Genomic DNA, 57,171 nt, shown 5'->3' with positions numbered 1-57,171 from the left:
TCCCAATTACCCGCGCCGAGCCGGAAAGTGCGCGGCGGCCTAGGACTGATTCCCAGCCGATTGCACGGTACGGGTAATTTATGGCGGAAGAAATGGCAGTGGGACGCGGTCCGCGATCGGATTGATCAATGCCATGAACCCTATCATCACAGCATTGCCGAAATTATGGAGCGGCTTCGGGCTAAATTTGGTTGCGCCTTGCTCTTAGATATTCATAGCATGCCGCCGCCGAACCCTGACCCGGATGGAACCGATATAGTTGTGGGCGACCGGTTCGGACGCAGCGCTGGCTCTCGTTATTCCGAGCGGTGCATGTCCTTTCTGGATTTGTCTGGCTTCAAAACGCGCCTTAATCATCCTTATGCCGGGGGATATATATTAGAGCGCCACAGTCATGTCGAACGCGACATGCATGCTATTCAACTCGAGGTTAACCGGGATTGTTACCTTGATAGCGCGATGCGGGAACCATCCGCGCTCTTGCCCGATATTGCGAATTTGGTGCTGAAACTGGCGCAGCATCTCGTTGATCACGCCAATTCACAATTCTTGCTCGCCGCCGAATAATATTGGGTGTCGCACGGGCGATGATCAAAAAAAACCACCCCGCTACAAGAGCGAGGTGGCCAAGGTTCAGGGAGGTGGCATTCTTCGAACGCCTGCACCGGTTTAATCGGGGGATGTGAACCGGTACGACTCGTAATGTGGTCTCTTGTGATACGACTTGCAAGACCCAATTGTGAATTTATTGGTCCGCAATGGTTCGAATAGCGCTCAAACCGTCGGTGCTTCGGAGACTTGCGGAACTTTGCCAGCTTCGACTTGTTTCGCAAAAACTTCCCGCATGATCTGCAGCGAGAAGAGATGTGCATAAATAAGCGGCAACATACCATTTTGGTTGATTTTGCGCAGTTCATCACCGCGTAAATCGCGCAGTTTTTCTTCATTGACCATCTGAAAACCGCGATAGACAAACGGTTGTTCGACTCCGGCTTGTTGGATAGCCACTTCTCCGTCCATCAGCAGGTCTAATTTTTTGAGTTCTTCAACAAATTGTCCGGTCCGTTGGCCCGCTTGCTCGAATTGTTCGCAAAATTCCAAAATACTCTTGGTTTTTTCCGAAGGCTGATCCTTGTCAAACAAAGGTTCGCCTTCTTTATACTCACCAATTGCGCCGGTTGTCGGATCAAAGCAAAGGGACAATTCCTCTGCATCAGGTCGCAATTTGGCGAGCATGAAAGGATAGCGGCGGACATAGGCCGGAATATAAGCCAATTGATTGAACCGGCCATCATCCCCCATGAAAGTATTCACTCCTTCATTGAGACCCATAAGAATGAGAGGAACGCTGTTTTCGCCCATCGAAAAAACAATCGGGTAGTTGCGAGCCGCGTTCAAAAATTCGTCTATTGTCAATGGAACAGCATGTTGTTCTTGCATGAAAGAAGCATCATCGAGACCTTTGACTGTCCATTTTGCGTGATCCTTCGAATTGAGCGGAACGAGATCGTTGTAGAACATTGGAAGGGCTTGAGCTTGAGGCGCGCTGGCCATATGAAATTCTCCGAAAAATATTTGTCAGTTAGGTAATATGTTGCACCGGCTTTAAGTGGCCTAGGAGTGAGACGCAAGAGGAACTAGCTTGCCCGGATTCATTATATTTTTTGGATCAAGACCTCTTTTTATGGCTGTCAGCGCCAAAATACGGGCATCACCAGATAATCTTTCTAACTCATCCCGTTTGCTTTGACCGATGCCATGCTCAGCAGAAATTGAGCCGCCAGCATCCACCACCAAGTCATGCACTTTGGGAGAAATGGTTTCCGATGAATCACGCATCCATTTATTTCCGGCCGGTCCGGTTTTGATATCGCGCGGCGCTTTGACATGAAAATGGACATTGCCATCCCCCATATGACCAAATGCAGCCACTTCTGTACCCGGGAAGGTCGTTTCAATTTGCTCGCCCGCCTGGGTGATGAAATTCGCCATTTCGGCTACAGGCACGCTGATATCATGTTGCAATGCCGGGCCCGTGGCGCGTTCCGCTTCGGATATGGAATCGCGAATTTTCCAAAAAGCCTCAGCTTGTGTTTCATTGGCGGCGAGGACCGCATCATCGATCAAACCTTGTTCCATAGCGTCCGCGAGCAGACTTTCGACCAATTGCATCGGATTATCAGCCGAAGGTTGGTCGCGAACAAATTCGATCAGCACATTCCAGTCATTGTCGCCGGTTAAGGGTGCACGGGTATCAGGAATATGCTTCAACACGGCGGCGAGGCACGTGTTGGGGATAATTTCAAAACCTTCCAATGCTTCGCTTTGCCGCATGTTGAGAAATTGAAACAGCTTATAAGCGGCTTGTGGGGTCGCGAGTCCGACCCACGCTACACAGCGGTCGACGAGCGAAGGTACAGTTTTCAATGTGGCAGCGGTGACGATGCCCAAGGTTCCTTCTCCACCGATTAGCAATTGTTTGAGATCATAGCCGCGATTGTCTTTTTTCAATGCTGACAATCCTTCAAATATACTGCCGTCGGGCAAAACGGCTTCCAGACCCGCTACGAGGGCGCGCATGGTTCCGTGCCGCAGGACCTGTGTGCCTCCGGCATTTGTCGAAACCAATCCGCCGATCGTGGCGGATCCTTTTCCGCCCAACGTCAAGGGAAAGCGCTGATTTTGGGGTTCCAGCGCCTCGTGAAGGGTTTGCAGGATCACGCCAGCGTCACAAACGGCAAGTTGATCCTCAGCATGAATATGCCGAATTTGGTTCATGCGGCGCAGCGACAAGAGAACGGAATTTTGTTCCGGATCTGGGGTGGCGCCGCCAACCATACCGCTATTGCCGCCTTGCGGAACCAAGGCAATCGCATGTTTGTGCGCAATTTTTACAATTGCAGCAACTTCTGCTGTGGAAGCTGGTGACACCAAAGCCAGGGCCGTCCCTGTATAACGCCCCCGCCAATCGGTGAGCCATGGCGCCATGTCCTCTGCAGCGCAAGTGAAGCCTTTTGGCCCCACTATTTCCGCCATGTCATTGAGCCAATCCGGTGTTGACGACATTCCCAGCTCCAATTTTTTGAACAATGGCTCCGATATAGATAGTTATTGGTGATGCGCCAACAATTGATCTGAAAATATAGTTCATCAATTGTTCAATCACCGTTACTATATCCGAGATCATGATAATCAGGGGTTTTCGGTGAGTCTTTCACTCTTTGTGTCATTGTTGCTAGCGGCACCCGTTTCGGCAGAGTCGCCAAGCCCGACGACGTCTTCGGCGAGAGAAGGTGTTTTTGTCAGTCCAACGGGCCTTCAGTTTGCACAGGTACGAATAGAAAAGCGCGTGATCATTAGGGTGCCAAGGCGCCGGCCTCTCGTGGCTTCGGCTTTGGCTGATGTGCCCCGCAACGCCGCACCCAGAAGCTATCGCGAGAAGAAAATCGGTAAATGTCTGCCGATGAGAAACATACTTGGTGTGCAGAGATTTGGCGAACGCTATCTCGATCTGGTGACGAGAGACCGCCAGCAGATTCGTGCAAGGCTGAAGAAGAAATGCCAGGCACGGAGCTTTTATTCGGGTTTCTACATGGAAAAATCACGCGATGGTAAAATCTGCGTGAACCGCGATATATTGCATTCACGGACCGGATCTAAATGTGAGATTGATCGGTTCCGGTTACTGGTGCCAGAATAGCGATCGTAATTCCTGCAATAGCTAGCCTAGGCGATCGCGCTTGATAACTTGACAAAAGCAGCGATTCCCACCATCCCCGCGAACAGCTTTTACAGGCGTGTGGATTGTGCGATTATGCACCGTAATATTCCGGAAAAATTATGAAATTTGCCGACCTCGGCCTCTCTGATGAATTGTTAAAAGCCGTAGCTGATGTGGGCTATGATGAACCGACCCCAATTCAAGCCCAAGCCATTCCTCCGGTCTTGATGATGAAAGATATTATCGGCATTGCCCAGACCGGCACCGGCAAGACCGCCAGCTTTGTTTTACCCATGATCGACATATTGGCCCATGGGCGTTCTCGAGCGCGTATGCCGCGTTCGTTGATCCTGGAACCTACGCGAGAGCTTGCTGCGCAGGTTGCCGAAAATTTCGAAAAATATGGCAAGAATCACAATCTCAGCATGGCCTTGTTGATTGGCGGCGTATCAATGGGCGATCAAGTTAAAGCGTTGGAAAAAGGCGTGGATGTTTTGATTGCAACGCCCGGACGTTTGATGGATCTGTTTGAACGCGGTCGGATTTTAATGTCGGGTTGTGAGCTTTTGGTCATTGATGAAGCGGATCGCATGCTCGATATGGGTTTCATACCTGATATTGAACAAATTTGTTCGAAATTGCCGGCATCGCGTCAAACTATGCTCTTTTCAGCGACAATGCCCCCGCCGATCAAAAAACTGTCCGATCAATTTTTGAACAATCCAAAATCGGTAGAAGTCTCTCGACCGGCCACGGCCAACACCTCGATTGACCAATCAATCATTCAGGTTGCGCCCAAAGCGAAACGAAAATTGCTTTACGGCATATTGGACAATGAGGGCGTCGACACGGCGATTATTTTTTGCAATCGCAAAACCGAAGTGCGTGATCTGTGTTTGCAAATGCGCAAAGACGGGTTTGATGCCGGGCAAATCCATGGCGATATGGATCAAACTTCTCGCCTTGCCGAATTGGAACGGTTCAAGTCGGGTGAGATCAACATTTTATGCGCATCCGATGTGGCCGCGCGGGGCTTGGACATTAAGGGTGTAAGCCATGTCGTCAATTTCGATATTCCGTGGCATCCCGATGACTATATTCATCGCATCGGTCGGACCGGACGGGCCGGGGCAACCGGTGTTGCCATAACCTTTGTCACCAAACGTGATGACGAGCATGTCGATAGCATTGAAAAACTGACCGGAATAAAATTACCTATCCGGGATATCAAATCGGTCAAACCTGAAAAGAATGCATCCAATAACAAGTCCTTTGAGAAAAAGCTTAAAGGGCAAAAGTCTGACGAACCTGTTTCGAAAGACAAGCCGTCACAGAAAAAGATGAAGGCCGCAAAGATTGAAAGCAAGCCGTCCCGGCCAGTACCGAAAGTGGAGCCGGTAGACGAAGCAGATGAGGGTTGGAACGGACCTGTTCCGGGCTTTCTTGATGCGAAGCTAGGCCGCTAATCGACCGTGATCTAGTCCCGACGGTAACTGTCTATTGTAGGGCCAGGCTATCCAAAATCTGTTCCGACAACCCATCAATTTTATCCGCACTATCAGCGGGGTAATTGATTTCCGCTTTGATCATCGTACCATCAGGTTTGCGCAGGATCCGTTGCGCGGTCTTGTTGCCTTGGGAAAGCGTACCCGATGCCCGATATTCATTTTCGTTGACATAATCGCCGCTCATGCCTTCGCCAGCATCTTCCAGGGCTTTTACCGCTGCAGCCAAATCAGCATCTTCGCGATTTTCAATCCAACCCGCAGTTAGACTGGCTTGCGATTCGGCATCCTTGAAGATACGCCCATTGTCATCACTGGCTTCTTCGTCTGCGGCCCAATTTTTAGGAACCATGATTGTAAAACCGCGCAATGCATTGGCATAGCTGGTCATCGCAGCGCTATCCAAAACTGGTTCGGCTTCTGCGCCTTCGGCATTGGCGGCGGCTTCTTCATCCCGAATAGCTTTGCTGGCAGCATCTGCTTGTTGAGCGAGCTCTTCGCTCGACGGAACGTCGCCAACAGCTTCCTGTTTTCCACAAGAGGAAAGAAGCAAAGCTGCGGAAAGTGCTGTGCTGACGGACAAGAGAGTGTGAATCTGTTTCATATTCGCTAGACTTAAGCAGTGGCGCACTAAACTTCAACTCAGAAGATCAGCTGTTCAATTCTGAAGTGGTATTATGCGGCGTTATCAATCCCAAGATCGGCCAATTTGCGATAGAGGGTGGACCGCCCGATGCCCAGTCGGCGGGCAACCTCGGTCATCCGGCCGCGATAGTGACCAATTGCCAAACGGATAACATCCGCTTCAATTTCTTCCAAAGGCCGCAAATTGCCATCTTCAGAATATAAAGTAATGCCAATACCTTCTGGGCTATTGGTCAATTGCTGTTGGGAATCTCCCGATTCGGCAACAAAGGATGAAATTTGCGGGAATTCGTCACAGGTCAACGCGTCGCGATCACACATGACAGCAGCGCGGAACAGCACGCTTTGCAGTTGCCGGACATTGCCCGGCCATTGATAGCTGCGCAGCAGGTTCAGCGCCTCATCGGTGATACCCAGGCTGCGCAAGCCGGGTTGCAAAGCCAGTCGCGACAGGAAATGCCGGGCCAAGGCTGGGATATCGCCAGTGCGGTCACGCAATGGCGGAATGGTCAGCTGGACAACATTCATACGATAATAGAGATCTTCGCGGAATCGTTCTTTTTTCACTTCTTGATCGAGCGACCGATTGGTCGCCGCGATAATCCGCACATCGATCTGGAAGCTGTTCGGGCTTCCCAGTGGCTGGATTTCAGAAGATTTTAGAAAACGGAGCAACCGGACTTGTGTTTCTGCCGGAATACGATCCACTTCATCGAGGAAGATTGTGCCCCCTTCTGCTTGTTGCAAAAGACCGATTTTGCGATCAAAGGCTCCAGTGAAAGCGCCTTTTTCATGCCCAAATAAAACCGAGTCGAGCAAATTGCCTGTAATGGCTCCGCAATTGACTTTGAGCATGGGAAGTTTGGATCGTGGGCTCGCAGCATGAATAGCATCCGCGATCACTTCTTTACCGACGCCCCCTTCGCCTTCGATGAGAACCGGAACCCGCGCTCGGGCCGCTTTGGCTGCTATGGCGAGAGCGGCGCGAAAAGCGGGCGCTGCGCCAACAATTTCTTCAAATTCCAGAGGTGCAGAGATTTTCTCTGAAAGCGGTTGAAGTTCTCCGGATTCTTTTGAGCTTTCCACCGCCGCAGTCAGGGCTTGAAGCATTTGTTCAGGCGCCACAGGTTTAATAAGATAGTCGGTTGCCCCTGCTCGCACAGCATCAACTGCTTCGGTGATCGATCCTACGGCGGTTAGCATTAAGATCGGCAATGCGGGCCGGCGGGATTTCAATTCGGCGATGAGTTCGGTCGCTTCTGAGCCTGGTACCCAATGATCCAATATAATCGCATCCAGCATCATGCCATCTTGTGTGCCTAAGGTGGCAATGGCCGTCTCTGCATCTCTTGCAAAGATCGTGCGATAGCCAGCCCGCGATGCGAGAGCGGAGATTAACCGACATTGCGCCGGTTCATCATCGATTAGCATCAGCAATTTTGTGCCGTTTTGAGCCATTTTTATCCCATATGTGCCAGAATGAACCAATTCTGTAACAGCGAGGGGTAAAGACCCGATTAAGAAGGGCCTATATTTTCTATCACTCTTATTAGGAGAAATCCGGCTGCGAGGCCTTGAGCGATACGATATATATGGTTAGAGCACACCCAATCTTTATTCGAATATGTGGAGGAATCATGGCTTCTGACAATAATATGAAATCTGCAGAAGAAACTTATGGTCGTTTTCTTTCTTGGTTGAAAGTGGGAACGATCATCACTGCTCTGGTGACAATATTGGTCATCATCCTTCTTGTCACCTGATTGGAATAATCCTTGAAAATTGCGGTATTGAAAGAACTCGCCGACGGTGAGCAGCGGGTTAGTGCTTCTCCGGAAACGGTAAAGAAGTTCACGGGACTGGGCGCTACGATGGCGATCGAAAAAGGAGCGGGTATTTCCGCTTCTATAGCGGATGCAGATTATGAAGCCGCCGGCGCCACTGTTGGCACCAGAGCAGCGGCACTAAAAGATGCCGACATTGTTCTGGGTGTACAGGGTCCGGCACCCAAATCCCTCAAAGGGATGAAAAAGGGCGCATGGCTGGTTGCCAGCCTGAACCCTTTTGGCGAGCGGGAGCGGGTTGACGAATATGCCGGGCTCGGCATTGATGCTTTGGCGATGGAATTCATGCCGCGGATTACCCGCGCACAGTCGATGGATATTCTATCCTCGCAATCCAACCTGTCTGGCTACAAGGCTGTGATCGAAGCGGCGTCCCATTATGGTCGGGCCTTTCCGATGATGATGACAGCTGCCGGTACAGTCAGTGCGGCCAAATGCTTCGTCATGGGCGTAGGCGTTGCTGGTTTGCAGGCTATCGCAACGGCTCGGCGTCTCGGTGCGCAAGTTTCTGCAACCGACGTGCGGGCCGCAACCAAAGAACAGATCCAATCACTCGGCGCGAAACCGATTTTCGTTGAAGATGTGGCCGGGATCGAAGGTGAAGGCACTGGTGGCTATGCAACGGAAATGAGTGAGGAATATCAGAAGGCGCAAGCCGAACTGGTATCCAAGCATATTGCCAAGCAGGACATCGTGATCACCACTGCACTGATTCCCGGACGTCCGGCCCCGCGCCTGATTAGCGATGCTCAAATCGCCGCCATGCGTACCGGCAGCGTTATAGTTGACCTGGCCGCGGAACAAGGCGGCAATGTCGAAGGCGCGGTTGCAGGAAAAGTCGTTGAGAAGCACGGGGTCAAAATCTTCGGCGCCAACAATATGCCATCGACCATGGCCGCGGATAGTTCCGCCTTGTTTGCCCGCAACCTTTACAACTTCCTCAGCGCTTATTGGGATGAAGAAGCCAAGCGGCCAGTATTGCCCGATGATGATGAAGTGACGATTGGTATCCGGCTGACCAAAGACGGCAAAGTTGTGAATGAGCGCCTTCTGGCGAACTAGGAGGCATAAAATGGATTTTATTTCTATACTTTCAATCTTCGTGATGGCCTGTTTTGTAGGCTATTATGTGGTTTGGTCGGTGACACCGGCGCTGCATACGCCGTTAATGGCAGTGACCAACGCAATTAGTTCGGTGATCATTGTGGGCGCGCTTATAGCCGCGGCCGCAGGATCGCAAGCGGATGGTGGTCAGACCGCGAAATGGCTTGGACTGGTCGGCGTTGTTCTGGCGAGCGTGAACATATTTGGCGGCTTTGCCGTAACCGAGCGGATGCTCGCAATGTATAAGAAAAAGGAGCGCAAATAATGCGCACGTTACTGGGGGGCGCAGCGGCGCTATTCTTTGCCACGCCAGCAATGGCAGCGTCTGGCGAAGCGGTTAATCCTTGGGTGGCAGTGGCCTATCTGGTCTCTGGCGTCCTGTTCATTCTTGCCCTGCGCGGTCTATCTTCGCCGGAATCCAGTCGGGCAGGCAACCGCTATGGCATGATCGGCATGCTGATTGCCGTTGTCACGACTTTGGTCACCCATGATATTGCCAGCCTGCCGGAAATTGGTGTGGCCATTGCTATTGGCGGTGCGATTGGTTTCATTATCGCTCGGCGCATTCCGATGACCGATATGCCGCAACTCGTGGCGGCTTTTCACAGTTTGGTCGGTATGGCGGCGGTATTGGTCGGTATCGCAGCCTATTTGAATCCGGGCGCTTTTAACATTGTGGACGCAGCCGGAGAAATTTTGGTTATCAGCCGTGTGGAGCTGGGCCTGGGCGTCGCTATTGGCGCGATTACTTTCTCGGGTTCTGTCATCGCTTTTCTCAAGCTGAACGGCAATATGTCCGGTGCACCAATCATGCTGCCAGGGCGTCATGTCATCAATTTAGGCGTGTTGGCGGCTATTATTGGCCTGACCGCCTATTTCGCGATCCTGCCAACGGCTGAAACTGCCATGGTCTTCTGGATCATTGTTGCATTGGCTTTTATAATTGGATTCTTGCTGATCATCCCCATTGGCGGCGCCGATATGCCGGTCGTCGTTTCGATGCTGAACAGCTATTCCGGTTGGGCGGCAGCGGCAATGGGCTTTACTCTGGGCAATACCGCGATGATCATCACCGGCGCGCTGGTCGGTTCGTCTGGTGCAATCCTGTCTTATATCATGTGCAAGGCTATGAATCGCAGCTTCATCAGCGTGATCGCGGGCGGCTTTGGTGCCGACAGCGGGCCATCGGAAGGGGCTGAGAAGATTGATCGTCCGTGGAAACGCGGAAGCGCCGAAGACGCCGCTTATATGATGAAGCAAGCCGAAAATGTTATCATCGTTCCCGGCTATGGTATGGCAGTGGCCCAGGCCCAGCATGCTTTGCGGGAAATGGGCGACATGCTCAAAGAAGAAGGCGTCAGCGTCAAATATGCCATTCACCCGGTCGCGGGCCGGATGCCAGGCCATATGAATGTGCTGCTGGCTGAAGCCAATGTGCCTTATGATGAAGTGTTCGAGCTAGAAGATATTAACAGCGAATTTGCTCAAGCTGATGTCGCCTTTGTTATCGGGGCCAATGATGTGGTCAACCCGGCGGCCAAAACCGACAAGGGATCGCCCATTTACGGCATGCCGGTTTTTGATGTTGATAAAGCCAAGACGATCTTCTTCATCAAGCGTTCAATGGGCGGCGTCGGTTATGCTGGCGTCGACAATGAAGTATTTTACATGGATCAGACGATGATGCTGTTGTCCGATGCTAAGAAAATGTGCGAGGATATCGTCAAATCGCTCTAGCCAGAACTGATTCTGGCAAAGCGAGTCACTTTGTCAGGGATAGTATTGATGCGTAAAATTGGTTTGATCGGCGGTATGTCTTGGGTTTCTACCGAAAGTTATTATCGTCGCATCAACAGCGAAATACAGCGCAAGCTTGGCGGGTTTGCCAGCGCGCATCTGTTGATTGAAAGTGTCAATTTCAATGATTATGCGCGCCTGCAATCGGATGATGATTGGGATGCTGCTGCAGGGTTGATGACGCGTTCGGCAAAGCGGCTGGAACAGTCGGGCGCTACCGCTATTTTGATTTGCTCAAATGCGATGCACAAAATTTACCAGCAAGTTGCCCCGGAAGTTGGGGTACCGATTTTTCACATTGCTGATGTGGTTGGTGATAAAATGATCGCAGATGGGGCAAAGACAGCCACATTAATTGGTACGCGCAATGTGATGACCGAGGGCTTTTACCGTAAGCGTCTTGTCGGCAAAGGCATTACCCTCACTCCGCCCAATGAAGACCGTGTCGAAGAAATCGATCGGATTATTTATGAAGAACTGATGTTTAGCAAAGTCACGCGCGATTCCGAGCGCACGCTAAAAACGTTCATCACTGACATCGCAAAACAAGATGTCGACGCGGTCGTTCTGGCGTCTACGGAATTGGCGATGATTGTGGATCCAAAAGCCAACATCCTTCCCATATATGACAGCACCGAAATTCATGCGGATGCTGCGGTCGATTGGATATTGGCTAACGGGTAACAGCGAAAGGCTGTGACATTGTCTTGCCGGCAAAAATTCTAGATATCCGCGCAGAAGCAAAACAAAAAAACTGTCCCTTTCTTTTGGCTTACTGACATAACTGTCAATCTCCTTGGCAAAAGGCCAAAATTGAGTCATTATCCTCGACAATGGGAGAGAAAATATGATCCGCACTTTACTTGTTGCCACCGCTTTATGTTGCGCGATGCCCGCAATGGCGAAGACCATAGCTGTTGAAGCAGGGGATGACGCGCAAGAGCGTCTGCAAGAGGCGCTCATATTGGCAGAGCCCGGTGACGTTGTGGAATTGGGGTCGGGAAATTTCTCGCTTACTGATGGGCTTTCCCTTGACGTCGATAAAGTGACGGTTCGTGGACAAGGAATGGACAAGACTATTCTCAACTTTGCTGGCCAACTGGGCGCAGGCGAGGGATTACTGGTGACATCTGATGACGTTGTTTTGCGCGATTTCGCGGTGGAAGACAGCAAAGGCGACGGCATAAAATCCAAAGGCGCAGACCGGATCGTCTATCACGCCATACGAGTGGAGTGGACGGGCGGCCCAAAGGCGAGCAATGGCGCTTATGGGATTTATCCAGTCGAAGCGAGCGACATATTGGTTCAGGACAGCGTTGTAAAAGGGGCTTCTGATGCCGGCATTTATGTTGGCCAATCGAGAAATATCATTGTGCGTCGGAATACCGCTATCCAAAATGTTGCCGGCATTGAAATTGAAAATAGCTTTGATGCGGAAGTAACCGAAAATCTCGTAACCGAAAATACGGGCGGCATATTGGTATTCGATTTACCAAATTTGCCGCAAATGGGCGGCCATAATGTGTTGGTGGCGCGTAATGCCATTATCAACAACAATACCGATAATTTTGCGCCAGAAGGCAATATTGTCGCGAGTGTCCCTGCGGGCACCGGCGTGATGGTCATGGCCAATCGCAATGTTCAAATTGTTGAAAATGCGATGATTAATAACGGGACGACCAATGTCATGGTTGTGGCTTATACTCAAAGCTATGACGACCCCAATTACGATCCGACACCACGTCAGGTTTTTATTGCCGACAATGTATATGGCCGGGCCGGCTTTGCTCCTGACTTTACCGGAGGAAAACAGCTGGCTGCTGCTTTTGGCGGTGCGTTGCCAGGCGTCATTTATGATGAACTGGGTAAAGATCTGATCGTGAATGACCGTGTGGCGGTGCTGAGCCTGGGGCTCACCAAAGTCGGTCAATCTCCATTGGAAGCGAAGCCCAGAATCGACAAAATATATAAAGCAGGAGAAACGGTTGCATTGTCTCCGATTGTCTTGCCAGCGTCGATGGAGGCGGCTCTGCAATAATGCGCATCTTACTTGCGGCCCTTGCTCTATCTACCGTCAGTATCGCGGTGAGTGCGGCGACCGAACCGAGCAGATCATTGGTAAGGGATGCGGTCATCAATTCAAAAGCCATGCCGAAAAGCCTGTCTGAATTTGGGTTTTTTACCGATGCAGCTGGCCGCAAGCCCAATCAAGGTGTCCAGCTCTATAGGCTGAACAGCGCTTTGTTTACCGACTATGCGGACAAATATCGCTACATCTATATCCCCGCCGGGCAGCAGGCGATCGCTGATGGGGAAGGGTTGCTTCAATTCCCTGTTGGTTCTGCATTGATCAAAAGTTTCGGCTATAAGATCGATGGACAAGAGCGCTTGTTGGAAACACGCGTTTTGCTGCATCGTGCTGAGGGTTGGGTGGCATTGCCCTATGTCTGGAATACTGAGCAAACCGAAGCTATTCTGAAAGTTGCGGGTAAAAGACTTCCGGTGCGGTTTACGGATCCTTCCGGGCAACAACGAGAGATTAGCTATGCTGTGCCGAATAAAAATCAGTGCAAGGAATGTCATGCGCTGTCGGGCGCAGTGACTCCAATTGGTCCAAAAGCGCGCAATCTTACGCATGACACATGGGATATATTAGCCAGCAATGCACTGCTCGATCAGCGATCGGAACGGTATCAACCTATTGCTGACTATGCAGATGAAGCCATGCCACTGGAGAGTCGGGCGCGTGCGTATCTGGATATTAATTGTGCTCACTGCCACAATCGCGAAGGCTCGGCGAGCAATAGCGGACTATTCCTGACCTATGAAGAAGCGCAACCGGTCCATCTGGGTGTGGGAAAAAGACCAGTGGCGGCGGGCCGAGGAAGCGGCGGTCTGGCATTTTCCATCGCACCAGGGCAACCGGATCAAAGCATTATGATGTACCGGCTCAAAAGCCTCGAACCAGGCGTGGCTATGCCCGAAGTGGGCCGATCTCTGGTGCACGAGGAAGGCGTTGCTTTGCTCGATAGCTGGATTAGGGCGATGCAGAAATAGCTCAGAAAAGTGCGATATTATCGCGCACGAGTCCAATTTTGCCCTTGGCAAAAAGGTCCGATACAGCCTTTCATTTTCAGCTTTGTTGGGGACAATAGCTTAACCTCTGAGCGATAGGTTTTCCCGCTTTTCGGGTCATATACTTTTCCCCGCCAGATTTTGCCGTCTGGCCGAAATCCTGACAAAATAGCAATTCCGAGCAATTTTCTGCTGCGAAGCTTTTTATTGGGATTGTTGATATCTTTTTGATCAAGGCCATTGGGAGGTGCCACTAAAAATTTGTGAATGCGGCCGCAAATAGTATTGCCGCATTTTCCGATTTTGATGATCGCATCCTTATCCTCGGTCACCCAGTTGCCGGTGATGGGTTCCGCGGCGATCGATGGCGTGGCAACGAGTAACCCCGTGGCTAAGATGCTGGCTTTTAATATGTGCATTTTTTTCATAAAAATCTTTCCTAAGATATCTATTCTTTCGTGCCTACCGGGCCTTTGGTTACAGCTGTCTGAACATGGCGAAAAAGAACGCCTTTCTCGGCCCATAATATGACCAGCAAAGACGCAGAACCACAAAGGAAAAATCCGATGACCAGCGGCAATGTGGTGCCATCATATTGTAACCCAATAACCCCGCCAATCGCAGCTGATACAAGGGTTCGGGTAAAGTTTTGAAAGGAAGAAGCCACGCCCGCCATTTTGCCAAAAGGCTGCATTGCGATGGAACTGAAATTCGCCCCAGTAAATCCCACCATGCCCATGGCCGGAGCCAGCAGAACGACAAATAATGGGAGCGAAAGCGCGCCCGCCAAGGTCACGGTCAAATGGATAATCGAGAGTAAGATAAAGAAGAAGAGCGCCGCTTGGGAGACCCGGCGCGCGCCAAAGCGCATAACAATCCTACTGTTAATGAAATTTCCCAAAGCCATCGCAAGCGCGTTGATCGCAAAGATGAATACAAACAGATCTCCCGCGCCGAAACGGTCAAAAAATATCTGCTGTGACGAGGCGATAAAGGCAAATAGCGGTGCCATCATCAGCCCGCTCGCAATCACATGCCCCACTGCATTGCGATGGGTGATAACGCTGGTCCAGGCATGGGTTACAGACTGTAGATTTATCGGCGTCTTGTCCGCAGGATCTAGCGTTTCGGGAAGACGGACCAATACCCAAAAAAATGCCAGGGCACCGCATAATGACAGGACGACAAAGATCATCTGCCATGGTGCAAAGAGAAGGACCAGCTGACCCAGCATCGGTGCCATCAACGGGACGGCCATAAACACCATCATGATTGTCGACATGGTCCGCGCCATGGCGTCCCCTTCGTAGCGATCCCTGATGATGCTATTGGCCAGCACGCCCATGGCTGATGCTGCTAATCCTTGGATAAAGCGAGAAAGCAAGAGCAGATCATAATTTTCGCTAAAAGCGCACAAAATTCCAAAACCAATGTAAATTGCAGTGGTGGTGAGCAGAACTGGCTTGCGGCCGTAGCGATCGGCTAGCGATCCGTAAATAATGGAACCGATTGCCATCCCGTAAATATAAGAGGTGATGATCCACTGCCGGTCATTTTCTCCGGCAAGTTGATAGTCATCAGAAATGAGCCCCAAAGCGGGCAGCATGATATCAATAGCGAGCGCATTCAGTGCCATCAAACTCGCCATAAGGATGATGAGTTCGACACGGCCAATCGGGAAAGAGAGAGACTTGTTTTGCACCGTCGGGCTATGGCAACTAATATTCATCATGGCTATAGGTGAAAATGCTACTGGTCGCTGTTCGAGCGAGAAAAACGGAGTGAGAAGAGTTTGAAATTCGGCAGTAAATTTTGGGGCATATTGTCATTGGGGTTCCTGTGTGCCTCTCCCGCTGCTGCCCAAATTCCGACACCGCCTTTGCCGGGTTGCCAATATAGCTATGATCAAGAGCCCAGAAGCCATCACCGAGCGTCGAACAACAATATGGTGCAATCCTATGACGGGGCAGGGATAAAATCTCCTTCGCAGCTTGCTGAATATTCCAAGAAAGCGGGCAATGAAACAATCACGATTAATGGTGGTGATTTTTCAGATTGGAATTTCAGCAGCACAAAATTGTCGAATATTTGTTTTGTGGATGTGGATTTAAGCCGTTCCAATTGGAGCAATATGACGGCTCCTGGCCTTGGGTTTATCAATAGCAATGCAGAAGCAGCCAATATGTCCGGTGCTAAAATGCAGGATATTCTGATCCGCAATAGCCGGTTTTTGCGGGTCAATGCCAAAGGCGCAACATGGTCCAGTGGCAAATTGGACGGGGGATGGGATGGAGATGTCCGGCAGTTAAACATAGATGGCGCCGATTTGACGGGCTTTCTGTTCGATTGCGGAATCACGGTCAGTGATGGCTGCCCATTGTCTCGGGATGGTATTAGCGCACGCGGGACCAACTTGGCATTTGCCGATATAAGTCGGTTTAACTTTTACGATGCCGATGTAACTGGGGCAATTTTAAATCAAACAATCATCAGTCCCCGTCAGCTAACGCATTTTGAGCGTGCCACTAACATGGGCGCTGTGTTTCTCGCCGGTGGGACTGAAAAAGTGATTTTATTGCCTGAGACCTGGTTGATCTTCATGGCATCTGCATCGGCTGCGGAAGAAATTGATCAGCCCTCCTTCAGATGCGATCAAGCCGCCACAAAGGTCGAACGCGAAATTTGCGGTGAGTATAATAGTCAATTGCGCAAATTGGATCGGCAAATATCTGCGCTCTATAGCCAGGTCCGTAAAGGGAATCGCAAAGCAAAAGCGGATCAAAAAGCTTGGCTCAAACGCCGCAATAGCTGTGCGGCAAAAGAATATCTCTCCGATTGTTTGCGGGAAAGTTATGATCAACGGAAAGGCGAGCTAATCGGTCTCTTGGGAGAATCAAATTGGTTGGCCGCTGACGAAGAGGCTCTCTTTGTGGAAGAGGTTTTGCCGCTCACGGAAGAGTTGGTCCAATCGCAGAGCTTTGTTCAATTGACGCCGATCTTGGCCGGAGCAGCGCGATCAAGTCTTTTGATAACCCGTAATCTCAATGGCAGTTTACGCGCTTATGGAGAGGCGATTGGTGCCAATGCGCATATATGCAATTTAGATGTTGATGGTTTGCGATTTGACCCTCTGTCCGGTTGGTACAGTCTTACCGCGGAGGTGGATGGAAAAATGCGCCGCTATCCGGTTCTTCGCTATTCTTCAGGACAGATTGATATTTATCGCAATGGGAAATTGCGCGCAGAGGATCAGCTGCCCGATGATGACTATATTAGCTGCGGAGCGCGTGCGAGCTTTCCTGCCTTGAAAAGGCTGGCAGTTCCCGATGCGATAATTGCGCGCTATCGCGAGGCCGCCAAAGCACAGCGATGACAGAGCAGCTTGGCATCCGCAAAATCATTCATATCGATATGGATGCTTTTTTTGCCAGCGTGGAACAACGCGATCATCCCGAATTGCGTGGCAAGCCGGTAGCGGTTGGCGGATCAGCAGCGCGCGGCGTTGTTGCCGCAGCGAGCTATGAAGCGCGTAAATTTGGCGTGCGATCCGCCATGCCTTCGGTGATCGCGAAACGGCGTTGTCCCGACTTGATTTTTGTGAAGCATCGTTTTCATGTTTATCGCGAAGTGTCACAGCAAATTCGGGCGATATTTCGCAGCCATAGCGATTTGGTAGAACCGCTATCGCTGGACGAAGCTTATATTGATGTGACGCAAGACAAACAGGGCATTGGCAATGCGACGCGGGTTGCAGAAATGATCCGGGCAGAAATTAAGAAGCAAACGAATTTAACCGCCAGTGCGGGGGTGAGCTACAATAAGTTCATCGCCAAAATCGCGTCGGATCAGAATAAACCTGATGGGATTTGTGTTATCAAACCGCATCAAGGCGCCGATTTTGTGGCCCAGCTTCCAGTCCGGCGTTTCTTTGGTGTGGGGCCCAAAACGGCGGAGCGCATGGCCAAATTGAATATCCATACCGGTGCGGATTTGCGCGCGCAAAGCGAAGCTTTTCTGCGCGAGCATTTCGGTAAATCAGCAGGCTATTTGTTTCGGGCCTCGCGCGGTGTCGATCATCGCGAGGTGAAACCGAACCGGATTCGCAAATCCGTCGGCGGGGAACGGACTTATGGCGATGACCTGGTTAGTGACCAGGATTTGGAAAATGCCATGGAAAAAATCATCGATATTGTCTGGAACAGCATCGAGAATTCCGGCGCGCGAGGGCGGACGGTCACACTTAAGGCCAAATATGCTGATTTCCGTCAGATTACGCGCTCCAAATCGCTGGAACGCAATGTCAAAGACAAAGCAGAATTTGCCGAAATGGGGCGCGAACTTTTGGCTGGGATCATGCCGGTTGAAAATGGCGTTCGGCTATTGGGATTAACCTTGGCCAATCTGGAAGGCGTGGAAGAGGCCGAACGCACGGCCGCTGCTCATGATGAAAAAGCAGACCAAAGCGCCTTCGATTTCTAACTAAAATCTGATCCCGGCTTCAATACCCCAGATGCGTGGTTCATTCACGAAGCCTGTGAGGTTGTTAAAGTCAATCGCGCCCACTGCGGATTGGTCGTTGGTCAAGTTACGAACGAAGCCTGCAAAATCGAACCGGTCGGTTTTATAACCAATCCGCAAACCGCCTTCGAGTTGACCACCATCCTGAAATTCGACGGATTCATAGAGGAAGAAGTTGATCTTCGACCGATAGGACCAATCGGTATAAGCATAGACTTCGCCTGATCCGACCGGGATGCTATAAGCGGCCGTCCAATTGGCAATCCAACGCGGGCTTTGCGGCAAGCTGTTGCCGTCAATATTGACAATGGCCGCTGAAAATGGAGCGGCTGGAGTCACAATCGGGTCGAGCAAAGTGCATAAGGAGACGTCTGGAAACGTGTCGACGCGGGTCGCACCACAAGCGGCTGTGGTCAATCCATCATCCTGGATCTCGGTATTATTATAGCTCAGCCCGGCGGTCAGCAACAGCGCCGGTACTGGCTTGAATTCCATATCCAATTCAAACCCATATCCTCGAACATTATCGGCGTTTATCAATCGATTAGCGTTGATTCCACCGCCCACAGCGGTGAGCTGTGCATCGTTGAGATTATACAGAAAGCCGTTGAGATTTATCCGGCCGCGCCCGTCCAAAATGGTCGCCTTGACACCGGCTTCATAGGATTGGCTGGTTTCTGAATCACCAATTGTAACGCCGTCTTCCAAGGGCGTTGCTGTCGCGGGTGGAAATAATATGCGGCCTTGAATGCTGGGCGCTCGATAGCCTCGAGCGATTCGGGCATAGAGATTGACATCATCGCTGGCAGCGTAGGTCACACTGGCATCCCAGGTCACATTGTCATCATCAACCGACCGGGTCACCGTACCAAGCGGGTTTTGCAAAAATGTAGGAAATTGCGTGTCCTGCGAGCGCACAACGCTATAATCACGTTCGTCATTATTATAGCGCAGGCCGCCCGCCAATGTCAGCTGATCGGTAATATCAAAACTAACCGCACCAAATAAGCCAAAGGCTTCACTTTGCTGGCGTTGGCGAACGAAAATATTCGGCCCACCCACAGCATTGAGCGGATCCCCAAGCGTTGAAAAATTCGTGCTGTCGATACGCAGTTTCTCATCAAAATAAAACACGCCGGCCTGATAGTTAAAGCGGCCTTCGCCATTGCTTTCCAACCGCAATTCCTGCGTAAATTGGGTGAGAAACGGGACGCTGTCTTGGGTTTCTGCGGTGAACGGAATATTGCCGGGCCCGAACAAAGCGGGTGGCAAGAAATTTGCTCCAAAGCCGCCGTCTACATCGCCGACCGAAGACGCATCACCGCCCCAAAAGCTGGTGACCGAGATAAGTGATACCGGTCCCAGATCATGGGTATAGCGCGCCGCTATATTATAGGTTTCCACATTTTGTTCATTCTGGCCATCCGTGGCAACTTCATCGCGTTCAAAATCCGCGTTGAGACCAGATTGACCCCGCGTGAAAATATTGGCGCGGAAGACCCGCGCGGTGCCGTCCAAATCACGATATTGACCGGTCAGAAGCAATTCTTGCTCGTCGCTTGGTGTGAACATCAGCTGAGCCCGCACGGCAAATTCGTCATAGCCTTCAAAGGCGTTATTCTCCGGTGCGGATGGGTTTACATTATCAACCCAGTCGTCTTGCCGTTGATATAATAGGGAAATACGCGAGGATAGAATATCATCCACAAGCGGCAGGGTCACGGCGCCCTGCGCGTTTATCGCATTGAAACGGCCATAGCTGATTTTGCCATAGCCATTTAGATCATTGCTCGGCTTAACAGAATCAAATTTGACAATTCCGGCCGGCGTGTTGCGACCAAATAAAGTGCCTTGCGGGCCACGCAGCACCTCCACCCGATCGAGGTCAAAAACCGGAAAGCCCTTGAGAATAGGATTTTCCAGAACGACATCATCATAGACTAAGCTGACCGGTTGCGCGGCGTTAAAATCAAAATCTGTATTGCCGAGACCGCGAATGTAAAAGCGCGGAAATGTCCGACCAAAAGAACTTTCCACCACCAGGCTGGGGACGCGTGCAGACAGAGCGCGAACGTCTTGCCCGCCGGATCCGATGGCCGACAACTTGTCTTCACTCAATGTGGAAATGGACAGCGGGACATCTTGCAAATTTTCTTCCCGTCGTTGTGCTGTCACAACAATGGTGCCCAGTTGATCCGTCTCGGCTGCGGTGTTTTCTTGCGCGAGAAGCGGTTGAGCAAAGCCACCGGCAACCAGGGCTCCGATAAGTGCAAATCGAGAAATGGCGGTTTGGGGGTGACGGCGCATGACTATAGTCTCCGGCAAAATTAAAGATTTGGAATGCGGAGATGTGCACGTCTCCGTTAAAAAATCTCTGAGCGTCGCAGGCTGTCTGGTCAAGTTTACGGCGCTGTTAAGCCGTTTAAACGGGTAGAATCGATCGGCACTGTGACAAATGCGTGACAAAATCGGATTTTTTGCCGCGTGCTGGGCGCCTAAAAGCTCATCTCGTTATAAATATGTGACAGATCGCCTTGCCACTCCCCATGATAGCGATCGAGCAATTGCGCCGCCGGTGATTTGCCTTTGGCAACCACGTCGCGCAAAGGATCGAGAAACCCGCTTTCATTGTCACCGCTGGTGTTGAGGCGGCCGCGCGCGGTCAAGCCCGCCGATGCGATTTCCAGAATTTCACCAGCCAGATCGAGCACTGTTCCGCCATTGGGTAAAGGGGTCGACAAGCCTTGTTTGGGAACCCCGTTGCGCAAGGCTTCGCGCTCTTCCATCGACCAGTTTTTAACGCGATCCCACGCGGCATCCAATGCGTTCTGGTCATAAAGCAAGCCAACCCAAAATGCGGGAAGCGCACAAATCCGGTTCCATGGACCACCATCGGCGCCGCGCATTTCCAGAAAGCTTTTCAGACGCACTTCGGGGAAGGCCGTTGACAGATGATCATTCCAATCTGCCATTGTCGGTTTTTCGCCCGGCAAGACGGACAGTTCACCTTTGAGAAAATCGCGAAAGCTCAGTCCGGCTGCGTCAATATAGTGGCCATCGCGAAAGACAAAATACATCGGTACATCGAGCATATATTCTGCATAGCGTTCATAGCCAAAATCGGGATCGAATACAAAAGGCAACATGCCGGTGCGATGCGGATCGGTATCGGACCAGATATGGCTGCGGAAGCTTTCAAAACCATTTGGCTGGTTTTCGGTGAAGGGAGAATTGGCAAATAAGGCGGTCGCCAGGGGTTGCAAGGCCAGGCCAACGCGAAATTTCTGGGCCATATCTGCTTCGCTGGAATAATCGAGATTCACTTGTATCGTGCATGTCCGCAGCATCATGTCGAGGCCCAGATTGCCAACCTTTGGCATGTGGTTTAACATGATACCATAGCGCCCTTTAGGCATGATCGGTAGCGCTTCACGGGTTTTATCGGGCCACATGCCGAGGCCGAGAAAGCCTTTGCCGGTTTTGGCGCCAATGGCTTTGACCTGTTGCAAGTGGCGACCGGTTTCATTGCAGGTTTCGTGCAAATTTTCGAGCGGTGCGCCTGACAATTCAAGTTGTCCCGCGGGCTCCAAACTGACAGTCCCATCATCTCCCGCCATGGCGATGACTTTGTCATTTTCGATTACCGGTTCCCAGCCAAATTCCTGCAAAGCCAGAAGCAGGTCTTTAATCCCGCCCGGTTCGTCATAGCTGGGAGCATGATAATCGGTGGTGCAATAAACAAATTTTTCGTGCTCAGTACCGATGCGCCACTGGTCTTTGGATTTCTCACCGCTTTGCATCGGTTCGATAAGTTGGCTGATATGCTCGATCACAGGATCGTTGCTGTTTGAAACTTGTCGCGTGCTCATCAAATGCGTTTAAGCAACTGCCCGAATAATCGCTAGAAATATTTTATTCGTGCGCCAGAAGAAAAAGCAAACCGCAATGCCTTCATTCCGGTTTTTATCCACTCAGCGGAGGCGGGAAATGGCGGTTCGGTTCCACGCCAAAAGCTCTTAAATCAACCATTTTACGGCGACAAACCCGCCGACAAATAATATCCCGCCGACGGTCGTGGCCAACGCAAAATTCTTGTCGATCCAGTCTTTCATCGGCGGTCCGAAAAAACGGAGCAATCCGGCTACCAAGAAAAAGCGGGCGGAACGCGCAATTATGGCTGCGAAAATCAAAACATAAAGCGGCATGGCCGTGCTGCCTGCGGCGATGGTAATGACCTTGAACGGCAATGGGGTAAAGCCGGCGAGCAAGACGACTATCCAGCCTTGTTCATTGAAATTTTGTGCAAATGCATCAAATTTATCGCCCATGCCGTAAAAGTCCAAAATGGCAATTCCGATTGTTTCGAACAGGAAAAAGCCAATGGCATAGCCGAGCAGTGCTCCGGTTACTGATGCAATGGTACAAATGAGCGCATACCAGAATGATTTTTCCGGTTTGGCGAGACACATGGGCGCGAGCAATACATCGGGCGGAATCGGGAAAAAGCTGGATTCGGTAAAGCTGAAACCGGCGAGCCATTTGGTCGCGTGCCGATGCCCAGCTTTTTCGAGCATCCAGTCATAGAGTTTTTTGAGCATTTATCGATCCTCAGGCGCCCAGTGGGCCATTGATAGCCAATTCAAATCAATGGCCGGCGGCACCGGATATGTCCTCGGTCAGCTCTTTTGGTGTTTCTCGGCCATGGTCTGTGCCCGCCGTTCGATTGCCCTTGGCCAGCGCAAAGACCACGCCTGACAAGGCGAGCAGCGCGACAATATTCGGTAGTGTCATGACTGCGTTGGAAATATCGCCAAGCCTCCAGACCAATTGCAATGGCGCGAAAGATCCAAAGAAAATGACCACGCACCACAAGACCCGCCAGATGAAATGCAGTTTCTTTTCACCGCTGAGCGTCGCTCCAGGCAGCAGATCATAGAGATAAGTAATGGCCCGCTCGCCATAATAGCTCCAGGTTAGCAAAGTGGTGAAAACGAACAGGATCAGTGCAACGGAAACGACTAACGTTCCAATGGGAATACCGAAAAGTTCGAAAGGAAATGCGGCGGCATAAGCGCCAGAGGTCATGGCGAAACCCGTTAGGTCCGATTGCCAGGCATGAGCAACTGCTTGTTCCACGCCATTGGCATCGGTGGCGGTAAAATCGCCAGCGACGGTCAGCATGACCAGAGCGGTCATGGTGCAGATCACAATTGTGTCGATAAACGTGCCCATCATGGCAAACCGGCCCTGCGCTGCCGGGTCATTGGTCTGGGCCACGGCATGCGCAATCGGGGTCGAGCCTTGACCGGCTTCATTAGAAAATAGCCCGCGAGCAACGCCGGCCCTGATCGCGATCATGATCATCGCGCCTAGAAAACCGCCAGCTGCGGCGTCATACCCAAATGCTCCGGCAAAGATGCGTGAAAAGGTTTCCGGCAGATAAGGCAAATTTATCAGCAAGGCGATAACCGCCATCACCAGATAGGCTCCGGCCATCCACGGAACAATGGTTTCTGCCACTTTGCCGATCGACTTAATGCCGCCTACAATCACCGCAAATACGGCAACGGCAGCGATTGCGCCGCCAATCCATTCTTCGACGCCAAATAATTCTTTGGCGCTATCGCCGAGGCTGTTGGCTTGTATGCCATTGCCGGTTACCAAGGCGGAAAACAGAGCGCCCAAACAGAAGAGCACCGCTAGCCAGGTCCATTTCGGTCCCAAGCCAATACTAATATAAGTCATCGGTCCGCCGCGATAAACGCCATCTGCGGTCTTTTCGCGGAACCGAACGGCCAGCGATCCTTCGGCAAAAGCCAGCGCCATGCCGAATAAGGCAGTGACCCACATCCAGAATATCGCACCCGGCCCGCCTAGGGTAATGGCGGTGGCCACCCCGGCCAGATTACCTGTACCCACTTGACCGGACAAGGCCGTCGACAGGGCAGCAAAAGGGGAAATTTCGCCAGCACCCTTGCCATCGGATTTTTTGAACAAGCCAGCAAGAGCAGGAAAGAGGCGGCGCAGCGGATAGCCGCGCAAGCCGATCATGAAATAAATGCCAGCGCCTAACAGGATGATGACCATGGGCGGAATGGGTTGGCCTGCGAGGGTGATGACCGCTTCGCCATTCCAGGTGCCACCCCAGATAAAATCGGACACATTTGTGACGGGCTGGATTGCGGCTTCAAACCCGGAAACTGGCGCTGTACTCACTAAAAATCTCCCCGTGCGCGCGGTTATTGCGCAGAATTTTCAGGCCGGATTGGCCCGGTCATTTTAAGACAATGGCGACAGGATTAGCAGGCAGGCTGTTTTTGGCAAATGCTTTTGCCAATCCGGCACGAAAGCCTATGATAAAATTATATAATCAAAAGCAATCGAATGATTCTATCAGATGGAGCAGCGCATATGAGTGAACAAGTGAACAGCCTTTGGGTAAAAAAGACCGATCTTCCGCAAAGCAATTGGCAAAACACGGACTTGCCGCCGCTTGCTCAAGGCGAGCTGCTGTTGGAAATTGAAAAATATGCGCTGACCGCCAATAATATTACCTATGCCGCCGTGGGCGATGGCTTTGGATATTGGAATTTCTTTCCCACTGGCGATGACCAATGGGGCATTGTTCCGGTCTGGGGCTTTGCCAAAGTTGCTGCGTCTCATGTGGAGGGCATTGCAGTGGGAGAGCGTGTCTATGGCTATTTGCCGATGGCCAGTCATCTGGTCGTAGCGCCAGGCAATGTGACCGACGCCGGCTTTGTCGACAGCGCGGCGCATCGCCAAGGTCTCGCGATTATTTATAATCAATATCATCGCCTTGGTCAGGAGAGCGGAGAAATGGAAGCAGAACGGGCGCTCTACCAACCTTTGTTTACGACGAGTTTTCTAATCGAAGACATGATGCGCAAAAGCGATTGGCATGGCGCGCAAGCGTTATTGTTGACCAGCGCTTCGTCAAAAACCGCTTTGGGATTGGCGGTGGTTGCCAAAAATCTTAGCCCTGAGATTAAGCGCATTGGTTTAACCTCTCCCGGCAATAGCGCTTTTGTCGCGGCGACGGGCCTTTATGATGAGGTGCTGACCTATGATCAACTCGCTGAGGCGGATGCGGATCAGGCTACGGTTTCCGTCGACTTTGCTGGGAATAGCAAAGTCTTGGCAGCCATTCACGATCATTGGGGAGATAGGTTGAAATTCAGTTCGCTTGTCGGCGCAACCCATTTTGAAGAGCGCGGCGGCGACGGCGAACTTAAAGGGCCTAAGCCCATTTTGTTTTTCGCACCAACTGCCGCGGAATCGTTGATGAAGGAAATAGGTCCGGTTGATTTCCGTGCCAAAGTTGATGCGCAATTTGCGGCATTTGTCACGGCGGTTTCGGGCCATTTGTCGGTGGAGCACTTATCGGGACTGGATAGTTTGCAAAATGCTTATCTGGAGATGTTGGCCAATAAGGTTGCGCCCAATCGCGGACTGATTTGCACGCTGACATAGCGCTTTTACACAGGGCCCGCGGTGCGGATAATCTAACCCGGGCAAGGGAATAGCGATGGGAAAGCCATTGATTCTCTGCAAGCAAGGGCAGATAAGGCGCTAAACAGGGTCGCATCTGTTGGGGGATGGGATGAAGAAAACACCAGATTCCGGTCCAAATCTGGCCCGCCATGCGCTGTTTGACGGCGTTTCCGATGCTGCGGTTAAGTCGCTGGAATCCGCGTCCACGCTCAAACCGATAATCGGTGGTGAGCGGCTGGTGGCGCAGGGCGATGACGCCGACGCCTTATATTTTGTAGAATCCGGCCGGTTCCGGGTCGTCGTCAACAAAGCCCATATTGTCGCGCACATAGAAGCGGGAGAGGCGCTTGGCGAATTGGCATTTTTCGCGGGCGGCAAACGCACCGCCGATGTGATCGCGACCCGCGATTCCGTCGTCCTGAAAATATCCCGAAATGCGTTTGATACCATTGCCAAAACCCATCCTGAACTAACCCAAGCGATGCTCAAGCTGGTATCCGAACGTTTGGTGGTGGCGACGAGCCGCGCCGGAGCGGTGTCGAGCAACACCCCGCGCGTCATCGCTTTAATTCCAGCAGGCAATGGTCAGCTACCAGATGGCTTGCTCAGCCGCCTCAGCGCTGCTTTCGAGGCCGTTCTCCCGTCCGATATCCCAGTTGTTGCTGTGGACCAAGCCACCAATGAGACAGCCGATGGCGCGGCCTATCAAAGCTGGCTCGCGGAACAAGAAGCCAAAGGCGCCTATGTCTTGATCGACGGTAGCGGGACATCGCAATGGGGCGAACAAGTCTGCCGCAATGCCGATGCTTTGGTGATGGTCGGCCGGCCAGGCCAAGCGGATCCACAGCCCAATGCGATGGAACAAAAAGCAATGCAATGGATAGCGCCATTGCAACGGACGCTTTTGCTGATTCGTGACAAAGCCAGCACGGTGATTAGCAAAAGCGCGCAGTGGATCGATCCGCGCGCACCGCAATTGCACCATCATATGGCGCTGGACGATGCCGCGGACTTTAACAAAGTCGCGCGCTTTTTGACGGGCCGCGCGATTGGCTTGGTGTTGGCGGGCGGCGGCGCGCTGGGCTGCGCGCATCTGGGTGTTGTCGCGGCGCTGAGAGATGCTGAAATTCCGATTGATTTTATCGGCGGCGCGAGTGCCGGCGCTGCGATGGGCGGGGCCATTGCGCGCGGCATGACAGTCGAAGAAACGCTCGATCAAATGGAAGCCATGTTTATCCAGGCCAAGGCAATGCGGCGTTTGACATTGCCGCTTTATTCTTTGCTTGACCCCACCGTGTTCGATTCCGAATTGCGGACTCGTTATGGCACCAAGGATATTGCCGATCAGCCGATTAATTTCTTTGGTGTTTCGACCAATTTATCAACCAATGGTTTGCATGTGCATCGGCGTGGACCCTTATGGGAAGCGGTGCGTGCTTCCGGATCGCTGCCAACTATATTGCCGCCATTTATCGATCGCGATAGCAATATATTGGTTGATGGCGGTGTGCTTGATAATGTGCCGGTCAAAGTCATGCATGGACTGAAAACCGGTCCCAATATTGTGGTGTCGCTGGGTGATCCCGATGAGATATGGCGCACGGACGTCGACTATGATGATATTCGCGGCCGATGGACCTTGATGAAAGATGTGATATTGCGCCGCAAGCGGGAAGCGGAATTTCCATCTATTGTCGAGATTATGTCGCGATCCATGGTGGTGGCTAGCCGCATGGCGTCAAAAGAAATGCTCGGTGAAGACGATATTTTGGTTAATCCTCCGATTATTCCCGATATGCAAATATTGGATTGGCATTTGGGACGCGAATTGGCGGATATGGCGTCCGAATATATGAGGCATCAAGTCATAGAAAGCGCCGGACTGAAAGATTTATAATGGTGATTGGCAGGCTTGCCGACAGATGAATATAAGGAGCCCAAATCATGTCAGCAGCGCAAAGGCTAGGGCCGGCAATTGATTTCCAATGCGCTTGTGGCGCTATTAAAGGGCACGTGAAGGAAACGGCACCACCCACCGGCCGCCGTCTGATTTGCCATTGTCATGATTGCCAGGCTTTTGCTCATTTTCTCGGACAAGAAAAAATAATGCTCGATGATCATGCCGGGACGCATGTCTATCAAATGGATTCGGTGAAATTTCATTTGTCAGCAGGTCAGGATCAGTTGGCCTGTGTTTCGGTCACCGGAGGGCCGTTGTTGCGTTGGTATTGCGCCACTTGCAAAACACCAATTGCGAACACATTGAATTCAACCCGCTTTCCCTTTTTGTCTTTGATCACAGCTGGTTTTGACCAACAGAAAATCGATGCTATTTTGGGAACCGATGTCGAACATGTTGCCACTGGCTCGGCGGTTGGCAATCTCGGCAAAGTGAAAACCGTGCATATGGCTGGTATGTTGTGGAACCTGTTGGTTCGGTCGATAAAAGCCCAGTTTAACCCGGCGCTGAAAAAATCGGCCTTATTCAATAGTGAAACCGGTTTGCCCTTGGCGCAGCACATGGTGTTGGAGCCTGCTGAGCGGCTAAAAATTGACGAAAAAGCCGATATTTATCGAGAGGTTCTGGCTGCCGCCAAATCCTAAATGCCCTCTTGACGAGGGCCTTCTATGGGACAGTCGGGCGGTAATGTTGTCGAAAATAATGTACCAAATAGGTAAAATAAGTTGACATCGTAACGCTCTTTAGGTACAAGAGGGCAATATCAGAAAATTGTGATTCGGGCCGAGCGGCTTTGATTGACGGGACAGGCCAAATTCGCCCGATCCTATCGTCTAGCGCTGCGGCCCTTTTTGCGTCCAGCAACGGGGCGAAAGGAAAATTATGGTAGATCCAGCAAAATCCTTGCAAAATAGTCCTGCTATTTATGCAGATCATAAAGCGGCAAAGCGGCAGATTTTTCTCGATCATCTCGCGATTTCATCCAGCGTGCGGCAAGCGCGGGAAGTTGCCGGTATTGCCAATTCAACCTTACATTTCTGGAGAGATAATGACCCGGATTTTGCGGCGGCTTGGTTAAAGGCATTGGTCGAAGGATATGATCTTCTCGAGATGGAGATGTTGGAGCGCGCGCGTACCGGTGTTGAGCGCAAAATCTATTATCAAGGCCATTTGGTCGAAGCTGCCCGTGATTATGATCATAAAACCGCCTTGCAATTGCTCCGCATGCATAAGGAATCGGTCGCTTCAGTGCGCGCCGCCAAAGTGGAACTAGCGGCTCATCCGGAGCAGGCGCATGATCAGTTGGAAGAAAAACTCAAACAGGTAAATCTCCGACTGGGTGCCTTTCGGGCAGAAAAACAGCGCGCTCAGCAAACCGGTTCCGATCCAAATGCGGCAACCCAAAATGGCGTAGCATATGACGAATGATGTTAGATATGCGGTGGATATTGCCAATCTCGAAGCAGACGAACGGGCGTGTTTCCTGGGTGAATTGGGCAGTCGGGATCGGTTGATTTACGAGCGTTCTTGGCATTATTGGGCGCGCAAAGAACAATTGGCCCCGCCTGGCCATTGGTCAACCTGGCTGATCATGGCGGGGCGGGGATTTGGTAAGACCCGGGCCGGAGCAGAGTGGGTGCGCGCGATTGCCGAAGCCGACGGTGAGGCCTGTTTTGCTTTGGTTGGCGCCAACTATGCCGAAACCCGCAAGGTCATGGTGGAAGGGGAAAGCGGCTTATTATCTATTGCTGCGCCCGACATGCGGCCAGATTGGCAGCCTTCGCTGAAACGGTTGCAATGGCCCAATGGCGCGCGCGCATTTCTTTATTCGGCCTCCGAGCCGGAGGGACTGCGCGGTCCCCAACATAGCCATAGTTGGTGTGATGAAATCGCCAAATGGTTCAACAATATGGGGCAAGCAGAAGCCACTTGGGACAATTTGAAAATGGGAATGCGTATCGGACAATGCCCACAAATTGCAGCGACCACGACACCCAAACCCGTAGCCCTGATCCGCAAATTGGTGCGCGATGAAAATATCATCATAACGCGCGGCCGGACGATTGATAATATTGGTCATTTGCCTACCGCTTTCATCACGGCAATTTATCGCGATTATCAAGGCTCACGATTGGGGCGTCAGGAACTGGAAGGAGAATTGCTCGCGGAACTGGAAGGCGCATTATGGACACGCGCAATGATCGAAAATTCGCGTCGCGATCGGACATCAACCGGTAGCGATAAAGAAATGAGAGGCGAGGACGCAGCTGGACTAAACCGTATCATCATTGGCGTCGATCCACCGGCTTCGCAAAGCGGCGATGCTTGCGGGATTATTGTCACCGCATTGCGCGCCGATAGGAAAGCTGTCGTGCTGGCGGATCACAGTGTGGAAAGAGCAAGTCCGGAAACCTGGGCAAAAGCGGTTGCCGAAGCCGCCGCATGCTGGAGGGCGGACCGGGTGATCGCAGAAGCCAATCAAGGCGGCTTGATGGTCAAGTCGGTCCTTCACGCGGCTGATATTAATTTGCCGGTCTCATTGGTCCACGCAACCCGCGGAAAAGTGGTGAGAGCGGAACCTATAGCGGCACTATATGAAGCGGGTCGGGTTGTTCACCAGCAACCTTTCCCGCGTCTCGAGGATGAACTGTGCGGGCTGCTCATCGGCGGTGGATATGCTGGACCGGGGCGTTCGCCAGACCGGGCAGATGCGTTGGTCTACGCATTGTCGGAACTAATGTTGCGCCGCCGCCGGATCCCGCGCTTACGGTTCTCATCGCGCTGATCAAACGCATGCTAATTTCTAACAAGGACATATCATGAAATTTTGGAATCAACTGGCCTTGGCGTTCAAGGGCCAGGGAAAGCGCGCGCGCGTCCCCATGGATCGCCATTATATCGGAACTTATGGGCGGGCAGCTTTAACTAGACCAACGCCCTTTTCTTATGAAGGGCAAGTGCGGGAAGCCTATCGCGACAATGCTGTTTCGCAGCGGGCCGTGCGGATTGTTGCTGAAGGGGTTGGCGGAGCGCCGCTTTTATCCAGTTCGGATCAATTGGCTGCGTTAATCCAAGCGGTGCATGCCGGGCAATCGCTTCTCGAAACCATTGCCGCGCATCTCTTGTTGCATGGCAATAGCTATGTCCAGATCATCGCCGGTATCGATGGGCAACCGACTGAGTTATTTGCCTTGCGGCCCGATCGGGTGACGATTGAACCGGATGAAAAAGGTTGGCCATCGGCTTATTCCTATCGTGCTGGAGAGCATCTTCGGCGCTTTGCGGCGAAAGATGACATGGGCCAACCCGCAATTGTCCATATCAAAGCCTTTCATCCGACCGATGACCATTATGGTTTGGGTTGCCTCGGGGCTGCTGGTAAAGCGGTAGCGGTGCACAATGCGGCATCGCATTGGAACCAGGCCTTGCTGGAAAATGCCGCTCGACCTTCTGGCGCGCTGGTTTTTGACCCGGGGCCGGATGGCTCGGTGCTTTCAGCGGAGCAATTTGATCGGCTCAGGGCCGAAATGGAAGCCAGTTTTGGCGGGACAGAAAATGCCGGCCGGCCGATGCTGCTGGAAGGCGGACTGACTTGGCAATCCATGGGCATGTCGCCAGCGGATATGGATTTTGTTGCTTTAAAAGCCGCCGCGGCGCGAGAAATTGCTTTGGCTTTTGGCGTCCCGCCAATGTTGCTCGGGCTGCCGGGGGACAATAGTTACGCCAATTATCGGGAAGCCAATCGGGCATTGTGGCGGCTCACCATCTTGCCTTTGGCCGGCAAGATTTTAACTGCCTTGTCCGGCGCTCTTGGCAGCTGGTGGCCAGATGCCCAACTGGCCGTTGACCGTGATCAGATTCCGGCACTGTCGGAAGATCGAGAACGGTTTTGGCAACAGATTAGCGGTGCTGATTTTCTCTCACCCCAAGAGAAGCGGGCGATATTGAATATTGATGACGCCCCACCCGCATAGGAAAAAAAGGGACAGTCATATGTTGAATGAAGAAATGCTCGCGCGGCTAATTGCCCAGGCAGAAGGCGATGGTGCGGATTTGATCACCTTGCGGGCGATTGTGGAAGAAGCCACGGACAGCGGTGCAGAGCGCGTGCTCGACCGGCTTGGTTTGGCCGACCATAAGGCCCAAGGGGATCTCGATGAGCTGCGCGAATTACTGCAGGCTTGGCGCGATGCTAAGGCCAGCGCCTGGAAAGCGGCGATCACCTGGATTGTGCGCGGTGCTCTGGCCATTTTACTAATCGCCATTGCGATGCGTTTTGGCTTTGCCAATCTGGTAACATGACGGCGCTTCGCTTTGCCGGCTATGCGGCAATTTTCAATCATATCGACACGGGCGGTGATGTTATTCGGCCCGGTGCATTTGGAGCCTTGGGAAAAGGTCAAACCTTGCCCCTATTGTGGCAACATCAACCCAATCAGCGCATCGGCACGATCAACTATGCGCGGGAAGATCGGCGCGGTTTGCGGGTCATTGGTTCGCTATCTGCGGATATAGAAATGGGCCGCAAAGTCGCAGCGCTGGTCGCGCGTGGCCGGTTAACGGGTCTGAGCTTTGGTTATCGGGTGGAACGCGCTGCTGGCAATCGGCCGCGGCAATTGCTCGCGCTCCATGTTGCTGAAATTTCGTTGGTTACCGCTCCTATGCAACCGCGCGCGCAGGTACATGCAATTATCTAATTTTTCGGCTGTCCGTGCGGCAGCCTCCCATTTGGCAGCGACGCTCTTCGTGGCTGCTTTATCTCGCAAAGAAAGGATCATTATGGATATCTCCCAATCTCCCTGTCGCAACGGCCTCGAAACCAAGGCCGACCCGCTGGAGGCCAGCTTTGATGCGGAACTGGCGACTGAGAGCGAACCAGAGACAGACTCGACTATCAGCATTTTGCAAAGCGACGTTGAACGGCTCAAAGATCAGATGGCCGACGTTTCACGCGCGGCGGCCCGGCCCGCTTTGGTCAGCAATGACACCGAAGTAAAGGCGCAGCGTGATAGTCTTGCGGCTGAGCAATTTGCTGCGCGCTATTTGCGCCGCGGTGATCAAAGCGCGCTGGAGTTAAAAAGCTTTTCGGGTGCGTCCGGACCGGAAGGCGGATTTGCTATACCGCAAGAATTGGATGCGCGGATCGCGCGCACTTTGATCGATATCTCGCCCATTCGCGCGCTGGCGACTGTGGTGCAAACCGGCAGCGCAGGCTATCGCAAACTGGTCACAGATGGCGGTACTCCATCGGGCTGGGTGAGTGAAACCGCAGCGCGGCCAGAAACCGACACGCCTGATTTTCATGAAATTGCGCCGCCGACCGGGGAAATATATGCCAATCCCGCAGCCTCGCAAGCGATGCTCGATGACGCCGCTTTTCATGTCGAAGCCTGGCTTGCCGATGAAATAGCCCGCGAATTTGCGCAAGCCGAGGGTGCGGCCTTTGTCAGCGGTTCCGGCGTTAATCAGCCGCGCGGTTTTTTAAACGCGCCGATGAGCGATGCTGTCGACGCGGATCGGTCATTTGGCACTTTGCAATATCTGCCATCCGGTGCGGTCGGTGATTTTGCTGATAATGACGGCGAAGAAGCTTTGGTTGATCTGGTCCATATGCTGCGCCCGGCCTATCGTCAGGGCGCAAGCTTTGTCATGAACAGCGCAACCTTGGCCCGGATCCGCAAGTTCAAAACTGCCGATGGCGCCTTTTTGTGGCAAGCTTCGCTGGCGGCCGGTCAGCCGAATTTGCTGCTCGGCTATCCGGTCATAGAAGCCGAGGACATGCCTGATATTGCCGGGGACAGCCTGTCGATAGCCTTTGGTAATTTCCGCGCCGGCTATTTAATCGCCGAGCGCAGCGCGACACATATTTTGCGCGACCCGTTCACCAACAAGCCGTTTGTCCATTTCTACGCGACCAAAAGAATTGGGGGACAGGTGATGAACAGCGAAGCGATTAAGCTGATGCGGTTTAGCGCAACCTGAAACGCGGTCTTGCATGCGGCCCAACAGTGCCTGAATTCTCCGGATCTCCTGCGAATTCCGGCGCTGTGTGTTTCGCCCAGCAAGCTGGTTCATTCCCACTGAAAGGACATATGACCCGTGAACTATCCTCCTGAAAATCTGCCGGCCATACCGGCAGAACTGATCCAACAGGTCTCTGCATTTCTCCGTCTCGACCATGGTCAAGATGATTTGGACGTGGCACGGTTGTTGCGCAGCGCGGCGCAATTATGTGAGAATTTTATCGGCGCCTTGCTTCTTGTCCGGTCCATAGTTGAGCAAGTCAAGGCACGCACCGAGTGGCAGCCTTTGCGGCGCGCACCGGTCCAAGCCATTACCCAAATTGGTGGTTTGGATGCGCAGGGAGAGAGTATCATTTTGCCGGCCGTATCCTATGCGATTGATATTGATAGCAATGGCATTGGATGGGTGAAATTTGACCATATTCCCGATGCGGAAAAAATCACGGTGACCTATACAGCAGGCTTGGCCAGCAACTGGGACGCGTTGCCGAGCGATTTATATCATGGCGTGGTGCGCATGGCGGGCTATCTATATACGCATCGCGACAGAGCCGATTTGGGTGGGCCGCCTTTGGCGGTTACGGCCTTATGGCGTCCGCATCGCCGGATGCGTTTGTCATGACGACCGCCGAATTGAGCGGTTTGCTGCGCGAGATTATTGTCATCAGCCGGCAATCGGATGGGCGTGATCTTCTGGCATCTGCATCGACACAAACGCAGATTATCGGTTCGTTCCGGGCGGCTGCTCAACCTTTACCCCCGGGCGAAGACAGTGTCGCAAACAGTCACAGCGCCCTCCCGCGTTGGCGCTTCGTTTTGCGGCAAACCGACAGAATAGAACCTGGTGATCTTTTGACATGGGGGCGACGCGTAATGACGGTCCGCAGCGTGCAGTCCGATCACCGGTTCATTCCCAGAACCTTTCTGCAAGCCGAGGAGAATCGTGATGAAACGGCTCACTTATAAAGCCCAACATCTGGCTGATCAGGTCAAAACCAAACGGAAGACGGAATTGAAAACCTTCTTGTCCGACCAATTGTCCCCGCGTTTCGTCTTAGAAGAACAAGATGATAATCTGGAAATTTCTGGCCCCGGGCTCGACATGGAACGGATCCAAAATAGCGATTTGCGTGATATTGCCTTTTTAATGCGCAGTGTCCGATGACCGGCGCAATTGAAGCGGTTCAGCGCAGTCTTGTGGCTGCGCTACAAGCGCACCCGCCGCTTGTCACCGCTATTGATGCTATTTACGACGGTCCGCCGCCACGGGCGCATTTTCCCTATATTGCATTGGCAACCGGCAGCGCCGCCGACTGGAGCTTGAAAGATCGATCCGGACGCCGATTAAGTCTGGCGTTAACGGTCCATGATAATGGCAACAGCGCCGCACGCATGCATCATGTGATGGGATTAATCGAACAGGCCCTGGATAGTGGATTGAACGATCCGGAAGATTGGCAGATTGTCACGTTCATTTTCCGGCGATCACGGATCGTGCGTGACGCGATAAGCCCATGGACCGGACTAATCGAATATCGGGCGGATGTTTTGCAGGATTTCGTCATCTAGCGATTGCCGCCTGAACCCTTTGGTCAATCAAATATTGCTATAGAAAGGAGTCTGTTATGCCTGCAGAAAAAGGCAATGCTTTTCTCTTGAGAATCGGGGAAGGGGATAATCCGGACAGCTATACGACCATTGCTGGTTTGCGAACCACGCAATTGTCGATCAATGGCGAACCGGTAGCGATTACCACCAAAGATAGTGGCGGTTGGCGGGCGCTTTTGTCCGGGGCTGGGACGCGCTCTATCTCGGTATCCGGTGCGGGCGTGTTCACGGGCTCTGATGCCGAAATCCGCATGAAAAACCACGCGATGAACGGGAGCATCGAATCCTATGAACTCAGCTTTGAAAGCGGCGACAATATGCGAGGCGATTTCCTCGTTTCCCGGCTGGACTATAGCGGCGACTATAATGGCGAGCGCAGCTACACAGTCAGTCTCGAAAGCTCGGGTGCAGTGACCAATGTCTGAGCGCGCCAATGCCATGCGCGGCGAAGCCGAATTGGAAGTGGCGGGGCAGCGCTTTCTCTTGCGTCCCAGCTTTTCGGCTCTCGTGGCAGCTGAAGACGAATTGGGTTCCCTTTTTGATTTGGTTGAGCGAGCTGCCAATGGGCGCTTACTCTTGTCGGAATTGGCAGGCCTTTTTTGGCATGTCATCCAAGATCGACCGCAATGTTTAACCCGAGATAAGTTTAGCGAAGCAATAGTGGCGCAAGGCATGGCCAGCATGACGCCTGCATTGAAAATATTGCTCACACAAATTTTGTCGGGACGATGAAAGCAACAGAAGCAGCAGAAGCGGCAGCGCAGCCTGCTGATTTTAGCACCATAGCCGCGGAGTTGTGCGGATGGACTTCTGCCCAATTGGGATGGACGCCGCAGCAATTTTGGCTGGTAACGCCGGCTGAATTGTCGGCAATTTTCTCAGCAAATTTGCAAGCCCGGCGGACGCGACCCGCAATCGAGCCACTTCGCTTCGCGCAGCTTTTGGCCCTCGAAGAAAGGCTTAATCATGGACGAAGAAATTGAACGGCTGGTGATTGCTATCCGCGCTGATACGAAAGGTTTTTCTAAAGATGTCGCGGATATGCAAGCATTGGTAGACGGGCCTTTTTCCAGCGGCATGGAACGGGCTGGGTCGGTATTGCAATCCGGTTTAGGCCAAGCCATTCGCCAATCCTCGCTTGATCTGGAAGATTTTAAAGCGATTGCCCTGACCGTTATGGCAGACATTGCCAACGCGGCCATAAGCAGCGGATTGGGCAGTATTTTTGGCGCATCCAATGGCGGATTGCTCGGTTTGGGCCGTTCCATTTTGAGTGCCGCGCTGGGCGCACCTGGACGCGCGACAGGTGGGCCGGTGGTGCCCGGCCGGGCTTATACCGTCGGTGAATCCGGGCCGGAAGTTTTTGTGCCGTCCGAATCTGGACAAATTGCCAGTAATGCTAGCCTTGCTGCGCCGACCGACATTCGGCTGACGGTCAATATTTCTGATCATGGACAGGGCAGTGCGCCTGATCAAATCCACCGATCAAGCCGCCAAATTGCCCGCGCTGTCCGCCGCGCTTTGGCCTATCGCGAGGGGTAAGCCATGGGATATAGTTTGATCACACATCGCAGCGGTCACCAAGCGAGCACCATTCAGCGCTTCGACCCGCGCTTTTGGACCATTAACTTCCCACGGCCGATGATGGCATCAGTGATAACGACCGCCGCTGACGCGCTCCGGATCGAAACGGTCTTCTACAATTCCGATGATTTGGCAGGATTGATCTGGGATAGCGAAGACCGCCTTGATCATCCTTTGCTGCGCTATGAAACTGTGCGTGACTATGCGCGCTTGCGCTTGCGTTTCCGCTGGCGGTCATCGGGGATAATGGCGCTCGACCAAGTCAATGGCCCAACGCTGACCATCGAAGGCCGGGATGCGCTTGGCCAGTCCAAATCCTGGTTTATCCGCTTATGGAACTATGCCACCGGCACTCCCACTGATGCGGTCATCGCGCTGGACTTTTCGGATTTGCAAGGCGGGTTTCTCCTGCCTGGCGAAGCAGATCCTGTGCACCCTGATGATATTGATCGCTTGTTCCTTTCGATCGTTCCACTGGGATATGATGGTGTGGGCACGCGCTATGCACAGCCGCAACCCGGCTGGGTTGAGATTAGCGACCTTGCCGCCGATGGCGAAGGCGCGGTGCTGGATATTGGCGATATTATGCTGCCGGAAAATGGTCTGGCTATGGCTACCGGATATGATGATAGTTTCAACCAAAGTCCGGCCCGGCTGCTGCGCGCGATTCGCGCGCTCGGGTATAGAGGTGTGATCAACCATTATCTCGGGATGAGCCACTATTTTCGGCTTGAAACCAGCGGTCCCTATCTGCGTGTGAGCCGCTCCGCACCGCAACCGGGGGAAGAATTTGCAGCGATTAATCAGCCTTGCGCGCGATGGCACCGCGATTTTATCGAACGTGCGGAAGCGATGGGCTTCTCGGTCATTCTTTCGCTTTCTTATGAATTATTTGATGCCCATTGTTGGAATGATTGGAAGCAACGCGCCGAAAACGGGGATCCGGCATTGACCGGTTGGCAACCGCCTTCTGCTTTATTGTCTCCCGCGCAACCGGCGGCGATGCACTATCTTCAAGCCGTAGCCCGGGCCTTTACCGCGATTGCGCGGGACAGCGGATCGACGATTAAGTTTCAAATTGGAGAGCCTTGGTGGTGGATAATGCCTGAAGACGGTCGAATCTGCCTCTATGATGAAGCCGCCCAAACAGTCTTTGGGGATGATCTGGTCAGTATCCCAGATATTCGCGGTCCAAAGACGGCAGCGCAAAATGCCCTATTGGATCAGGCTGGCGCTGTGCTTGCGCAGTCCACCGCGGCATTGTTCGCGGCGGTTAAAGCCGAAGCGCTGGACATGCCGGTTGAAACGTTGTTGCTCGCTTATTTGCCCACACTATTGGAGGAAGCGGCCCCCGAATCGATACGCGCCAATTTGCCGCTGGGTTGGGCGCGGCCCGCTTTCGACATTCTTCAATTGGAAGATTATGATTGGGTTATTGCGGGAAATGAATCGGCCACCCAGCGCGGCATTGCTTTGGCCGAACAACGTCTGGGCTATCCGATGGCGCAGCAGCATTATTTCGCTGGCTTTGCTCTGGAACCCGAATCCCCCTTGGTCTGGAATCATATTCACACCGCTATCCAGTCGGCGCAGAGCCGCGGGACACCGGAGATTTTTGTTTGGGCCTTGTCTCAGGTCGCGCGGGACGGGTTTACCTATTTTGATGAACAGGAGGAGGAATTGGAAGCTTTTGACGATGTGCAATTTCCACTATCCATTGGTCAGGGCGCCATGGTCGCGCCGCGTTTCTCAACCGATATTGTCACGACGCTTTCTGGTCACGAAAAACGCAATAGCGATTGGGCTGATGCGCGTTTGGAATTCGACGTTGGACCCGGTGTGCGGTCCGAGGAAGAATTGCGCACTTTGATCGATTTTTTCCGCGCCCGGCGCGGCGCAGCCAAGGCGTTTCGGTTTACTGATCCTTTTGATTTTAGCAGCCATAATATGATCGATCCTCCGACACCTTTAGATCAGATCATTGGAATGGGCGACGGCGTGCAATTGCGGTTTTCGCTAATGAAAATATACGGCGAAGATCTTGCGACCGGTCAACATCGGTTGATCACACGACCGCAAATATCGTCTGTGTTGATTGCCGTGAACGGGGAGAGTGCGAACCAATGGTCGCTGACCCCGCGCGGTGAAATCCTGTTTGACAGCCCACCGGAAACGGGCGCTGAAATTACCGCTGGCTTTCTCTTCGATGTGCCGGTGCGATTTACCGCAGATCAGCTGAATATTAATATGGCGACATTTTTGGCCGGTGAGATCCCCGAAGCGCGATTGATTGAAGTGCGAGAAAATCTATGAGCCTGGCGTGGCTGGATCCCGGATTGACCACGAGCTGTTATGCGTGGCGATTGGAACGGACAGATGGCGTAACTCTGGGCTTTGTTTCCCATGACCGCGATCTCCTTATCGATAATCTGCGCTATCGGGCTGCGCCCGGCATGGTGCCGTCGACAATTGCACTGTCTGACGGTCTCGATATTGACAATGTTGATATGGAAGGGATTATGACCAGCACTGCGATCGCAGAGAAAGACCTGATTGCTGGGCGTTGGAATGGGGCCAAGCTGTCGATTTCGCTGATCAATTGGGAAGACCCAGAACAAGAACCACTTCATCTGATTTGCGGAGAATTTGGGGAAATTACGCGTTCGGGCGATAGTTTCAGAGTGGAAATATTGGGTCCGATGTCGGTTTTGGACGCTGCTCTTGTCCCGGTTACCTCTCCAACATGCCGTGCCCGTTTCGGAGACCGCGCTTGCAAAATAAGTCTTGCCGCCCATCAAGTGGAAATGACCTTGACCGCGGTGACGCTTGATGCGCTCGAGTTTGCTGGGCTGAACGGGCAAGCGGCGCTCTACATCTATGGGGAATTGCGGTGGTTGGGCGGTGAGAATTGCGGATTGCGCCATACGATTATTGCTGGCGAGGGTGACCGTATTCATCTGGCGGATCACACCGACCGGAAGCTTAGCATCGGCGATCGCGCCCTGTTCACCGCTGGGTGCAATAAAAATTTTGTAACCTGCAGAGACCGGTTCGGCAACAGCCAAAATTTTCGCGGTGAACCCTATTTGCCCGGCAATGATCTGCTGACTCGCTATCCGGGCGCGTAACTGTGGCAAATCGTGCGGCAATTATTGCTGACAGGGCTGTGCACCTGTGCGGTGCGCGCTACCGCCGGCATGGCCGCGATGCGGTGCATGGTTTCGATTGCATCGGGCTTGCAGCGGACTGCCTTGCTGCGGCAGGGTTGAGCTGCGCGGTTCCCACTGGCTACGCATTGCGCGGCGGGTCGCTGGATCAAATTACAGCCCGTTTGGGCACAGCGGGTTTTCAGTCATTGCCAGCGGATCAAATGCCCATAGGCGGTGATATTGTCCTAGTGCAGCCATGTCCGCTTCAATGGCATATCATGATCAAGGCGGGAGATGGATTTGTCCATGCCCATGCAGGGTTGCGGCGCGTGGTCTTCGCGCCCGGCAAATCGCCTTGGCCGATCCGGAAAATTTTTAGAATTGCGGAGGACTAAATGGCAACTTTGCTTTTGACCGCTGTCGGGACGGCTGTCGGCGGCCCAATTGGCGGGGCGTTGGGCGCGGCGATCGGGCAGCATGTCGATCAGAATATATTGTTCAAACCGCACGGCCGAGAGGGGCCGCGCTTGCAAGAGCTGGCAGTGCAAACATCGAGCTATGGCTCGCCAATTCCTCGTATGTTTGGGAGAATGCGGGTCGCCGGAACGGTGATCTGGGCGACGGATTTGAAAGAGGCCCGCGAATCGGAAGGCGGTGGAAAAGGCCGCCCATCCCAAGCTGTTTATAGCTATTCTGTTAGTTTTGCTGTTGCCCTTTCAAGCCGTCATATCCAGGATATTGGCCGGATCTGGGCGGATGGTAAAATCTTCCGAGGCGCCGCGGGCGATTTCAAATCCGCAACAGGTTTTCGCTTTTATCCCGGCCATGAGAATCAACTTGTCGATAGTCTGATTGCCAGTGCCGAGCTTGACGGCGGGACCCCAGCTTATCGGGGACTGGCGGTTGCGGTTTTTGAAGATATGGATCTCACCGATTTTGGGAACCGGATTCCCTCCCTGACCTTTGAATTGATCGCCGATGACGGGATGGTCGGTCTCGGCACAATTATTGCGGATATCTCCGCTGGACATATCGCAACCGAATCAAATGAACTGCTTTTGGGCTATGCCGCAGCGGGGCCAGACCGCAGCGATAGCCTGTCCGAATTAGATACGCATTTCGCGCTTTCCTTCTCATCCGATGGCGAAAAAATGAATGCAAAACCCCGGCAAGTGGCCCCGCATGCGCCAGTGACTATGCTTGGCGATCGCGCAATTGCGCGGCATAATCAGAGCGTTTTGGAGCGCCCCGAACGGAACATGGTTCCGGAAACCAAAGTGCCCCGGCAGGTAAGTTTGCGATATTATGAGCCGGAAAGAGATTATCAGGCTGGCCTTCAAAATGTCTTCCGTCCCGGGACGAGTCGCAAGATCATCCATCGGGAATTTCCGGCAGCGATGGCGGCCGCGCAGGCGAAAAATCAGGCGCAGTCTGCTCTGTGGATACTCTATGATGAGAGAATTTCGGCGCGTTTGTCAGTCATGCAATCGGCCACGCCGTTAAAGCCTGGGAGTTTGATCCAATGGGGCGATGAACCGGTGGTTTGGATGGTCCGCCATTGGGAAATGAATCGCGGGCGGATCGACATAATGTTGACAAAGGCCGGGACCTATTTGGCCGATGCCGGTCAGCCAACGGATATGGGACGGCCGACAACCGGATTAGATGCTTTAGCAGGGCAGACCCGATTGATCTTGGTCGACTTGCCCTTTGCACTAGACGCTCCAATGCAAGCCTCTGACCATTCCCGGCTCTATGCTGCTGCTGCCGGAGAAACGGGCTGGCGCCAGGCGCAGCTATTTCTCATCCATCCAGACGGCGCTGGTGCGGTTCCGCTTGGTCCGACGGCAGCGCCAGCAACCATCGGAACAGTGGTTGCACCATTGGGGCCGAGCGCGTCGCATATCATTGACCAGAAAAACAGCTTTCAAGTCCAATTGCATAATAGCGATATGCATCTGGAATCAGCTGATTATCAGCAAATTTTGGCAGGATATAATTTGGCGGCGATTGGTAGAGAAATCATCCAATATTCTACCGTGCAACCGCTCGGGGATAACCGTTATATTATATCGGGTTTGTTTCGTGGTCTGGGCGGCACCGAGCAAGAAATAGATCGCCATGCGGATGACGAAAATTTTGTTGTGCTGCGCCCCAATGATCTGGCGGAAATTTCCGCCAATCGATATACGCCATTTCAGCCCGTCACAATTGCCGCCTTGGGCCGAGGAGATGAACGGCCGGTTGATCAAATGGTATCGGCTCCGGGGCGTGCGCTTCAACCCCTGTCTCCGGTTCATCCCCATTTTGTCTTTCAACCGGACGGGGATTTGTCCTTGCACTGGACGCGGCGATCTCGCGCTGGTTTTATCTGGCCGGACCATATCGAAATAGCGCTGGCTGAAGAAACCGAGAAATATCGTCTGGATATTGAAAACAGCATTGCGGTAGAAACCGATTCGCCTGAGTTTTTGCTGGGCGCCGATGTGATCCAAACCCAGCGCGAATCGGGCACCACCGAGCTCGTCGTGGCGATCCGGCAAATTGGCCAGCATGGTATATCTGGTCCTCTGCGCTTGCGCATTCCACTTTGAAATTTTCAAAAATCCAAGATCTTGAAGAGATTGTAAGGGTCTATTTATTGCGAAAGGAAAGATGGTGTCGACATTAGAAACGCCCCGATTTGAGCTTCCTCTATTGGCAGCAGGACAAGCGCATAAAGAATTTTTCCACAATGATGCGTTGCTATTACTTGATTTCTTGGTGCATCCAATCGTTCAAGCGGTAGCGGAAAACCCGGATGGCCTGTCGCCGGAAAATGGCCAGGCGTGGCTTGTCGCTAGTGCTGGCGCCGGTTTGTGGAGCGATGTCCCTCATCATATTGCGCTTTGGACAGGCGGCGGGTGGAGATATATTAAACCTCAGGAATCTATGAAAATTATCATCCTGAGCGATGCGGTCACGGCCATTTATCGCGGCAATGACTGGCAATTATTCAGCGAAATTGAGTCGCCTCAGGGCGGAGGCAACGTGGATATCGAGGCCCGCGCGGCGATTGATTCGATTCTTGCGCGATTGAGAGAGACGCAATTTTTACCGCCTATCAACTAAACCAGTTGTGGATTTAGTAGCAATTCGGCTGGTTTCGAGCACCTTAGAAGTGATTTTTTAGGCTAAATCACGAAAATGGCGACATTTTCGCAACAGTTATAGTATTTGTCCGCTTGCACTGTTTCTGGCGAGAGGTTACAAAGCGCCGTGAATTCAGAACCTAAATGAGAAGGGGAATATAAATGCGGAAGCTTGCCATAGGATTGGCGCTTGCCTCCACGGCGCTCGCTTCACCTGCCCTGGCCCGTGATGGCCAATGGTATGTGGGCGTAGAAGGCGGCGCGATGCTGGTCGAAGATATTACATCGGACATCGGTGCTTTTAGTAATGCATCAGAAGTTGACCACGACGCTGGTTATGATTTTGATGGTATTGTCGGTTATGATTTCGGCGGTTTCCGTCTGGAAACAGAAGTAGCCTACAAATCAGCAGCAGCTGACCAACTTCAAGTTGGCGCACCCGGCATTCCAACTGTCGCAAGTGGCGCTGGTACTTTTGCTGGCACAACTGATATTGCTGGCGAAGTCAACGCATTGAGCTTCATGCTGAACGGTTTGCTCGACTTTGGCGACGATGACGGCATTCAAGGTTTTGTCGGCGGCGGTGTTGGTGTAGCTCGTACCGAGATTACCAACATTTTTGCTGGCCCATATCTTGATGACTCAGACACTGGTTTTGCTTGGCAGGCGATTGCGGGTATCCGCGCTCCGCTCAGCGACAACTGGGACGTAGGCTTCAAATATCGTTTCTTCAACGCGGACAAGATTGATCTTGTTGACCAAGTTGGCAATGATGTCAGCACGCGTTTGCGGACACACTCGATTTTGGGTAGCTTGATCTACAACTTTGGCGGAGAGCCAGACGCGCCTCCACCACCACCGCCTCCACCACCACCGCCACCACCACCACCACCACCACCGCCTCCACCGGCAGCTGTGTGTGCGCCTGGACCGTATATTGTGTTCTTTGACTGGGATCAGTCAGACATTACACCAGAAGCTGCTACAGTTCTGGACAATGCGGTAACCGCATATGGTGATTGTGGTAATGCGCAGGTGATGTTGGCAGGTAATGCTGATAAATCTGGCTCTGCAAGCTATAACGTTGGATTGTCTCAACGGCGTAACGCTTCGGTTCGTGCTTATCTCGAATCTCGTGGCATTAACGGCGGCGTGATTTCCAGTGAAGCCTTCGGTGAATCTCGTCCGCGCGTTGATACCGCTGACGGCGTTCGCGAGCCACAAAACCGGAACGTTTCCATTCAATATGGTCCCGGTTCAGGAAACTAATAGTTTCCCATATCTAATTTATAAAAAGGGCTGGTCTTCGGACCGGCCCTTTTTTTGTCTATGTGTGCGGAGCTGATGGTCACATCAACTTGAAACTTTGATTATTGTGCTCTGTTAAACTACCCGACAACGGAAAAATGGTCGGGTTGGACGATTAAGCTCGTGACGCAACGACAGCGCAAGGTCGCGAGCCTTTATCGCATGAACAGAGCTTGGCCAGAAAAGCTTGCCGGTAGGAAAATCTAGCCCATTAAGCCTTCAAAAACTCGGCGGCCATCAATCCCGCCATGCAGGGCGTCAATTGCCCGCTCCGGGTGTGGCATCATTCCCAATACATTGCCTTGCTGGTTGATGATGCCCGCAATATTCCGGGCCGAGCCATTGACTTTGTCAGCATAACGAAACGCGACGCGATCTTCATTTTCCAATTGATCCAACATGGCATCATCAGCGGTATAGTTACCGTCATGATGCGCCACGGGAATGGTGATGGCTTCGTCTGCGGCATAACGATTGGTAAAAACCGAATGCGATTGTGCAACGACCAAGTCTACATCTTTACAGATAAAATCGATATTTTCATTGCGCATCAATGCGCCGGGCAACAGACCGATTTCCGTCAATATTTGGAAACCATTGCACACGCCCAATATTCTCACACCGCGATTAGCGGCTTCAACCAGGGGGCGAATAATTTTAGACCGCGCCGCCATAGCGCCGGAACGGAGATAATCACCATAGGAAAATCCCCCTGGCAATGCGATTATATCGAGCCCGTCCGGCAAGCTATCATCGCCATGCCAAATCATATGAGGTTTTTTGCCGGTCACGGTTTCTAACGCAACCGCCATATCCCGATCGCAATTGGATCCTGGGAAAACAAGGACAGCGGAATTCATGTTCAGGCTTCTTTTGTCGCTGGATCAGCGTGTTTTTGAATTTCAAAATTCTCGATCACGGTGTTTGCGAGCAATTTTTCGCACATTTTTTCAATCATATCGTCACTGGTATCATCATTCACATCAAGTTCGATCAACTTGCCCGCGCGGACATCGTTGACGCCCGTAAAATCCAGGCTTTCCAGCGCGTGATGTATGGCTTTTCCTTGCGGATCGAGGACACCATTTTTAAGTGTCACAAAAATTCTTATCTTCATGAATCTCGCTTTTCCATTGGCCGACTAGATGCGCTATAATCTATAGCGCGGTCGCCAGAAGGAGCAAGCGAAGGTTGTTATGTGAGACCGGTTGCAAACCTGATGAGTCGAGAAACGCCTAGAAAAATTTCGCAAATTTGAAATTCACCCGATGGCGGTTCATCTGATACAGATCATAATTGCTGTCCACCCGGGAATAATTATAGTCGATTGACGGGGAAAAGCCGAGTATCTTTACTTGCCGGCTGCCAACATAGGCGCGTGCAAAGCTCCGCCAGTCCCGTCTTTTTTCGGTGGAGTAAAATGGCAAGGCCGCATCAAATGAAGAGCGGCTTACACTGGCTGATACCCCAGCATTGAGGCCAAAGGGGAGTTCGCCGCCAATTCCAAGATTGACGCCATAGTTTATGCTAGAAAAGCCATCGGAGTTAAACAAGTCTCGCCGTGCAAAAACACTGGCGGATGCGATGAGTGATTTTCCGACCAAATGTTCATAGGTTGCATTGGCACCCAATTTCCAACCGGTATAGCTATCGCTCAACTTGGATTCTGTCCGGCGCCCATCCAGTTCAATGCCCACGCGTTGGCCTGCGCTTAACGCCGTTTGGAATCCCAGTCGGCCTCCATATTCGCGGGTAGCCAAACGCCCGCCAAACCAGCGCTGCTGGCCGACTGCTTGGAGCGATACACTGGCATAGCGCGCAATCCGGAATTCTGGTCCCAGGGCGATTTGGCCGACAATATCGTCTGAGGCAGTGCCCTTATAATTTATGATTTTGCTATCAGCGTCGAATAGAAGCGCTAATTTGTCATTGGCTTTCACGCGAACTCCGCCTGAAAAACCCGCAATTTGACCGATACCGGATTTCTGCCGGGCATTTTCGTCCAATTGCAATTCACCAGTAGCTTCTCCTAAAACCGGGAATATTGCACCAAAATTCACGTCGATAGACTCCGCGTTGGTTGCACCATTTATGTTCGTATCTGGTGCGAAACCGAAATCGAAGCTGAACCGCCATACGCGCTGATCGCGCAAAATACTGCGGGTATTGCGGATTGTTCTAGCAATTTCATCAGGCAGGTTTTCGTCATTTTGGGCCAGACGAAAATGATAATCGGCGCTGGCTTCTTTTCCGCTGAGCAAATATGTGCGGGCCAGTTCGAGCCGCACTCGGGTTTGTCCGGGATTTTTGTCCAATATCGAACGGAAGGTTTTAATTCCGGTTTTTAGATCACCGGTCTCGACTGCAATAAAGCCCGCGAGAAATTTCTGTTGCATTTCAAGATGCGGGACTTGACCCAGGGCTTCCACCAAGGGGCGGGCACGGTCATATTGTTTGGCGTGAACCAGCGCTTCGGCTTTCGCCAATAGCTGGGCAGGCGTGACTTGAAAACGGCATGTTCCGGTGGAATCGCATTTGGGCATCGAACCGATCGCAGAAGCCTGTATGGCATTTGCCTCAGCAACAACGTCCTCGGCTGCAGCCGGAGTGATGGGAAATGCTGCCGCCAGCCCTCCTCCGATGAGAAGGGCTTTGGAGGCATAGACCTGCATTTTCATAGCCGGTCCTTAGTTTCCTCTGCCGACAAAGGTTCCCAAAATATCGATCCGTTCGTCTGGCGTACCGCCAACAATGCGATAACCTCCGCCCAATTCTTCGCCATTTGGACCGTAGAATGAACCGTCGATACTCGAACCGGCAATATTTACGTCCAGCCGTGCGCCGCCGGGATTGACGAACCAAGCTTCGTTAAATTGTCCCAAGAAACCGCCGGCAGCGACCAAGTCGATCTGTCCCGCGCCATTGGCGCGGAATTGGGCGTTTTCCAAAATTGTGTGCTGATTGCTGGTGCCGTCAAAAAGCGGCGCTCCAACTGTCCCGTCCAAGGAAAGGGCAAAAGTATTGGCCCCAAAGTCAACATTTGTTGATGCCCGGCCGGCAATCCATTGGAAGTAAGTGTCGGTATTCCCCAATGTATCGGGCTGGTCATTAAAGACCATCGTGGCCAACATCGTGCCTTCAAATGAACCGGTACCGGTGGTGGGAACACCGTCATTTGGCGTCACTTCACCATAAGCAATGGCACCGCGTTCAAATGTATTGGTTTGGGTGACAATCGTGCTTGTGCTGCCATCTGGATTGTCAATTTCTGATTGTACGACGCCAGCCGTGTTGCGCAAATAGCCTGCAAAAGTGACAAATTGTGTTTCTGTACCGGGAGTCTGGTGGAAGAATGTCGTAACATCATAGCTGCCGCCTTCTGCCGTATTGATGAGGTCGAATATAAATTCGCCACCAGGCCGACGCGATACGTTGTTGCTTGAACCGGATTCGAGATAATTAATCCCTTGGAGACCGAATGTCGCTGATTCCAGATCGGGGGTGCCGACTTGCGGTTCGATCACGCCGCCAAAATCGGTGCGGTGGAGCGGGTCCTGAAAACGGCTGGCACCGGTTGTGCCGGCGAGGCCATTGCTGAAACTCACGTTGAAGATGGCATCGCGCGGACTAAATTCTACAGTCAAATTGCTGTTGCGAACGGTTTTTGCATCACCTTGATAAAGCTGCGCGCCTTGACCTGCGCCAGGAGAGCCGGGATTGACCACTTGATAGCGATAGCTATGGGTGCTGCCGACAGCCGTATATGTTTTTGGCTCAGTTGGATTCACAAATGTATGTGTATCTCCGCTGCCCGTACCGCCACCTGTACCTGTTCCTCCGCCGGTTGGAGCCGCGGCGCTGCCTGCAGACTGGGGGCCGGCTCCGCCACAAGCGGCAAGCATGGTTGTACTGGCTAACAAGATCAAAAGGCGCATCGGAATAATTCCTCACATGAGTTCCACATGAGGGCGGTGCTATCAGTCTAATGGTTAAATTCACGTAAACCATCCTGCTATTTTGCCCGCCCGTCAGGAGCGGCATGCACCGGATCGCCTAAGGATAGACCAAAAGACTATGGTTACTTTCCGCGCTTTTTCCGTTCACTATCCAGATCGAGCACTTCGCTTAACCCGCCTTCGGGGAAGAGGCCCAGGCGCCGAGCAACTTCTTGATATGCCTCGGCTTCTCCACCGAGATCGCGGCGGAAACGGTCTTTATCGAGCTTTTCATTGGTGTCGATATCCCACAAACGGCACCCGTCAGGACTGATTTCATCTGCCAATATGATACGTGAAAAATCGCCATCAAAAAGGCGTCCAAATTCCAATTTAAAATCGACCAATTTTATGCCAATGCCCGCAAACATCCCGGCCATAAAGTCGTTGATACGGATTGCCATGGCCGAAATGTCCTGCATTTCCTCCTGCGTCGCCCAGCCAAAACAGGCAATATGCTCTTCCGCAACCAAGGGATCGCCGAGCGCATCATCCTTGTAGCAATATTCAAGCAATGTGTGGGGCAAGGGTGTACCCTCCTCAATGCCCAGACGCTTGCTCAGTGAACCAGCCGCGACATTGCGGACAATTACCTCAATCGGGACAATCTCGACTTGTTTTACCAATTGTTCGCGCATGTTCAGACGGCGAATAAAATGGCTCGGGATCCCAATATGATTGAGCAAGGTGAAAATATGTTCGCTGACGCGATTGTTGATGACGCCCTTGCCGTTGATCGTTCCCTTTTTCTCAGCATTAAATGCGGTCGCATCATCTTTGAAATATTGAATAATTGTTCCGGGCTCGGGGCCTTCATAGAGAATTTTGGCCTTGCCTTCATAAATTTGACGACGACGGGACATAGTGGTTTCCTAATCGGAGGAAGAAGCAATAAAAACCACGCCCCAATGATACGAATCAAGTGGATCCGAACCAATCGGGGCGACGATCATGCTCTATAAGCCAAAGCCGATGACGGTGCAATCAATCCTCCATGGCATCGGTTAATCCGATTTTTCGACCCCAAAAGCTGCGGTCCTTGGCTTTGAATCGCCGGCGCAAAAAAACGCCGAGCGCGATTAATAATATCCAAGGCAAAGTTACGGCAATCACAGTGATTGCGGCGCCAACGGAATAGCCCAATGCTGAGGCTACACCGCCCAGCGCTTCGCGAATGGGCCGGGTAAAACCTCCAGATCCGGGCGCACCGGACTGATAGCTGATCATCACCTTGCTGTAGGCAACGTGCGCCCGCATTTCTTTAAGCCAACTGCGGGCTTGATCGATTTCCTCGTTAACATCGGTTACCGCCCGTTCGGCTTCAACCAATTCTGCCACCGATCCTTTGCGGGTCCGGAGCAATTCGGTCAGCCGCTGTGACAATAGCAAGCGGCTCCGCAACCGGGCCTCGGTATCGACAATTTGTTTGGACAGATCTTCGCCAGAAATGGATGCGGCAATTTGACTTCCACCATTATCGTCAATGGCATCGGCAAGTTTTTCACCAAAAACGCGGGCTTTCGGGGCGGCCACTTCCAGATGAAGCCGGCCATTGGCATAATCGCCTTCGCCGCCGCTATTCGACATGTTGAGAACCCGGCAGCCCATTTCCGGAACCTGATTGCACAAAGCTATATGCTGTTGCTGTGCCTTGGGAATTTCAGCGGAAGGCAAGCGAAAGCCATAGTCATAGCTATAGGCAATTTGCGGTTGACTGACGGGAATCTCATTGGTTGAACCATCGGCGGCGGCAGAAGATGCTATTTTTTTCAGGCCGACCGCACTTGTTTCGGCTGCCGCTTCAGCCGTTTCGACATCTACCATATCCAGTTCAGCAGCGGTATCCCCGCCCTGAGCGCAAGCGGTCAGGCTGTAAAGGGCAGCAGCGGCGAATAGGGTCTTGTGCTTTCGCATCAATTCTCTCCATGTTGGGGAATAGGCAAAGCTATTGAGAATATAATTTTTAGTCAATGTTACAGCAGAACGGGGAACGAGTTTTGGCCAAATATGATAATATCAATGCCGTTATGGATACGCTTTATGCCTGTATTTCTGGCCCTCCTGGGGGTCAGGACTGGGAACGGGATCGCGAGATTTACCATCCGCGCGTCTTGCTCAACCGCACCCGTATAGTCGATGGCCAGCCGGTCATATTTCCGTTCAGCTTTGATGAATTTGTCGAATCCACGATTCCATTATTGGCAGATCGGTCTTTCTACGAAGTTGAAATTGGCAGAAAGACGGATATTTTTGGTCAAATAGCGCATGTCTATTCTACCTATGAAGCCCGCGAGACGCCAGATCATCCCGACGTTCTTTTTCGCGGGGTCAACATGATTCATTTGTGGAATGATGGCAGCCGCTGGTGGATCATGGCGATGATCTGGGACAATGAACGCGACGGCGTGAATCTTCCGAAACAATGGTTGAACCAATAATCCCTCTCCACAAGCGGAATCGACCCTGCTATCGCTGCACCTATGAGTGATGTAACCGATGCGCCAGGCGCAGAACCCGAAGATGAATTTGACGCGATAGTCGATGCCCCGTTTGATGCTGCTTTGTCCGAACGGTATCTGATTTATGCGATGTCGACAATTACCGCGCGCTCTTTGCCCGATCTGCGCGATGGCTTGAAGCCAGTCCATCGCCGGCTGCTTTGGGCCATGCGTTTGTTGAAGCTCGATCCGGCGCAAGGTTATAAAAAATGCGCGCGGGTTGTCGGTGATGTTATTGGTAAATACCACCCGCATGGCGATCAGTCCGTTTATGACGCGATGGTGCGCCTCGCGCAAAGTTTCGCAATGCGTTATCCGTTGGTCGACGGTCAGGGTAATTTTGGCAATATCGACGGCGATAATGCCGCGGCTTATCGCTATACCGAAGCCCGGTTAACCCGGACCGCCATTGAATTGATGCACGGGCTGGATGAAGGCACGGTTGATTTCAAACAGACTTATAATGGCGAAGATGAAGAGCCCGAAATCATGCCGGGTCTTTTCCCCAATTTGCTGGCCAATGGCGCAAGCGGAATTGCGGTGGGCATGGCGACGAGCATCCCGTCGCATAATGTGCATGAAATTATCGACGCGGCGACATTGTTGATTGACAGTCCGAAGGCAGAACATGCCGAAATTATGGAGATTGTCAAAGGGCCTGATCTGCCTACCGGCGGAACATTGGTTGATCCCAAATCGGTCATTGACGCCGCCTATGAAAGCGGTCGCGGAGCAATGCGGGTGCGGGCCAAATGGGAAAAAGAAGATGCAGAAGGACGCGGTGCTTGGCAGATCGTGGTCACCGAAATTCCCTATCAGGTCCAAAAGGGTAAGTTGATCGAGCAAATTGCGCAAATTATCGCTGACAAGAAATTACCGATCCTGGCCGATATTCGCGATGAATCGGATGAACAGGTTCGCATTGTCTTGGAGCCTAAAAGCCGGGCCGTCGACCCTGATGATCTGATGAACGCGCTGTTTCGAATGAGTGATTTGGAAAATCGCTTTTCGCTCAACATGAACGTGCTCGATAAAGACCGCACGCCTAAAGTGATGGGCATAACCGAAGTGTTGAAACAGTGGATTGTTCATCAGATTGAAGTGCTGGTGCGTCGTTCTCAGCACCGCGTGGACAAAATTGATGCCCGTTTGGAGTTGCTAGAAGGCTATATTATTGCCTATCTCAATCTCGATCGCGTAATTGAAATAATTCGCAATAATGATGAACCCAAGCCCTTGTTGATGGAGGAGTTTAAACTTAACGATCGCCAAGCCGAAGCCATCCTCAACATGCGCTTACGCAGTTTGCGCAAGCTGGAAGAAATGGAATTGCGCACCGAGCGGGACAAGCTGCTCGAAGAACGCGATGGGCTCGCGAAACTGATCGAAAGTCCAGCGCGGCAGAAAACGCGGCTGAAAAAAGACCTGGCCGCGATGCGCAAACTTTACGCGGAAGATACTGCGCTAGGTGCGCGGCGGACTCGTTTGGAAGAGGCCGCGCCAGCGCGCGAAATTTCACTCGAAGCCTTTATTGAAAAAGAGCCGGTGACCGTCATCATGTCGCAGCGTGGCTGGATCAAAGCCATGAAGGGTCATGCGGATTTAAGCACCCCCGACAGTTTTAAATTTAAAGAAGGCGATGGTCCAAAATTTGCTTTTCACGCCCAGACGACCGACAAATTGCTGATGTGCTGTAATAATGGACGCTTCTATACTTTAGGCGCGGACAAATTGCCGGGTGCGCGGGGCTTTGGCGAACCAGTGGCTTCAATGGTTGATATGGATCCCGGGACGGAGCCGATTGCCTTGATGGTAGCTGATCCGAAGGGCAAAATGTTGATCGCTTCCACTTGGGGTCGCGGTTTTGTCACCAATATTTCCGACGTCGTGGCGGAGACGAAAAAGGGACGGCAGGTTGTCAATTTGAAAGGCGATGCAAAATTGCTCGTAATACGCTCGGTTCCTGAAGAAGCCGATCATGTTGCTGCAATAGGTGAAAATCGCAAACTGGTTGTTTTTGCACTGTCGGAAATGCCGGAAATGGCAAAGGGGCAAGGTGTGATGCTACAGCGCTACAAAGATGGCGGCTTGTCTGATGCGACGGTGTTCAGGCTGGAAGAAGGTTTGAGTTGGGCTATGGGCGGCGATAGCGGCCGAACACGGACAGAGCATGATTTGACCATGTGGCGCGTGGCTCGCGGAGCGGCGGGCCGCCTCCCGCCGACAGGATTCCCGAAAAGCGGAAAATTTGACTGAAGCCAATTATCGGTTTCATTTTGGTACACAGTTGTAAAAGGTTAACAAATCCTTTCCAATAAGTTGACTTTTCCGTCGTTTCCGGGGCAGTAAGGAACTAGCGAAGGTCGTGAGGGATCGCGATCGAATTGATCTCGTATTTTTTAACACGTTCCGCCAATCATTTGGCGAAAGGGCATATCATGCGTAAATTTTTAGCCACCCTTGCTATAACGGCAATGACCGTTTCTCCCGCTTTTGCCGGCGTTGTCTTGGATGACAATTTTGACGGAGAAAATGGTGGAAACTCGCAGCTTAATTATACCGCTTTTGCGAATTTTGATGTCGAAGATGGTACAGTTGATCTCATCAACCAACCCGCATTTGGCATTACTTGTAATTCTGGGTCCTGTGTTGATCTTGATGGTTCAACCAGTAACGGCGCGACTTTAATCACCAACCAAACCTTTTCGTTCCTCGCGGGACAGACAATATCCTTGTTTGTTGATGCAAGCGGCAATCAACGCAACGGCGAAGACGACCGTTTCGAATTTGGCTTTCGTTCTATTGGCGGCGATGTCCTTTTCAATGACCGCGTTGTAACATTTGGATCGGGGGCTGTTATCAATGCAGGTGATTTCACCGGTCCGGAAACTTTTGGCTTTTTGGATTTTTCGGCAGACCGTCCGTTTGAGCAATTTTCCTTTGACTTCACGGCAGGTGCTGCGGGCTCGATCAAAGCTTTTGTTCGGACCAATAGTGCCGACAATATTGGTCCGATTATCGATAATTTCAGCCTTTCTATCAGCAGCGCGGTTCCTGAACCAGCGACTTGGGCGTTTATGATCTTTGGCTTTGGTGCGATCGGCGGGACATTGCGGTCTCAGACCCGCCGCCAGCGCAAAGCTAAGGCAAAAGTGACCTACGCTTAAGCGCACAGTAAAATAGGTTTCAAAAGCCCCGGTGGTATGATCCATCGGGGCTTTTTATTGGGCTCTAGCTATCCTATTTTTCACGCCGCCTATGGCGGAATATTCTGGCGAGCAAAAAGCCCGCATGCTCAGTGCGCTTCAGCTAGCGTTCGCTTTTTGAAAGGCCGGGAATTGTGCGCAAGCATCATAGTCGGCTTTGATCTGCGCGTGCCGCATATCAATGCCGCCGGCAAATTCTGGGTGAGTGAAGATATAAAAGCGATTATCTTCCACACATTCTACTGTCCATTCCGCGACATCGGCAGGATTCAGTCCGGACCCAATAACGGTTTCCATGGCTTTAAATTGGGGATCATCTTCGCTGTTACCGCCAGTTGGTTTGTCGAGCGCGCTGCGATGGATATTGGTCTTGACCCAGGCCGGGCACAAAACACTGACACCGATATTACTCGGCTCGAGTTCCGGTTTCAGTCCTTCAGAATAGCCAACCACGGCAAATTTGGTCGCGTGATAGGGGGCCATGCCGGCGGTGGCGCCATGGCCGGCCATTGAAGCGGTATTGATAAAATGACCTCCTTCGCCATGGCTTTGGATCAAGGGTGTGAAGATCTCGACCCCATGTGCGACACCGATGAGATTAATATCGACGATCCAGCGCCAGTCTTTCATGGCAATCTCGCCCGGGGTGCCGCCCAGTGCGACGCCGGCATTGTTAGCGACGATGTGAACTTTGCCAAAGCGCGCGATGGTAGCGTTTGCAGCGGCGCGCATCTGCTTCTCATCCGCAACATCGCAAAGCACGGCAGCGGCTTCGATATTTTGAGCTGTCAAAGCTTGAACCGCTTTATCAAGCTGCAATTGATTAAGATCCGCGAGCATGATTTTAGCGCCCCGTTTTCCAAGAGCCATTGCGAGCGCAAACCCAATTCCAGCGGCCCCGCCGGTAATGAAGGCAACGGTTTCTTGGTCTATTTTCATATTATCATCCTATTTTGGGGTGTTGGATTGCGCCGAATATTGTGGGCTTAATCAGGTTCAGAAGCTCATTCCGCTGAAATTTGCAATATGATTTCTTGTGCAATTGCGCGGGTGCGCTCTTGATCAGGAAAATCTTCGGCAATCCACTGGGTTTCGACACGCTCTAGGCATTGGGTAACAATCGGACCCGGTGCCAGACCCAGGGCGATTAAGTCGCCCCCGGTGATCGCGAAGGCCGGTGCAACCCACGCGTTTAAAGTCGCCAAACCAGAGACCAGATTGGTGCCATCGGCATATAGAAGAAGGATATCGCGGACCGCGTCCGTTCCATGCCGATAAGCCAAAGCAGAGATTTGAGATGGTGAGAAACCACCTTCCTGTGCGGCAACGACCAAACGATCTTGAATGGCGCGTTGTTGTTTTTTGGACAGGCGCAAGCTTTTGGCGATAGCGATTGTCTCGGCCGGCTCCTTGGGCAGCAGCCCAACCAACCGCCGGATGGGTGCGGGTTTGATGTGATTGGCTTCCTCGCGCAAAATGAGGCCAGCCAATAGGGTACCAGCCTGCGGATCGATGGCGGACACGATATGTGCGAAAATATCGGCTGCGATCATTTCTTGAACGGCGTAAACAGGATCGTCCGCGCTGAGCAATTTCATCAGTTCATCGGCTATCCGCTCTCTCGATAATCGGTCTAGATATGGTGCGGCTTTGCGGCAGGCATTAAATGTCTCTTGATCGACCGTATGTTGGCCGAGCCCAGCGAGAAAACGAAAATAGCGCATGATCCGCAAATGATCTTCCGCAATACGCTTGTCTGCCGAACCGATAAATCGGACGCGGCGGGCTTCGAGATCTTTCAGGCCATCGAAATAGTCGTAAACTTCCAGGGTCTGAAGATCCGCAAATAGGGCATTGATCGTGAAGTCGCGGCGGGCCGCATCTTCTTTCCAATCATCGCTAAAGGCAATCGTAGCGCGCCGCCCATCGGTGGAGACATCCCGGCGCAATGTGGTGATTTCTACCGGACCGTCTTCGGTAACTGCTGTGACTGTGCCATGAGCAACCCCGGTTGGAATGACCTTAATATCTGCTTTTTTCAGCCGATCCATAACCTCCTGCGGTTTGAATATTGTGGCCAAATCAATATCTTTCACCGGACGGCCGAGCAATGTATCGCGCACCACGCCGCCCACCAGCCGGACGCTGTCTTGCTCACCATCGAGCACAGAAACCAGATGAAGTAGCGATGGCGTTTGCAGCCAGGGAGCGGCAGGGAGTTTCACGCGGACCAATCCAAACGTTTTGACAGGTTGACCAAAATTCCCGCTGTAATTCCCCAGATGCGGCGATTTTTCCAGTTTATTTGATAATATTTTCGTCTCGCGCCACGCCATTCCCCAATATGCGCGCTTTGATTTTTCGGGTTCAGGACAAATTCCAATGGGGCTTCAAACCAGTCTTCGACTTCATCCGGGCTCGGTACGAGCGGTAGATCGGGTGGGATCACGCCGACAATCGGTTGGATATTATATCCACTGCCGGAATGATAACGGTCGGTTGCACCGATAATATCAACCTCATGTGGGTCGAGGCTGACTTCTTCTTCGGCTTCGCGCAAGGCCGCATGGACGGCGTCTTTGTCTTCCGGATCAATTTTACCTCCCGGAAAGGCCACTTGTCCGGGATGATTGCGCATATGGTCAGGGCGTTGCACAAGAATAACGCCGGGATCAGGACGATCAGTGATGGCGATCAGGACAGCTGCACTGCGCAAACTGTCCAAATCGGGGATGAAATCCCGCTCATCGGACAGCATATGATCGAGATCGGCGGCGTGCCCGTTTCGCAAAGCCTTGCTGAGCCGGTTTCTCAAATCTGCGCTGTCGGTCATTCGGGCCGGTCAATCGGAAAAAAGGCACCGTTGCTCCACAGTCCGAAAGGATCCAGATCATCATCCAGCGCATATTCCGCTATCTGATAATAAACTGGCCGCGCCAAAACCGCCTGTAGTCCGCCGCGAACATGAAGATAAGGACGAACCGCATC

58 protein-coding genes (2 of these 58 cut by a window edge) are annotated in these 57,171 nt (G+C 52.3%); 38 read left to right on the top strand and 20 right to left on the bottom strand.

Annotation, left to right across the window (positions count from 1 at the left end; translation table 11 throughout):
• A protein-coding gene (locus tag ABJU74_RS05700) for an N-formylglutamate amidohydrolase (RefSeq protein ID WP_348383196.1) crosses the window boundary here: on the top strand, positions 1-567 show its 3' portion. 324 nt of this gene lie to the left of the window's left edge; 567 of the gene's 891 nt are visible here — the last part of the coding sequence; its start codon lies beyond the left edge, outside the window; its stop codon occupies positions 565-567.
• 207 nt (positions 568-774) lie between these two features.
• Here ABJU74_RS05700 and ABJU74_RS05695 read toward each other — a convergent pair whose 3' ends face one another.
• Together ABJU74_RS05695 and ABJU74_RS05690 are read right to left on the bottom strand one after the other, a co-directional pair.
• Positions 775-1,554 carry a SapC family protein gene (locus ABJU74_RS05695; protein ID WP_348383195.1) on the bottom strand — a complete coding sequence of 260 codons (780 nt, stop codon included), beginning with the start codon at positions 1,552-1,554 and terminating at the stop codon, positions 775-777.
• A gap of 60 nt (positions 1,555-1,614) precedes the next feature.
• Positions 1,615-3,066 (bottom strand): FAD-binding oxidoreductase, encoded by a 1,452-nt coding sequence (locus ABJU74_RS05690; protein ID WP_348383194.1) that lies wholly within the window; start codon positions 3,064-3,066, stop codon positions 1,615-1,617.
• Positions 3,067-3,205: 139 nt separating this feature from the next.
• Here ABJU74_RS05690 and ABJU74_RS05685 point away from each other — a divergent pair, with 139 nt between their 5' ends.
• A complete protein-coding gene (locus ABJU74_RS05685; RefSeq protein ID WP_348383193.1) occupies positions 3,206-3,700 on the top strand; it encodes a hypothetical protein in 495 nt (164 codons plus the stop codon).
• 140 nt (positions 3,701-3,840) lie between these two features.
• On the top strand, positions 3,841-5,187 hold the full coding sequence (locus ABJU74_RS05680; protein ID WP_348383192.1) for a DEAD/DEAH box helicase: 1,347 nt from the start codon (positions 3,841-3,843) through the stop codon (positions 5,185-5,187).
• A gap of 31 nt (positions 5,188-5,218) precedes the next feature.
• Here the strand turns inward: ABJU74_RS05680 and ABJU74_RS05675 are convergent, their stop codons facing one another.
• Both ABJU74_RS05675 and ABJU74_RS05670 read right to left on the bottom strand, forming a co-directional pair.
• Positions 5,219-5,830, bottom strand: a complete 612-nt coding sequence (locus ABJU74_RS05675; protein ID WP_348383191.1) for a hypothetical protein — start codon at positions 5,828-5,830, stop codon at positions 5,219-5,221.
• Positions 5,831-5,901: 71 nt separating this feature from the next.
• A complete protein-coding gene (locus ABJU74_RS05670) occupies positions 5,902-7,329 on the bottom strand; it encodes a sigma-54 dependent transcriptional regulator (protein WP_348383190.1) in 1,428 nt (475 codons plus the stop codon).
• A gap of 179 nt (positions 7,330-7,508) precedes the next feature.
• Here ABJU74_RS05670 and ABJU74_RS05665 point away from each other — a divergent pair, with 179 nt between their 5' ends.
• The 7 genes from ABJU74_RS05665 to ABJU74_RS05635 all read left to right on the top strand — a co-directional run bounded on the left by ABJU74_RS05665 (position 7,509) and on the right by ABJU74_RS05635 (position 13,673).
• Positions 7,509-7,634: an aa3-type cytochrome c oxidase subunit IV gene (locus ABJU74_RS05665; protein ID WP_348383189.1), complete on the top strand. Its 126-nt coding sequence runs from the start codon at positions 7,509-7,511 to the stop codon at positions 7,632-7,634.
• 12 nt (positions 7,635-7,646) lie between these two features.
• The gene (locus ABJU74_RS05660) at positions 7,647-8,777 is read left to right on the top strand and encodes a Re/Si-specific NAD(P)(+) transhydrogenase subunit alpha (protein ID WP_348383188.1); all 1,131 of its coding nucleotides are present in this window, start codon (positions 7,647-7,649) and stop codon (positions 8,775-8,777) included.
• Between the two features lie 10 nt (positions 8,778-8,787).
• Positions 8,788-9,084, top strand: coding sequence for an NAD(P) transhydrogenase subunit alpha (locus tag ABJU74_RS05655; protein ID WP_066743604.1), 297 nt, complete (start codon positions 8,788-8,790; stop codon positions 9,082-9,084).
• A gap of 50 nt (positions 9,085-9,134) precedes the next feature.
• A complete protein-coding gene (locus ABJU74_RS05650; protein WP_348384000.1) occupies positions 9,135-10,556 on the top strand; it encodes an NAD(P)(+) transhydrogenase (Re/Si-specific) subunit beta in 1,422 nt (473 codons plus the stop codon).
• A gap of 48 nt (positions 10,557-10,604) precedes the next feature.
• Positions 10,605-11,300, top strand: coding sequence for an amino acid racemase (locus ABJU74_RS05645; RefSeq protein ID WP_348383187.1), 696 nt, complete (start codon positions 10,605-10,607; stop codon positions 11,298-11,300).
• Between the two features lie 163 nt (positions 11,301-11,463).
• Positions 11,464-12,654, top strand: coding sequence for a parallel beta-helix domain-containing protein (locus ABJU74_RS05640; RefSeq protein ID WP_348383186.1), 1,191 nt, complete (start codon positions 11,464-11,466; stop codon positions 12,652-12,654).
• The gene (locus ABJU74_RS05635; RefSeq protein WP_348383185.1) at positions 12,654-13,673 is read left to right on the top strand and encodes an SO2930 family diheme c-type cytochrome; all 1,020 of its coding nucleotides are present in this window, start codon (positions 12,654-12,656) and stop codon (positions 13,671-13,673) included. Before ABJU74_RS05640 ends, ABJU74_RS05635 begins: the two co-directional genes overlap by 1 nt.
• A 17-nt stretch (positions 13,674-13,690) precedes the next feature.
• On the opposite strand, the gene ABJU74_RS05630 is transcribed toward ABJU74_RS05635, so the two are convergent.
• On the bottom strand, positions 13,691-14,119 hold the full coding sequence (locus ABJU74_RS05630) for a DUF2147 domain-containing protein (RefSeq protein ID WP_348383184.1): 429 nt from the start codon (positions 14,117-14,119) through the stop codon (positions 13,691-13,693).
• Positions 14,120-14,139: 20 nt separating this feature from the next.
• On the bottom strand, positions 14,140-15,420 hold the full coding sequence (locus ABJU74_RS05625) for a multidrug effflux MFS transporter (protein ID WP_348383999.1): 1,281 nt from the start codon (positions 15,418-15,420) through the stop codon (positions 14,140-14,142).
• Positions 15,421-15,483: 63 nt separating this feature from the next.
• On the opposite strand from ABJU74_RS05625, the gene ABJU74_RS05620 reads away from it, so the two are divergent.
• Entirely contained in the window at positions 15,484-17,064 is a 1,581-nt protein-coding gene (locus ABJU74_RS05620) for a hypothetical protein (protein ID WP_348383183.1), read from the top strand.
• Positions 17,061-18,170, top strand: a complete 1,110-nt coding sequence (gene dinB, locus ABJU74_RS05615; protein ID WP_348383182.1) for a DNA polymerase IV — start codon at positions 17,061-17,063, stop codon at positions 18,168-18,170. Before ABJU74_RS05620 ends, dinB begins: the two co-directional genes overlap by 4 nt.
• Here the strand turns inward: dinB and ABJU74_RS05610 are convergent, their stop codons facing one another.
• The 4 genes from ABJU74_RS05610 to ABJU74_RS05595 all read right to left on the bottom strand — a co-directional run bounded on the left by ABJU74_RS05610 (position 18,171) and on the right by ABJU74_RS05595 (position 24,425).
• Positions 18,171-20,516 (bottom strand): TonB-dependent receptor, encoded by a 2,346-nt coding sequence (locus ABJU74_RS05610; protein WP_348383181.1) that lies wholly within the window; start codon positions 20,514-20,516, stop codon positions 18,171-18,173. It lies immediately after the preceding gene.
• A 188-nt stretch (positions 20,517-20,704) separates the two neighbouring features.
• On the bottom strand, positions 20,705-22,078 hold the full coding sequence (locus tag ABJU74_RS05605; protein WP_348383180.1) for a glutamate--cysteine ligase: 1,374 nt from the start codon (positions 22,076-22,078) through the stop codon (positions 20,705-20,707).
• A gap of 147 nt (positions 22,079-22,225) precedes the next feature.
• Positions 22,226-22,807, bottom strand: a complete 582-nt coding sequence (locus tag ABJU74_RS05600) for a YqaA family protein (protein WP_348383179.1) — start codon at positions 22,805-22,807, stop codon at positions 22,226-22,228.
• Between the two features lie 46 nt (positions 22,808-22,853).
• A complete protein-coding gene (locus ABJU74_RS05595) occupies positions 22,854-24,425 on the bottom strand; it encodes an alanine/glycine:cation symporter family protein (RefSeq protein ID WP_348383178.1) in 1,572 nt (523 codons plus the stop codon).
• 168 nt (positions 24,426-24,593) lie between these two features.
• On the opposite strand from ABJU74_RS05595, the gene ABJU74_RS05590 reads away from it, so the two are divergent.
• The 23 genes from ABJU74_RS05590 to ABJU74_RS05480 all read left to right on the top strand — a co-directional run bounded on the left by ABJU74_RS05590 (position 24,594) and on the right by ABJU74_RS05480 (position 44,445).
• On the top strand, positions 24,594-25,700 hold the full coding sequence (locus ABJU74_RS05590) for a DUF2855 family protein (RefSeq protein ID WP_348422665.1): 1,107 nt from the start codon (positions 24,594-24,596) through the stop codon (positions 25,698-25,700).
• A 130-nt stretch (positions 25,701-25,830) separates the two neighbouring features.
• Positions 25,831-27,618: a cyclic nucleotide-binding and patatin-like phospholipase domain-containing protein gene (locus tag ABJU74_RS05585; RefSeq protein WP_348383176.1), complete on the top strand. Its 1,788-nt coding sequence runs from the start codon at positions 25,831-25,833 to the stop codon at positions 27,616-27,618.
• Positions 27,619-27,665: 47 nt separating this feature from the next.
• The gene (locus tag ABJU74_RS05580; RefSeq protein ID WP_348383175.1) at positions 27,666-28,325 is read left to right on the top strand and encodes a DUF6151 family protein; all 660 of its coding nucleotides are present in this window, start codon (positions 27,666-27,668) and stop codon (positions 28,323-28,325) included.
• Between the two features lie 238 nt (positions 28,326-28,563).
• Positions 28,564-29,109 (top strand): hypothetical protein, encoded by a 546-nt coding sequence (locus tag ABJU74_RS05575; protein ID WP_348383174.1) that lies wholly within the window; start codon positions 28,564-28,566, stop codon positions 29,107-29,109.
• Complete coding sequence (locus tag ABJU74_RS05570; protein ID WP_348383173.1) at positions 29,099-30,466, top strand: terminase family protein; 1,368 nt, start codon at positions 29,099-29,101, stop codon at positions 30,464-30,466. Before ABJU74_RS05575 ends, ABJU74_RS05570 begins: the two co-directional genes overlap by 11 nt.
• A gap of 34 nt (positions 30,467-30,500) precedes the next feature.
• Entirely contained in the window at positions 30,501-31,655 is a 1,155-nt protein-coding gene (locus ABJU74_RS05565; RefSeq protein ID WP_348383172.1) for a phage portal protein, read from the top strand.
• 19 nt (positions 31,656-31,674) lie between these two features.
• Positions 31,675-31,983 (top strand): DUF6127 family protein, encoded by a 309-nt coding sequence (locus ABJU74_RS05560; RefSeq protein ID WP_348383171.1) that lies wholly within the window; start codon positions 31,675-31,677, stop codon positions 31,981-31,983.
• Positions 31,980-32,378: an HK97 family phage prohead protease gene (locus tag ABJU74_RS05555; protein WP_348383170.1), complete on the top strand. Its 399-nt coding sequence runs from the start codon at positions 31,980-31,982 to the stop codon at positions 32,376-32,378. Before ABJU74_RS05560 ends, ABJU74_RS05555 begins: the two co-directional genes overlap by 4 nt.
• An 82-nt stretch (positions 32,379-32,460) precedes the next feature.
• A complete protein-coding gene (locus ABJU74_RS05550; protein ID WP_348383169.1) occupies positions 32,461-33,663 on the top strand; it encodes a phage major capsid protein in 1,203 nt (400 codons plus the stop codon).
• Positions 33,664-33,780: 117 nt separating this feature from the next.
• Complete coding sequence (locus tag ABJU74_RS05545) at positions 33,781-34,326, top strand: hypothetical protein (protein ID WP_348383168.1); 546 nt, start codon at positions 33,781-33,783, stop codon at positions 34,324-34,326.
• Positions 34,323-34,670, top strand: a complete 348-nt coding sequence (locus ABJU74_RS05540) for a hypothetical protein (protein ID WP_348383167.1) — start codon at positions 34,323-34,325, stop codon at positions 34,668-34,670. Before ABJU74_RS05545 ends, ABJU74_RS05540 begins: the two co-directional genes overlap by 4 nt.
• Positions 34,651-34,869 (top strand): hypothetical protein, encoded by a 219-nt coding sequence (locus ABJU74_RS05535; RefSeq protein WP_348383166.1) that lies wholly within the window; start codon positions 34,651-34,653, stop codon positions 34,867-34,869. Before ABJU74_RS05540 ends, ABJU74_RS05535 begins: the two co-directional genes overlap by 20 nt.
• Positions 34,866-35,273: a DUF3168 domain-containing protein gene (locus ABJU74_RS05530; protein WP_348383165.1), complete on the top strand. Its 408-nt coding sequence runs from the start codon at positions 34,866-34,868 to the stop codon at positions 35,271-35,273. Before ABJU74_RS05535 ends, ABJU74_RS05530 begins: the two co-directional genes overlap by 4 nt.
• A 56-nt stretch (positions 35,274-35,329) precedes the next feature.
• On the top strand, positions 35,330-35,737 hold the full coding sequence (locus ABJU74_RS05525) for a phage tail protein (protein ID WP_348383164.1): 408 nt from the start codon (positions 35,330-35,332) through the stop codon (positions 35,735-35,737).
• Positions 35,730-36,044, top strand: coding sequence for a gene transfer agent family protein (locus ABJU74_RS05520; protein ID WP_348383163.1), 315 nt, complete (start codon positions 35,730-35,732; stop codon positions 36,042-36,044). The genes ABJU74_RS05525 and ABJU74_RS05520 overlap by 8 nt, the downstream gene beginning before the upstream one ends.
• Complete coding sequence (locus tag ABJU74_RS05515) at positions 36,041-36,295, top strand: phage tail assembly chaperone (RefSeq protein WP_348383162.1); 255 nt, start codon at positions 36,041-36,043, stop codon at positions 36,293-36,295. Before ABJU74_RS05520 ends, ABJU74_RS05515 begins: the two co-directional genes overlap by 4 nt.
• Positions 36,279-36,854 carry a tail tape measure protein gene (locus tag ABJU74_RS05510; RefSeq protein ID WP_348383161.1) on the top strand — a complete coding sequence of 192 codons (576 nt, stop codon included), beginning with the start codon at positions 36,279-36,281 and terminating at the stop codon, positions 36,852-36,854. Before ABJU74_RS05515 ends, ABJU74_RS05510 begins: the two co-directional genes overlap by 17 nt.
• Before the next feature lie 3 nt (positions 36,855-36,857).
• A complete protein-coding gene (locus tag ABJU74_RS05505) occupies positions 36,858-39,209 on the top strand; it encodes a DUF2460 domain-containing protein (protein WP_348383160.1) in 2,352 nt (783 codons plus the stop codon).
• The gene (locus ABJU74_RS05500) at positions 39,206-40,024 is read left to right on the top strand and encodes a DUF2163 domain-containing protein (protein WP_348383159.1); all 819 of its coding nucleotides are present in this window, start codon (positions 39,206-39,208) and stop codon (positions 40,022-40,024) included. Before ABJU74_RS05505 ends, ABJU74_RS05500 begins: the two co-directional genes overlap by 4 nt.
• Before the next feature lie 2 nt (positions 40,025-40,026).
• A complete protein-coding gene (locus ABJU74_RS05495) occupies positions 40,027-40,440 on the top strand; it encodes a peptidoglycan endopeptidase (protein WP_348383158.1) in 414 nt (137 codons plus the stop codon).
• The gene (locus ABJU74_RS05490; RefSeq protein ID WP_348383157.1) at positions 40,441-42,639 is read left to right on the top strand and encodes a phage tail protein; all 2,199 of its coding nucleotides are present in this window, start codon (positions 40,441-40,443) and stop codon (positions 42,637-42,639) included.
• A gap of 61 nt (positions 42,640-42,700) precedes the next feature.
• Positions 42,701-43,156, top strand: a complete 456-nt coding sequence (locus ABJU74_RS05485) for a DUF2793 domain-containing protein (protein ID WP_348383156.1) — start codon at positions 42,701-42,703, stop codon at positions 43,154-43,156.
• A gap of 182 nt (positions 43,157-43,338) precedes the next feature.
• Positions 43,339-44,445, top strand: coding sequence for an OmpA family protein (locus tag ABJU74_RS05480; protein ID WP_348383150.1), 1,107 nt, complete (start codon positions 43,339-43,341; stop codon positions 44,443-44,445).
• 242 nt (positions 44,446-44,687) lie between these two features.
• On the opposite strand, the gene purQ is transcribed toward ABJU74_RS05480, so the two are convergent.
• The 6 genes from purQ to ABJU74_RS05450 all read right to left on the bottom strand — a co-directional run bounded on the left by purQ (position 44,688) and on the right by ABJU74_RS05450 (position 50,393).
• Positions 44,688-45,344 (bottom strand): phosphoribosylformylglycinamidine synthase subunit PurQ, encoded by a 657-nt coding sequence (purQ, locus tag ABJU74_RS05475; protein ID WP_348383149.1) that lies wholly within the window; start codon positions 45,342-45,344, stop codon positions 44,688-44,690.
• A gap of 2 nt (positions 45,345-45,346) precedes the next feature.
• Positions 45,347-45,601, bottom strand: a complete 255-nt coding sequence (gene purS, locus ABJU74_RS05470) for a phosphoribosylformylglycinamidine synthase subunit PurS (protein ID WP_348383148.1) — start codon at positions 45,599-45,601, stop codon at positions 45,347-45,349.
• A gap of 118 nt (positions 45,602-45,719) precedes the next feature.
• Positions 45,720-47,162 carry a surface lipoprotein assembly modifier gene (locus ABJU74_RS05465; RefSeq protein ID WP_348383147.1) on the bottom strand — a complete coding sequence of 481 codons (1,443 nt, stop codon included), beginning with the start codon at positions 47,160-47,162 and terminating at the stop codon, positions 45,720-45,722.
• Positions 47,163-47,171: 9 nt separating this feature from the next.
• Positions 47,172-48,419 carry a transferrin-binding protein-like solute binding protein gene (locus ABJU74_RS05460; RefSeq protein ID WP_348383146.1) on the bottom strand — a complete coding sequence of 416 codons (1,248 nt, stop codon included), beginning with the start codon at positions 48,417-48,419 and terminating at the stop codon, positions 47,172-47,174.
• A 143-nt stretch (positions 48,420-48,562) separates the two neighbouring features.
• Positions 48,563-49,342: a phosphoribosylaminoimidazolesuccinocarboxamide synthase gene (gene purC, locus ABJU74_RS05455; RefSeq protein ID WP_348383145.1), complete on the bottom strand. Its 780-nt coding sequence runs from the start codon at positions 49,340-49,342 to the stop codon at positions 48,563-48,565.
• Positions 49,343-49,463: 121 nt separating this feature from the next.
• The gene (locus ABJU74_RS05450) at positions 49,464-50,393 is read right to left on the bottom strand and encodes a DUF4349 domain-containing protein (RefSeq protein ID WP_348383144.1); all 930 of its coding nucleotides are present in this window, start codon (positions 50,391-50,393) and stop codon (positions 49,464-49,466) included.
• 83 nt (positions 50,394-50,476) lie between these two features.
• Here ABJU74_RS05450 and ABJU74_RS05445 point away from each other — a divergent pair, with 83 nt between their 5' ends.
• The 3 genes from ABJU74_RS05445 to ABJU74_RS05435 all read left to right on the top strand — a co-directional run bounded on the left by ABJU74_RS05445 (position 50,477) and on the right by ABJU74_RS05435 (position 54,144).
• Positions 50,477-50,917, top strand: coding sequence for a hypothetical protein (locus ABJU74_RS05445; RefSeq protein WP_348383143.1), 441 nt, complete (start codon positions 50,477-50,479; stop codon positions 50,915-50,917).
• Positions 50,918-50,959: 42 nt separating this feature from the next.
• On the top strand, positions 50,960-53,233 hold the full coding sequence (gene parC / locus ABJU74_RS05440) for a DNA topoisomerase IV subunit A (protein ID WP_348383142.1): 2,274 nt from the start codon (positions 50,960-50,962) through the stop codon (positions 53,231-53,233).
• A gap of 182 nt (positions 53,234-53,415) precedes the next feature.
• Entirely contained in the window at positions 53,416-54,144 is a 729-nt protein-coding gene (locus tag ABJU74_RS05435) for a PEPxxWA-CTERM sorting domain-containing protein (RefSeq protein WP_348383141.1), read from the top strand.
• A gap of 138 nt (positions 54,145-54,282) precedes the next feature.
• Here ABJU74_RS05435 and ABJU74_RS05430 read toward each other — a convergent pair whose 3' ends face one another.
• The 4 genes from ABJU74_RS05430 to ABJU74_RS05415 all read right to left on the bottom strand — a co-directional run.
• Positions 54,283-55,122: an SDR family NAD(P)-dependent oxidoreductase gene (locus tag ABJU74_RS05430; RefSeq protein ID WP_348383140.1), complete on the bottom strand. Its 840-nt coding sequence runs from the start codon at positions 55,120-55,122 to the stop codon at positions 54,283-54,285.
• A 65-nt stretch (positions 55,123-55,187) separates the two neighbouring features.
• Positions 55,188-56,408 carry a CCA tRNA nucleotidyltransferase gene (locus ABJU74_RS05425; protein WP_348383139.1) on the bottom strand — a complete coding sequence of 407 codons (1,221 nt, stop codon included), beginning with the start codon at positions 56,406-56,408 and terminating at the stop codon, positions 55,188-55,190.
• Positions 56,405-57,016 (bottom strand): CoA pyrophosphatase, encoded by a 612-nt coding sequence (locus ABJU74_RS05420; protein WP_348383138.1) that lies wholly within the window; start codon positions 57,014-57,016, stop codon positions 56,405-56,407. The genes ABJU74_RS05425 and ABJU74_RS05420 overlap by 4 nt, the downstream gene beginning before the upstream one ends.
• Positions 57,013-57,171 carry the 3' end of a DUF1285 domain-containing protein gene (locus tag ABJU74_RS05415; protein WP_348383137.1) on the bottom strand. Its footprint extends 435 nt past the window's final position, so the window shows 159 of its 594 coding nt (coding positions 436-594); the start codon falls outside the window, past its right edge; its stop codon occupies positions 57,013-57,015. The genes ABJU74_RS05420 and ABJU74_RS05415 overlap by 4 nt, the downstream gene beginning before the upstream one ends.

Source organism: Parasphingorhabdus sp. (assembly GCF_039982415.1).
Classification (GTDB): domain Bacteria; phylum Pseudomonadota; class Alphaproteobacteria; order Sphingomonadales; family Sphingomonadaceae; genus Parasphingorhabdus.
The sequence above is the reverse complement of the archived record's forward strand: the minus strand, read 5'-3'. Positions and strand labels throughout refer to the sequence as shown.

Coding starts and splice junctions, on each gene's coding strand:
- ABJU74_RS05695 (WP_348383195.1), bottom strand. CDS start 1,554: ATGGCCAGCGCGCCTCAAGCTCAAGCCCTTCCAATGTTCTACAACGAT.
- ABJU74_RS05690 (WP_348383194.1), bottom strand. CDS start 3,066: ATGTCGTCAACACCGGATTGGCTCAATGACATGGCGGAAATAGTGGGG.
- ABJU74_RS05680 (WP_348383192.1), top strand. CDS start 3,841: ATGAAATTTGCCGACCTCGGCCTCTCTGATGAATTGTTAAAAGCCGTA.
- ABJU74_RS05675 (WP_348383191.1), bottom strand. CDS start 5,830: ATGAAACAGATTCACACTCTCTTGTCCGTCAGCACAGCACTTTCCGCA.
- ABJU74_RS05670 (WP_348383190.1), bottom strand. CDS start 7,329: ATGGCTCAAAACGGCACAAAATTGCTGATGCTAATCGATGATGAACCG.
- ABJU74_RS05665 (WP_348383189.1), top strand. CDS start 7,509: ATGGCTTCTGACAATAATATGAAATCTGCAGAAGAAACTTATGGTCGT.
- ABJU74_RS05655 (WP_066743604.1), top strand. CDS start 8,788: ATGGATTTTATTTCTATACTTTCAATCTTCGTGATGGCCTGTTTTGTA.
- ABJU74_RS05650 (WP_348384000.1), top strand. CDS start 9,135: ATGGCAGCGTCTGGCGAAGCGGTTAATCCTTGGGTGGCAGTGGCCTAT.
- ABJU74_RS05645 (WP_348383187.1), top strand. CDS start 10,605: ATGCGTAAAATTGGTTTGATCGGCGGTATGTCTTGGGTTTCTACCGAA.
- ABJU74_RS05640 (WP_348383186.1), top strand. CDS start 11,464: ATGATCCGCACTTTACTTGTTGCCACCGCTTTATGTTGCGCGATGCCC.
- ABJU74_RS05635 (WP_348383185.1), top strand. CDS start 12,654: ATGCGCATCTTACTTGCGGCCCTTGCTCTATCTACCGTCAGTATCGCG.
- ABJU74_RS05630 (WP_348383184.1), bottom strand. CDS start 14,119: ATGAAAAAAATGCACATATTAAAAGCCAGCATCTTAGCCACGGGGTTA.
- ABJU74_RS05625 (WP_348383999.1), bottom strand. CDS start 15,420: ATGAATATTAGTTGCCATAGCCCGACGGTGCAAAACAAGTCTCTCTCT.
- dinB (WP_348383182.1), top strand. CDS start 17,061: ATGACAGAGCAGCTTGGCATCCGCAAAATCATTCATATCGATATGGAT.
- ABJU74_RS05610 (WP_348383181.1), bottom strand. CDS start 20,516: ATGCGCCGTCACCCCCAAACCGCCATTTCTCGATTTGCACTTATCGGA.
- ABJU74_RS05605 (WP_348383180.1), bottom strand. CDS start 22,078: ATGAGCACGCGACAAGTTTCAAACAGCAACGATCCTGTGATCGAGCAT.
- ABJU74_RS05600 (WP_348383179.1), bottom strand. CDS start 22,807: ATGCTCAAAAAACTCTATGACTGGATGCTCGAAAAAGCTGGGCATCGG.
- ABJU74_RS05590 (WP_348422665.1), top strand. CDS start 24,594: ATGATTCTATCAGATGGAGCAGCGCATATGAGTGAACAAGTGAACAGC.
- ABJU74_RS05585 (WP_348383176.1), top strand. CDS start 25,831: ATGAAGAAAACACCAGATTCCGGTCCAAATCTGGCCCGCCATGCGCTG.
- ABJU74_RS05580 (WP_348383175.1), top strand. CDS start 27,666: ATGTCAGCAGCGCAAAGGCTAGGGCCGGCAATTGATTTCCAATGCGCT.
- ABJU74_RS05575 (WP_348383174.1), top strand. CDS start 28,564: ATGGTAGATCCAGCAAAATCCTTGCAAAATAGTCCTGCTATTTATGCA.
- ABJU74_RS05570 (WP_348383173.1), top strand. CDS start 29,099: ATGACGAATGATGTTAGATATGCGGTGGATATTGCCAATCTCGAAGCA.
- ABJU74_RS05565 (WP_348383172.1), top strand. CDS start 30,501: ATGAAATTTTGGAATCAACTGGCCTTGGCGTTCAAGGGCCAGGGAAAG.
- ABJU74_RS05560 (WP_348383171.1), top strand. CDS start 31,675: ATGTTGAATGAAGAAATGCTCGCGCGGCTAATTGCCCAGGCAGAAGGC.
- ABJU74_RS05555 (WP_348383170.1), top strand. CDS start 31,980: ATGACGGCGCTTCGCTTTGCCGGCTATGCGGCAATTTTCAATCATATC.
- ABJU74_RS05550 (WP_348383169.1), top strand. CDS start 32,461: ATGGATATCTCCCAATCTCCCTGTCGCAACGGCCTCGAAACCAAGGCC.
- ABJU74_RS05540 (WP_348383167.1), top strand. CDS start 34,323: ATGACGACCGCCGAATTGAGCGGTTTGCTGCGCGAGATTATTGTCATC.
- ABJU74_RS05535 (WP_348383166.1), top strand. CDS start 34,651: ATGAAACGGCTCACTTATAAAGCCCAACATCTGGCTGATCAGGTCAAA.
- ABJU74_RS05530 (WP_348383165.1), top strand. CDS start 34,866: ATGACCGGCGCAATTGAAGCGGTTCAGCGCAGTCTTGTGGCTGCGCTA.
- ABJU74_RS05525 (WP_348383164.1), top strand. CDS start 35,330: ATGCCTGCAGAAAAAGGCAATGCTTTTCTCTTGAGAATCGGGGAAGGG.
- ABJU74_RS05520 (WP_348383163.1), top strand. CDS start 35,730: ATGTCTGAGCGCGCCAATGCCATGCGCGGCGAAGCCGAATTGGAAGTG.
- ABJU74_RS05515 (WP_348383162.1), top strand. CDS start 36,041: ATGAAAGCAACAGAAGCAGCAGAAGCGGCAGCGCAGCCTGCTGATTTT.
- ABJU74_RS05510 (WP_348383161.1), top strand. CDS start 36,279: ATGGACGAAGAAATTGAACGGCTGGTGATTGCTATCCGCGCTGATACG.
- ABJU74_RS05505 (WP_348383160.1), top strand. CDS start 36,858: ATGGGATATAGTTTGATCACACATCGCAGCGGTCACCAAGCGAGCACC.
- ABJU74_RS05500 (WP_348383159.1), top strand. CDS start 39,206: ATGAGCCTGGCGTGGCTGGATCCCGGATTGACCACGAGCTGTTATGCG.
- ABJU74_RS05490 (WP_348383157.1), top strand. CDS start 40,441: ATGGCAACTTTGCTTTTGACCGCTGTCGGGACGGCTGTCGGCGGCCCA.
- ABJU74_RS05485 (WP_348383156.1), top strand. CDS start 42,701: ATGGTGTCGACATTAGAAACGCCCCGATTTGAGCTTCCTCTATTGGCA.
- ABJU74_RS05480 (WP_348383150.1), top strand. CDS start 43,339: ATGCGGAAGCTTGCCATAGGATTGGCGCTTGCCTCCACGGCGCTCGCT.
- purQ (WP_348383149.1), bottom strand. CDS start 45,344: ATGAATTCCGCTGTCCTTGTTTTCCCAGGATCCAATTGCGATCGGGAT.
- purS (WP_348383148.1), bottom strand. CDS start 45,601: ATGAAGATAAGAATTTTTGTGACACTTAAAAATGGTGTCCTCGATCCG.
- ABJU74_RS05465 (WP_348383147.1), bottom strand. CDS start 47,162: ATGAAAATGCAGGTCTATGCCTCCAAAGCCCTTCTCATCGGAGGAGGG.
- ABJU74_RS05460 (WP_348383146.1), bottom strand. CDS start 48,419: ATGCGCCTTTTGATCTTGTTAGCCAGTACAACCATGCTTGCCGCTTGT.
- purC (WP_348383145.1), bottom strand. CDS start 49,342: ATGTCCCGTCGTCGTCAAATTTATGAAGGCAAGGCCAAAATTCTCTAT.
- ABJU74_RS05450 (WP_348383144.1), bottom strand. CDS start 50,393: ATGCGAAAGCACAAGACCCTATTCGCCGCTGCTGCCCTTTACAGCCTG.
- parC (WP_348383142.1), top strand. CDS start 50,960: ATGAGTGATGTAACCGATGCGCCAGGCGCAGAACCCGAAGATGAATTT.
- ABJU74_RS05435 (WP_348383141.1), top strand. CDS start 53,416: ATGCGTAAATTTTTAGCCACCCTTGCTATAACGGCAATGACCGTTTCT.
- ABJU74_RS05430 (WP_348383140.1), bottom strand. CDS start 55,122: ATGAAAATAGACCAAGAAACCGTTGCCTTCATTACCGGCGGGGCCGCT.
- ABJU74_RS05420 (WP_348383138.1), bottom strand. CDS start 57,016: ATGACCGACAGCGCAGATTTGAGAAACCGGCTCAGCAAGGCTTTGCGA.